Source organism: Pseudomonas entomophila, from assembly GCF_013523125.1.
Taxonomy (GTDB): domain Bacteria; phylum Pseudomonadota; class Gammaproteobacteria; order Pseudomonadales; family Pseudomonadaceae; genus Aquipseudomonas; species Aquipseudomonas entomophila_B.
In genome coordinates, this window is sequence record NZ_JAAMQJ010000012.1 from 57,549 (window position 1) to 105,987 (window position 48,439).

Consider the following 48,439-nt stretch of genomic DNA (forward strand, 5'->3'; position numbering starts at 1 on the left):
CCCGACGCTGGCTCAGGATCTGCGCGGCGACCACCGCATCGAGCCGGTCACCGTGGTCCAACCGCGAGAACGGCACGTGGTCGCAATACCAGATCACCTCGGTGCCGCCGCTTGGCATGGCACGCAGCAGCGCCTGCACTTCGTAGTAGCACGGATTGTCGCCCGTCGGCGTCGGTTGCGCCTGGACCTGGTACGCCTTGAAGCCTGGATCGGGCAACAGTCGATAGTAGGCCAGGGCCGGTTTGGGCGTGTGCTGCACGTCCAGCCGCAGGCGCGCGGCATGCCGCACCAGCATGGCTTGCAGGAACCGGTGCAGGGGGACCAGCAACTGGCGTTCGTCGCCACACGGCTGACGCTGGTACCAGAGCTGGTTGCGCTCATCCAGCACGTACAGGTCGGCGAACCCTGCCTGCAGTCGATGGAAGACCTGGATACAGTCGGTCCGGGCCTGCGCCAGCAGCGCGCTCACGGCATGCCCGTCCACCCGGCCGAGGCTGTCTGCTGCAGGGCGTAGGCGGCTGTCCGGCCTGCCGGGTGGCGCAGCCGGGCAGGCCTCAATGCGTTCGCCCAGGGCACGACCCTGTTCAGTGCCCAGGCCATGGATCCGCAGGTACGGTCGGCGCGGGCGGCCCGCCAGGCTGGCGGACAGGCGGCGCAGGCCGTGGGCCAGGGCCTCTGCACCCTCGTAGCGGCGGACCAGCACTTCGTTCCAGCTGGTGAGCGTGACCTGGTCGAGCGACAGAAGCGTCCGTTCGGCCGGCTGCATCGTCTCGCTGTGGGGGCGGGGGCCTGCATCGACGTTGGCCAGCAGCAAGGTTCGCTCGGCAACGCTCGGTTGCAGCAGGCGACTGTCGATCACCGTTTCCAGCGGCAATACGAGCGTCTGCCGAATGCGATCGAGCAGACCTGCCACGTAGGTGCCATCGATACCGTTCACGGAGGCGGACAGCACGAGGCGGGTGCGCGGCGTGATCACACCGTTGCAGTGCGCCCAGACCAACAGCTCGACCAGGTGATGGGTCCGATGGATGCGCGTGTCCTGCGCGGTCGGCTCGACGACCTCGACCGTACCGGCGTACAAGCACCAGTGCCAGGTGGCTGGCGTTTGCGTGGTAGGCATTCGTGCCAAGGTGACCACCGCTTCTTCCAGGTTCGAGGCCAAGCCAGAATTGATCACTTCGACCTTGCCCGCGCGCCGTTCGAAGGCGGCGTAGAGACGCCGACCAAGCACACTCAGGCCATGGGAAACTGGCTGATTGGCAGGGTCGTGCAGGGCTGCGAACTGCAAGAGAAAGCGGTAGCTGTGGCTCAGTGCGCTGACCAGGCAACCGCGCTCGGCCAACGCCTGGCGAGCCCTCCAGCGCGCGCGGTCATTCAAGGCCGTCAACTGCTCGGGCCCCCAGCCCCATTCGTCCGACAGGCGCGCGAGCAACTGGCACTGCCAGGCATGCCGTGTCGCGTTCGCCGGCTTTTCGGCCTTCAGGTAGAGGCTGCGCCTGAGCAGTTCAAGGCGCTTCGAATCGCCTCGTTGCCTCAGGTAACGTTCGACACGCCGGTAGATCATGACGTACGGGTCCAGCGCGTCGAGCCCGTCACGGTCGGCGTGGACCGCCTGTTTGAAGTCCACGGCCAGGCAGCGCATGTGTGGGTATTCGCTGGCGTAGACCTCGATGAGCAGCAGCTTGAGAACCGTCTTGTAGGGCGACTCGATGCCTTTGAACAAGTGCCAGAACCCCGCGCCGATGAACTCCTTCCTGGGAATGTGGGCCAGGTGTCCGAGGTCGAGGTGGGCATCGGCCCGGATCAGCCCCTGGGTCAACAGCGCCTGGGTGTAGGCAGGGTACGCCTGCTCGCATGCAGCAGGGACCAGCCACCACAGCGGCGTCTGGCCTGCGAGCCAGATGGCGGTCCGGTAGAACTCGTCGAGGAGCAGGTAGTGCTGGGCTTCGCCGCAGTCTTCGGCGCTCAGTTGGCTGACCCGGCGTCCTTGGGCGAAGCTGCGTGGCTCGATCAGGAAGATGTGCAGTTCGGCGTTCTGCAGGGCTGCCCAGGTCTCCAGGCGCTGGCACTTGGTACGCAGGGCCTGGAGGCTGGCTTGATCGAGGCCGGCGGCATGGCAGACCCAGACGTCCATGTCGCTGCGCGCCGTTTGCGCCAACGTTCCCAGGCTACCGATCAGGTACAGCCCTTCGACGACAGGCGCCTGATCCGGCACGAGCGCGACCTCGGCGAGCGAGCGGGTCAGGCGCAGGAGTTCGGCAAGCTGCTGCGGGGTCGGTCGAAACCCCCAGACGCCTGCACGGAGCGCCTGGGGCACGTAACCTGGCAAGGACGGGTGATTGAGGTGCAGCAGCAGAGGCAGCAGCGTCAACACGCGGCGTTGAGAAGGCTCCAGCCCTTCCAGCGCACGCCCCAACCGTCCTCGATTGAGCTGCATGAAGCGTGCATGCAGCACGCCAGGCAAGGCAGGGTCGATAGGGTCGGACGAGTCGATGGGGGGAGGCGGAGGGGTCATTGCGCACTCGAAGCAGGCAGCAGCGGCGCGATTTTAACCTGAGTCGAGCGGCCGTCTCAGAAAAAGTCGATGAATTGACGCCAATTTTTCGTCATCCGTCGTCTGCCAGGGGCGTCGCACACCGCCTGGCGGTCGACGCCTGCACGCACAAGGGTGGACAGCCAGGCGGTGGTTTAGTGCGGCCTCAAGCCTGTATGAATGTGCGGCTCAGGCGGCCTCGGCGATTTCCAGGATGGTCAGCAACTGCTGGGCATGCTCGGCCGCATCGTGTCCCAGGCTGGTCAGGTAACCCCCGTCGGGCTGACTGGTCAGTTGTTTGTCATGCAGGCGGCGTGCGGCCTCGATCAAGCGGGGTGAGGCGTTGCTGTGGACCTTGAGGCCCTCCTGGCTGCTGTCCAGGTTGAACAGCGCGAGGACTTCCAGTTCGGCGATCAATTCGGGTGTGAAAGACATGACGACTCCTGACTTCCAGAGAGGACGGAGGCACCGTCGCCGGTGCCCGAGCCAGAAGTGTAGTCAGGCTTTTCAGGCGTTGCCTTGATCGGCCTCAGGGGGCAGTTCAGGCAGTGCGCGCAAGGCGTTTTCGTACCAGACATTGTCAAAAGCGCGGTCTTGTTCGAGCATGGTGTCGATCTCGATCGCCAGCACGTGCGCCATCAGGTTGAGAATGTCCTCGCGTTCGTAGCCCACCAGGCTCAGCTTGTTGTACGTCGCTTTCGCCGCAGGCGGTTCGCCGCTCTCGATCTGGTTCTCGACGGCCTGGGTCAGGGTCGCCTCGACAAAGGCTTCTTCTTCGTCGTTGTAGTCGACGTCGTTGGACTCGCTCATGGCTCTGCTCCTGTGGATGAGCCGGCAGTGTGCCACGGGCCCGAGGGCGGCGCGAACCTGTACGCCCTCGGGCACTAGCCACGCACGGCGAGACAGGGCTATAACGGCTGGGCCATTTCTTACGGCCCGGAGACTGTTTTCATGCTCAAGCTTCATGGATTTCCCGTCAGCAACTACTACAACATGGTCAAGCTGGCGCTGCTGGAAAAAGGCCTGCCTTTCGAAGAAGTGCAGTTGATCCCTGGGAAAACCCCGGAAACGCTGAAGGTCAGCCCACGTGGCAAGGTCCCGATCCTGGAGACCGAACAGGGCTACCTGAGCGAAACCAGCGTGATCCTCGAATACCTGGAGCAAAGCCAGGCAGGCACACCGCTGTTGCCGACCGATGCGTTCGAGCGGGCGAAAGTCCGTGAGCTGATGAAGGAAATCGAGCTCTACATTGAGCTCCCGGCGCGCACGTGCTACGCCCAGAGCTTCTTCGGGCAGTCGGTCGAGCCGTGGGTCAAGGAAAAGGCCCGCACCGATCTGCTGGCCGGTTTCGCCACCCTCAAGCGCAGTGGGCGCTTCGCGCCTTATGTGGCAGGTGAGCAGCTGACCCTGGCGGACATCATGTTCTGCTTCTCGGTCGACCTGGCGGCCCAGGTCGGCAAGAAGGTCCTGGACGTCGACCTGTTGGCCGACGTGCCGGAAGCTGCCGAACTGCTGGAGCATCTGCACCAGGGGCCACACATCGCACGGATCAATGCCGACAAGGCGCAGATGATGCCGACCTTCCTCGAGATGATGCGCAACAAGCGTCCTTCCTGATGAAAAAAGCCCCGGACCGCATGCCGGGCCGGGGCCTTTCGATCACCTGAACGCCGGACTCAGCGCGTGGCCAGCAGCGCGTGGCCACGGGCGACGGCTGCGCGGACCTGGTCCGGTGCCGTACCGCCGATGTGATTACGGGCGTTGACCGAGCCTTCGAGGGTCAAGACGGCGAACACGTCCTGCTCGATCTGGTCGCTGAACTGACGCAGCTCATCCAGCTCCATTTCCGCCAGGTCCTTGTTGCAGTCGACCCCGTACTTGACCGCATGGCCGACGATTTCGTGGCAATCGCGGAACGGCAGGCCACGGCGCACCAGGTAATCGGCCAGGTCGGTCGCCGTGGAGAAACCACGCAGCGCCGCTTCGCGCATCACCTCACGGCACGGCTTGATCGCCGGCACCATGTCGGCGAAGGCCCGCAGGGAATCGCGCAGCGTGTCGGCAGCGTCGAACAGCGGCTCCTTGTCTTCCTGGTTGTCCTTGTTGTAGGCCAGCGGCTGGCCCTTCATCAGCGTCAGCAGTCCGGTCAGGGCGCCGAACACGCGACCGCTCTTGCCGCGCACCAGCTCCGGCACGTCGGGGTTCTTCTTCTGCGGCATGATCGAGCTGCCCGTGCAGAAGCGATCCGGCAGGTGGATGAAGTGGAACTGGGCGCTGGTCCACAGCACCAGTTCTTCGGAGAAGCGCGACAGGTGCATCATCGCGATGCTGGCCGCGGCACAGAATTCGATGGCGAAATCGCGATCCGACACGCCGTCGAGCGAGTTGCCACCGACGGTCTCGAATCCGAGCAGCGTGCAGGTCAGCTCGCGGTCCACCGGGTAGGTGGTACCGGCCAGGGCGGCGCTGCCCAGCGGCATGCGGTTGGTGCGCTTGCGGCAGTCCACCAGGCGCTCGTAGTCGCGCGACAGCATCTCGAACCAGGCCAGCAGGTGGTGGCCGAAGGTCACTGGCTGCGCGGTCTGCAGGTGGGTGAAGCCCGGCATGATGGTGGCGGCTTCGCGCTCGGCCTGCTCCAGCAGGCCTTTCTGCAGGCGGGTGATCTCGCTCAGGATCAGGTCGATCTCGTCGCGCAGCCAGAGGCGGATGTCGGTGGCGACCTGGTCGTTGCGGCTACGGCCGGTGTGCAGTTTCTTGCCGGTGATGCCGATGCGGTCGGTCAGGCGCGCTTCGATGTTCATGTGCACGTCTTCGAGGTCGACACGCCAGTCGAAACGGCCAGCTTCGATCTCGGCCTGGATGGTCTTCAGGCCGTCGATGATGGCGTCGCGCTCGTGCTCGTCGATCACACCGACCTGGGCCAGCATGGTGGCATGGGCAATCGAGCCCATGATGTCGTGACGGTACAGGCGCTTGTCGAAGTCGACCGAGGCGGTGAAGCGGGCGACGAAGGCGTCGACGGGCTCGCTGAAGCGGCCGCCCCAGGACTGGTTGGTCTTGTCGGTGCTCATGGATTCACTCGTAGCTGGCGTGATCTGAAAAAGTGGCGTCGATCATAACAGGGTTGTGCCTTGCCTCGCAGGGCGCAGGCACCGGACCGAGCGTGCGAACGTGCCTGGAAACCTCTCGGACGATCAACGATTGAACGGCAACGCGGCAAGGACCGTCTACAGTTGGACAGAGGGTTGGCGGCAGGTACCGCGACCCAGTGAATCTTTGGCCATCGCATCGGTCTGAGCGTGGACCACGGTGTCGGGCGATCCGCACCTCGGCACGCCTGTCCACCTGCGAGACTCATTCAGGAATCCAGCACTATATGAATGTCCTGATCGTTGATGACGAAACCCAATCCCGCGACCGCCTGAGCCGCTTGCTCGGCGAGCTGGAGGGGTACACCGTGCTGGAGCCTGGCGCCACCAACGGCGAAGAGGCCTTGGCCCTGATCGAAAGCCTCAAGCCCGATGTCGTGCTGCTGGACGTCGCCATGCCGGGCCTCGATGGCCTGCAGGTGGCCGCGCGCCTGTGCGAGCGCGAAGCGCCGCCGGCCGTGGTGTTCTGCACCGAGGGCGAGGACACCGCGCATCAGCCGTTCGAAGACAGCGCGCTCAGCCACGTGGCCAAGCCGGTGCAGCCGCAGGCGCTGCGCGATGCCCTGCGCAAGGCCGAGCGGCCCAACCGGACGCAGCTGGCGGCGCTCACGCGACCTGCCAACGAAAGCGGCGGCGGCCCCCGAAGCCACATCAGCGCACGCACCCGCAAAGGGATCGAGCTGATCCCACTGGGCCAGGTGGTCTACTTCATCGCCGACCACAAGTACGTGACCTTGCGCCATGAAGGCGGGGAAGTGCTGCTCGACGAGCCGCTCAAGGCCCTGGAGGATGAATTCGGCGACCGCTTCGTGCGTATCCATCGCAACGCGCTGGTGTCGCGCGAACGCATCGAACGCTTGCAGCGCACGCCGCTCGGGCATTTCCAGCTGTTTCTCAAGGGTCTCGACGGCGATGCGCTGACCGTCAGCCGGCGCCACGTGGCCGGCGTGCGCAAGATGATGCAGACGCTCCAGGTTTGATGCATCAGCGGCCGGTCACCTTCGCGAGAAACGCGCAGGGCTGACCGGCGTTCGCTGGCGAGGCGGGCAGAGCTGTTATCATCGGGGGCATTTCTCTCGTTCGGGGCGTTTCATGTCCACTCGCGAAATCCGCATCGCCACTCGCAAGAGTGCCCTGGCCCTCTGGCAGGCCGAGTACGTCAAGGCTCGTCTGGAGGCCGCTCACCCGGGCTTGCTCGTCTCGCTGGTCCCCATGGTCAGCCGGGGTGACAAGCTGCTCGACTCGCCGCTGTCGAAGATCGGCGGCAAGGGTCTGTTCGTCAAGGAACTGGAAACCGCGCTGCTCGAAGGGCAAGCCGACATTGCCGTGCATTCGATGAAGGATGTGCCGATGGACTTCCCGGAAGGCTTGGGCCTGTACTGCATCTGCGAGCGGGAAGATCCGCGCGATGCCTTCGTCTCCAACCGCTTCGCCAGCCTGGACGAACTGCCCCTGGGCAGCGTGGTCGGCACCTCCAGCCTGCGCCGGCAGACCCAGCTGCTGTCGCACCGGCCCGATCTGGAGATCCGCTTCCTGCGCGGCAACGTCAACACGCGCCTGGCCAAGCTTGACGCGGGCGACTACGACGCGATCATTCTTGCGGCCGCCGGGCTGATCCGCCTGGGCTTCGAGTCGCGCATCACCGCCAGTCTCGACGTCACCTACAGCCTGCCGGCAGGTGGGCAGGGCGCCGTGGGCATCGAATGCCGCAGCGCCGACAGCCACATCCAGGCCTTGCTGTCGCCACTGCATCACCTGGAAACGGCTGACCGTGTGATGGCCGAGCGGGCGCTCAACAAGCGCCTCAATGGTGGCTGTCAGGTACCGATCGCCAGTTATGCCGTGCTCGAAGGGGATCAGCTCTGGCTGCGTGCCATGGTCGGTCAGCCGGACGGCGGGGCCCTGCTGCGGGCCGAGGCCCGTGGCCCCAGGACCGCCGCCGACCTGCTGGGCGTCCAGGTCGCCGACGACCTGCTCGACCAGGGCGCCGACGTCATTCTCACGGCGGTCTATGGCGAGGCCGGGCAGCCGTGAACGGCTGGCGCCTGCTGCTGACCCGGCCCACCGAGGAGTGTGCCGACCTGGCACGGGCCTTGGCCGAGACTGGTATCGTCAGCCGCAGCCTGCCGTTGCTACACATCGAGCCCTTGCCGCTTGGCGCTGCCCAGCACGGAACCTTGCAGGCCCTGGACACCTACCAGGCGATCATCGTGGTCAGCAAGCCGGCGGCACGCCTGCTGCTGGCCGCCACGTCCCCTGAGAAGCTGGCCGGCCTTCGCGCGGCCTGGTTCACGGTTGGCGCGGCGACGGCAGGTGTGCTGGCTCGCCAGGACCTCGCCGCCCGCTTCCCCGAGCAGGGCGACGACAGCGAGGCGCTGCTCGCGCTGCCTGCTCTGACCGAGGCCCTCGACGGCCCGGCACCGCGTGTGCTGATCGTGCGTGGCGAGGGAGGTCGCGAACGGCTGGCCGAGTGTCTTGCCGAGCAAGGCGTCAGGGTCGATTATCTGGAACTGTATCGCCGCTGCCTGCCGGACTATCCGGAGGGCGCGCTGGCCCGTCTGGTCGACGGGGAACGCCTCAATGGCCTGGTGGTCAGCAGTGGTCAGGGCTTCGAACATTTGTACCGCCTGGCCGGTGAGGCATGGCCTCGTCTGGCGCAGCTGACGCTGTTCACGCCCAGCCCCCGGGTGGCCGATCAGGCCCGGGCGGTGGGTGCACAGCACGTTGTGGATTGCCGTGGCGCCAGCGCCGCGGCCTTGATGGCAGCCGTGCAGCGATGCGCTGAACCTGCCTCTTAGGCGCCCTGCGCGAGCAGCGTGCCCCAATGCAAAGGATGGATACGTGAGCGAAACTGTCTTGCCCAACACTGAACCGTCACCGGTGCCCAAGACGCCGGACACTCAACCGGCCGCCGCGCCACGCCGCTCGGGTCCGGGCAACGGCCTGGCCATCCTGGCCCTGTTGCTCGGCGCGGCAGGCGTCGCGGCCGGTGGCTGGGGCGTCTGGCAAGTGCGTCAGATCCAGACCCACGAGCAGGGCCAGGGTCAGCACCTGCAAGCCCTCAACGAGCGCACTGCCAGCCTGCAGCAGCGCGAGCAACAGATCACGGCACAGTTGCAAAGCCTGCCAGCGGCCAGCGAGCTGGAAGATCGTCGCCGGCTGGTCACGCAGCTGCAAGGCGATCAGCAGCGGCTCAGCCAGCGTCTGGAAACCGTGCTGGGCGCCAGCCGCAAGGACTGGCGCCTGGCCGAGGCCGAGCACCTGCTGCGTCTGGCCACGCTGCGTCTGTCGGCCTTGCAGGACATCGACAGCGCCAAGGCCCTGGTCGAAGGGGCCGATGAAATCCTGCGCGAGCAGAGCGATCCAGGCTCGTTCGCTGCCCGCGAGCAACTGACTCGCAGCCTAGCCGTGCTCAACAGCACCCAGCAGCCCGACCGCACCGGCCTGTTCCTCAAACTGGCCGCCCAGCGTGACCTGGTGCAACAGCTCAGCGCCCAGTCGCCTGATTTCACCAGCGACGCCAACGCCATGGGCGCCGTGACTGCCGACGGCGATGTCGCCAGTCGTTGGTCGCGCTGGTGGGCTGAAATGTCGAAGTACTTCCAGATGGAATTCGGCGCCGACAAGCACGTTCGGCCTCTGCTGGCCGGGCAGTCGCTCAATCAGTTGCGTCTGGCCCTGAGCCTGACCCTCGAGCAGGCGCAGTGGGCAGCGCTCAACGGCGAGGCCAAGGTCTATGCCCAGGCCCTGGACGAGGCCCGCAGCGTGCTGCTGGCCAATTTCAATGCCGACAATCCGCAGAGCAAGGCCATGCTCGACAGCCTCGACGCGCTGGCCGAAGAGCCCGTCGCCGTGGAGGTGCCTGATCTGAGCGCCAGCCTGACGGCCGTGCAGGCCTACATCGCGCGTCGCCACCTGCCAGCCGACAACGCGGAGGCCAAGCCATGAAGCGGGCTTACCTGCTGGTGGTCATCGCCATCGCGGTAGCGGCGGCCTTGGGCATCGCCATCGCCAAGCACAGTGGCTACGTGTTGATCGCCTACGGCGGTTTCCGCTACCAGTCCAGCCTCTGGGCCACGCTGGGACTGCTGCTCGCAGCGTTCCTGCTCGCGGCACTGGTGCGTTACCTGATCGGTCTGGTGCTGGTGTCCAGCGGGGTGGTCAACCCATGGTCGCGTCGCAACCGCAGCCGTCGTACCCAGGTGGCGATCAAGCAAGGTCAGCTCGACCTCGCCGAGGGCCGCTGGGCCAGCGCGCAGCGCCATCTGCACCGGGCCGCCGAAGCCGAACGCTACCCGCTGTTCTACTACCTGGGCGCGGCGCGTGCCGCCAACGAGCAAGGCCGCTACGACGAGCGCGACACCCTGCTCGAGCGTGCGCTGGACCGCCAACCCCAGGCCGAGCTGGCGGTCGCCTTGAGCCACGCACAGTTGCAAATGGACCAGGGCCAGGACGATCAGGCGCTGGAAACGCTCGACGCCATGTACGCACGGTACCCCGACAACGCACAGGTGCTCAGGCTGCTGCAGCGCCTGCACATGCGCCGCGGTGACTGGTCCGCCGTGATCCGGCTGTTGCCCGATCTGCGGAAGGGGAAAGTCCTGCCTGCTGCCGAACTGGCTGAGCTCGAACAACGTGCCTGGGGGCAGAACCTGTCGCTGACGCATGGGGGCGATGCCGACGTTCAGGCCGTGCGCCAATCGCTGGAGCGCGCCTGGGAGCAGCTCACGGCCGCCCAGCGCCAGGAGCCGCGACTGGTGCTGGCCTATGCCGAGCAGCTGCGCCAGGCAGGCGCGCAGAAAGAGGCCGAGCATGTGCTGCGCACCACGCTCAAGCGTCAGTACGAAAGCCCGCTGGCGCGTCTGTATGGCCTGGTGCGTGGCGAGGATCCGGCGCGTCAGTTGCACTTCGCCGAAGGCCTGCTCAAGGCCCACCCCAGCGACCCGAGCCTGTTGCTGACGCTGGGGCGGCTCTGCTTGCAGCAGCGCCTGTGGGGCAAGGCCCGGGACTACCTGGAGAGCAGCCTGCGTTTCCAGCGCAACCCGGAGACCTGTGCCGAGCTGGCGCGGCTGTTGGCCAGCCTGGGTGAAACGGCGCGCAGCAACCAGCTGTTCGAGGAAGGCCTGAGCCTGCTCGACGAACGTCTGCTGGCGTTGCCTTTGCCCGAGGGTAAGCGTACCTGATGTCACCGCCGAACCCGTGTGCTGACACGGGTTCGGCTGGGAAGGCAGTTTTTCCAGCGGTCGTGAGGAACATCCAAAACAAGTTCTAGGAAGTTTCCCACAAAAGTTAAGTAACTTTCCCCTCGCATCAGCGACGTATCCTGCCTGTAGTGCCTTGAAACAACCCCGGCACATCCTCTAACGTTCCCGTCCCACCATCGATTCACAGGGCTTGGAACATGTCGCAGCTTCGTTTGCATTCCCTGTATTTCCCGGCGCTGCTCGGCTGCCTCGCCGTGCTGGCGCTCAGTCTCTACCTCGAAACCAGCGCCGGGCTCACGCCCTGTGCCCTGTGTTTCGCCCAACGTTGGCTGGTAGGCGCCTTCGCTCTCGTCTGTCTGGGGATGATCCTGCACGCACCGGGGCCCAGGGGTGTGCGGGTCTACACCGGGTTGGCGCTGCTCCTGGCGGGCAGCGGGGTCGCGCTGGCGGCACGGCATGTCTGGTTGCAGGTGAGGATCAGCGAGGGGGGCTGCGATCGCGAATACGGGCTCGACCCGGAGAGCTGGGCAGCGCTGCATCATGCGGTCAAGGCACTGATCCTCGGCGAACCGGCGTGCTCGTCCATTCGTTGGAGTTTTCTGGACCTCACGTTGCCGGAATGGAGCCTGCTGGCGTTCGTACTGCTGGCGCTGGTGCCGCTGTCAGGTCTCATCGGCCACCTGTTGCCGCCCCCTGCACACCTGGTCGAACGCGAACCGGCCGCCCCCTCGCTCGACCAGCGGTGATCTGTCGCTGCGCCAAAGACTTGTGTGAACGAGTGCCCTTGCGTACCTTGAAGCGCAGTCGATGCGGAATACGCTTTTCGCACGTCTACCTCTACAACAACGGCTCGATGCCAGCCTGCGGATGACACCTTTCGTACCGCCACCCACGCGCTACCAGGTGCGGGGGCATCGCCCAGAAGGGAAGATCTCGTCATGCTCGATAGTTGCCAAAATGCCCAGGAACGCTGGGGTGGCGTCAACCAACTGATCGACCGGTGGCTCAAGGAGCGCGAGGAGCTGGTCCGAGCGTTCGGCAGCCTGCGCGATGCCCGCAGCGCCTTCGCCGACAAGCGTCAGCACGAACGCTTCTGCGAAATTCTCGTAGACTACGTGTCCGCCTGGCACTTCGAAGTCTGCGAGCAACTGGTCACCGAGGCCAAGTCGTTCGGCGACCAGAAGGCCCTGGGCCTGGCCGAGCAGCTCAATCCACGCATCAACGAAATCACCGAGATCGCGTTGGCGTTCAACGATCACTGCGTCAAGGCCACCTGCAGCGATGCCGAACGATTCGCACGCAAGCTGCGCGAGCTGGGCAGCCTGCTGCACGAACGCTTCGAACTGGAAGACTGCCTGATCGAAGTCCTGCACAACACGCACCGCGAGCAGGACGCCGTCGAAGCCTGAGGCGGCTCAGGGCTTGACGGCGACCAGCTCGACGTTGAAGACCAACGGCGTGTCGGGCGGGATCAGATCACCCGCCCCATCGGTTCCATACGCCTGTGCCGACGGGATCGCCACGCGGCCCTTCGCGCCAGGCTTCATCTGCATCAGCGCCACGCGCCAGCCGGCAATCACTGAGTCGAGCGCGAACCACTGGGGCTGCTGGCTTTGGTCGAACACCGAGCCGTCCGGCAACCGTCCCTGATAACGCACCTGCACCTTGCTGCCTGCGCCGGGCGCGTCACCCGTGCCTGCCGCTAGCTCGGTATAGAGCACCCCGTCGGCCAGTTCGCGCACACCCGGACGCGCGCGTTCCTCGGCCATGAAACGCGTCTCTGCCGCCTGACGACCGGCATCGCTCGGGGCCTCGGCAGCGATGGCCATCGCCTCGTCATGCTGCTGCAGAATCGCATCGATGCGCGACTGCTCGAGCCGCAGGGGCTTGCCCTGATAGCCCTGACGCAGCCCTTCGATCAGGGTGTCCAGCTGCAGGTCCGGCACCTCGGCGTGCAGGCGCTGGCCCAAACTGACACCGACGCCGTAGGACAAATCATCGGGGCTGGTGGAGGGCTGTGCGGGCGCGGCCAGGCAGACGCCACTGCACAGGGCCAGGGCCAGGATCGAATAGCGAGGCATGCTCGGCTCCTGTGAAGAGGAAACGGCCAGTATGCCTAAAGTGGGCCTGGCATGAGAATGGTCGAGCGCGTAGACGTGCATGAACCCGTGGCACTCCTGGCATCCGGCGCCTTGTCGGGCGATGGGGTCTGGCGGTCGTCGTGGCACAGGCCTAGTATGGGTCGCACACTCGTCCGTCAGGAGGTACCCATGCCGTCCAAGAAGAAGTCTGTCAGTACGCCCTTGCATTTGCTCCAGCAACTGTCCGACAGCCTGCTCGACACGCTGGAGGAGGCCTGCTCACAGGCCTTGGCCGATGCCGAGAAAGTCCTGGCCAAGCTGGAGAAGCGGCGGGGCAAGGCGCAGGAAAAGCTGCATGACGCGCGCCTGAAACTGCAGGACCATGCCTCAGCCGGCAAGAGCAAGGCGCAGGGCAAGACGCGCAAGGCGATCGACGAGCTGGAAGCCCTGCTCGACACGCTCAAGGTCCGCCAGACTGAAACACGGACGTACATCCAGACGCTCAAACGCGACGTCGAGGACAGCCTGGCGCTGGCCCAAGGGGTCGGCAAGGTGCGCGAAGCGGTGAATGAACGCCTGGCCCGGCGTGACGGACAGACGCCCCACAAGCCGGCTGCCCAGCAGACCAAAGTACAGCCTGAGCCTGTGGCTGACGAAGCGCCTGCCGCCAAGCCGTCCCGTCCGCGCGACGCGAAGGCCGGCAGCGGCAGCGGCCGCGCACCGCGCAAGACAGCGGGTGAGCAGGCGCCCGCCGGGTCGACGGCCCGTCGCTCGGCCAGCCCGACGAACGCCGCCAGCTTGCAGGTGTCGACCACCCCCAAACCGGCGGCGTCACGCAGGACGGCCACCTCCAAGACCACTGCAGGCACGACGGGCTCGACGGCGGCGCCGGGCGCTACCCAGGCACCGGCCCGGGCACCCCGCAAGCCTGCGGCAACGCGCACCGTCAAACCAACCGGACCCCAGTCCGACACGCCGGTCGCCGCAGGCCGCACGCCTGCATCGGCAGTGCCGGAGGGGGTGTCCTATACGGCAACCGACTCGGCTCAGGCATCCGATGCCTGAAGCGCCCGGGCCGCGACGCGCAACCGTTCGAGCACGTCGTGACCCTTGAGCTGCACAGGCATCAGGCCCTCCAGCCAGTCCTGTGCAGGCGCCGCGTCGCTGGCCCAGCCGTTCGCCAGGCCCTCCAGGCGTTCGAGCAGCAGGCGTTCGGCGCTCAGTTCCAGGGCCTTGACCTGCTCGCGCAGGTCGGCCAGCGCAGGGTCCAGCGCGGCCTGGGCCTTCCACTGTGTACGCAGCGCCCTCAAGGGCGCGATCACCGGTGCCTGCCAGGCCTGAGCCAGTGCACGCAGCGCGTCCAGGCGCGCGCTGTCCACCGCCACGTTGCGCGCCTGCAACCAGGTGCCACACAGCGCCAGGCAGACATCGCCGCCGTGGGCCTGCAGTTCCAGGCAGGCCGTTTCCACGCCTGGCCTGCGGTACAAGGCGAGGGCGTGATTCCATAGATCGGTAGGCATCGTTCGACTCGCGCCAGGGGGGATGGAAGCTGATAGACTCCGCGACCATCATGATCAGACTAACCAACCTCACTTTACAGCGTGGCCCTCAGCGCTTGCTAGACAGCGCCGAGATGACCCTGCACGCCGGTCACAAAGCCGGGCTCATCGGTGCCAACGGCGCCGGCAAATCCAGCCTGTTCGCCCTGCTGCGCGGTGAGCTGTCGCCCGACGGCGGCGACTGCCGGTTGCCGGCGGACTGGCGCATCGCGCACATGCGCCAGGAGGTCGACACCCTCGATCGTCTGGCGGTGGACTACGTGCTCGACGGCGACCATCGCCTGCGCCAGGTCCAGGCCGCGCTGGCGGTCGCCGAGCAGGCCCAGGATGGCAGCGCCCAGGCACGCCTGCACAGTGAGCTGGAAAGCGCCGACGGTTATACCGCCGATGCCCGCGCGCGCAAGCTGCTGGCCGGCCTGGGTTTCAGCAACGAGCAGATGGAGCGCCGCGTGGGCGACTTCTCCGGCGGCTGGCGGATGCGCCTGAACCTTGCCCAGGCGCTGATGTGTCCGTCCGACCTGCTGCTGCTCGACGAACCCACCAACCACCTGGACCTGGACGCCATTCTCTGGCTCGAGGACTGGCTCAAGGGCTACCCCGGCACGCTGCTGCTGATCTCCCACGACCGCGACTTCCTCGATGCGGTCGTCGACCATGTGGTGCACGTCGAGCAGTGCAAGCTCAACCTGTACCGCGGCGGCTACAGCGCCTTCGAGCGCACCCGTGCCGAACGCCTGGCGCAGCAGCAGCAGGCCTTCGAGAAGCAGCAGGCGCGCCGGGCGCACATGGAGAAGTACATCGCCCGCTTCCGCGCCCAGGCCACCAAGGCCCGCCAGGCGCAGAGCCGGATCAAGGCACTGGAGCGGATGGAAGAGCTCTCGGCCGCGCACGTGGACTCGCCGTTCGACTTCAGCTTCCGGGAATCGGAAAAGATCTCCAGCCCCCTGCTGGACCTGTCCGAAGGGCAGCTCGGCTACGGCGACAAGGTCGTCCTGGAGAAGGTCAAGCTGCAGCTGGTGCCCGGTGCGCGCATCGGTCTGCTGGGCCCCAACGGCGCCGGCAAGTCGACCCTGATCAAGAACCTGGTCGGCGAGCTGACGCCCCTGGGCGGCCGCCTGGTCCGTGGCGAGAACCTCGCCGTGGGCTACTTCGCCCAGCACCAGCTCGACTCGCTGGACGACAAGGCCAGCCCGCTGCTGCACCTGCAGCGCCTGGCAGCGGGCGAGCGCGAGCAGACCTTGCGCGACTTCCTGGGGGGCTTCGACTTTCACGGCAACCGGGTCGACGAGCCGGTGGTGAATTTCTCCGGTGGCGAAAAGGCGCGCCTGGCCCTGGCGTTGATCGCCTGGGAGCGGCCCAACCTGCTGCTGCTCGACGAACCGACCAACCACCTGGACCTGGAGATGCGCCTGGCGCTGACCATGGCCTTGCAGGAATTCGCCGGGGCCGTGGTGGTGGTGTCCCACGACCGTCACCTGCTCAAGAGCACCACCGACGACTTCCTGCTGGTGGCCGAAGGCAAGGTGCAGGCATTCGATGGCGACCTGGACGACTACAGCCGCTGGCTGATCGACTATCGCCAACGGCAGGCGCCGGTGAGCACCACCGTCGGCAACCCGGACAAGACCGACAAGAAGGCCCAGCGCCAGGCCGCCGCCACGCTCCGCCAGCAATTGGCGCCGCACAAGCGTGCGGCCGAGAAGCTGGAGCACGAGCTGGGCCAGGTGCATGGGCAACTGGCCGAGATCGAGACGGCGCTGGGCGACAGCAGCCTCTATGACGCCTCGCGCAAGGAGCAGCTGCGCGAGCTGCTGGCACGCCAGGGCACGCTCAAGCAGCGCGAGGGCGAGCTGGAGGAGGCCTGGATGGAGGCCCTGGAAACCCTCGAGACGCTGCAGGCCGAGCTCGAAGCATTGTCCTGAGGCCCCCCGCGACGTGTAACGACCCGCCACGGCTGAGCGGGTCGACGCCGGCAGGGCGACACGCTACAGTCGCCGGCACACACACGCGCTCCCCGGCCTCACGGGCAGGTCGCTTATCAACACGAGACAACGGAGGTGGAACGATGTCCATGGAGACCTGGCTGGGTTTCTTCGTCGCCTGTTGGGTCATCAGCCTGTCGCCGGGGGCCGGCGCCATCGCCTCGATGTCCAGCGGTCTGCAGCATGGCTTCTGGCGCGGCTACTGGAACGCGATCGGGCTGCAGCTGGGCCTGCTGTTGCAGATCGCCGTGGTGGCGGCCGGTGTCGGCGCGATCCTGGCCGCATCGGCCACGGCGTTCCAGGTGATCAAGTGGTTCGGCGTCGGCTACCTGTTGTTCCTGGCGTTCAAGCAATGGCGCGCCCTGCCGGCCGACTTGGGTGACGACACGGCCGTGCGACCCGCCGCCAAGCCCCTGGGGCTGGTGATGCGCGGCTTCCTGATCAACGTCGGCAACCCCAAGGCGCTGGTGTTCATGCTGGCGGTCCTGCCGCAGTTCATCGACCCGCATCAGCCCTTGGTGCCGCAGTACCTGACGATCGCCGCGACCATGGTCGTCGTCGACCTGGTGGTGATGGCCGGTTACACCGGGCTGGCTTCACGCGTGCTGCGCCTGCTGCGCACGCCACGCCAGCAGCGTCGGGTGAACCGGACCTTCGCCGGGCTGTTCGTCGGCGCGGCCACCTTGCTGGCGAGTCTGCGCCGCGCCCCGCTCTGAATCGACCTCTGCGCCTTCGCCGTTGTCTACCCGTTGGCGGGCAAGTCCCACTTGCCCGGTTCATCATCCAACGCCGTAGGGCCGATCGCCGATCGGCCGGCCAGAAGGAGGCACCATGGACGCACCTGTTCATCCGTTATCCGAGGTTTTCCTGCAGCTGGGCCTGCCTGACGATGCCGTCGAGATCGAGCGGTTCATCACCACCCACTCGCCCCTGGACCAGGACGTGAAGCTGGTCGATGCGCCGTTCTGGACCGATGCGCAGCGCACGTTCCTCAAGGAAAGCTATGAGAGGGACGCCGACTGGATCCCGATGATCGACCAGCTCAATGTGATGCTGCACGAAAAGCCGGAGGTGTAGGCGCCGAGCGGTGCTGGAGAGCTGGGACGGCGTTGCTATGCTCGAAGGATCGAGGAGGGGACGCAGTCATGAAAGATCCCTATGCACCCGTGTTCTGGTGCGCCCTGGCCATCCTGGGCGTACTGACCGGCGGTTATTTCTTCGGCATCCGCAGCGCCTACGACCTGCACCGTGCTCAGCTGTTTCTCTATGCCGCTGCGGGCCTCGTCGTCGCGGCGGCGCTGGTCACGCTGGCCTGGATCGCCTGGCAGCACCTGCACCTGAACCGACGTGAGCTGGTCCAGGGCCACACGCTGGTCACCATCTGGAACACCAAGGTCGCCCTGCGTCGGGTCGAGATGGTCTTCGACCGCTACCTGTGGGGCAGCCACTGGCAGGGTGGGCGCACCTTCGAGGAAGTCATGGGCGAGCTGCGCGGCACGCCGCTGGACCAGAGCCTCGAGGCGCTCAAGCAGCAGTGTCGTGAACTCGACCGCGAGCTGCGTGACGGCCGGCAGCACTGGCAGGCCAATGCACGTGACCTGTCCAGCGTCGCCGCGGCCATGACGCGAGAACGCTACCGGCTCGAACGGGGTGAGCCTTCGGCCACGCCTGCGACGGCCACGGCCGTGCTCAACCGTGACATCGAAGTGCTGGTCTACACCTGGTCGGCCCGCCTGCGCAGTTTCGACCACCAGCTCGACGACCTCGAGCGCGCCTACCACTGAATCACTCGCCGCGGATGTACTGCTCCAGCTGCTGGATCAGGTTGGCCTGTTCGGCGATGGTTTCCTTGACCAGGTCGCCGATCGACAGCAGCCCCATCAGCTCGCCGTTGGCCACCACGGGCAGATGGCGCAGGTGACGGTTGGTCATCAGGCTCATGCAGTATTCCAGGTTGTGGCGCGGCTCGACGGTGAACACCGGCGAACTCATGATCTCGCGCACGGGCGTGACAGCCGACGAACGTCCCTTGAGCACCAGCTTGCGCGCATAGTCCCGCTCGCTGACAATGCCGATCACCTGGCCGTCCTCGACCACCGGCAGCGCACCGATGTTCTTCTCGGCCAATGTCTTCAAGGCTTCCAGCACCGAATCTTCCGGGCCGATGGTGTACACGGCCTGATGCTGCGCCTTGGTCTTGAGTATTTCTTCGACGTTCTTCATGGGAGCCTCGCGAACGGGACAGGGCAAGTGGGCACGCCCAAGCATCCCGCAGACGCTGCAGGCAGGCCATGCGCAAAACGGCATCGAACGGAGAGAAAACGTCATCCTGCAGCCGCGTCGATCCCGGTCCTGGCAGCGTGTCGTCATTCCCATCGACGCTGTCGCTCTCGAGCACGCGGTCAGGCCACTCGGACCCTATGGTCCGAAGCCAGCCATCAGGAGCACCACGCATGCACATGAGCGCAGACCCCCAGCGGCACCCCGCCCCAAGCACCCCGATCTCCATCGATGACGCACCGCTCAACCTGCTGGTCGTGCTGGTCGCCCTCAGTGCCTTCGGCGGCATCATCGTCGACGGCTACATCCTTGGGGTGATCGGCGCGGCCATCACGCCGGCAGCGGCCGAGCTGAGTCTGTCGCCGCTGAGCCAGGGCCTGATCGCCGCCAGCGCGCTGATCGGCATCTTCGTCAGCGGGCTGGTGTTCGGGCGCGTCGCCGACCGGTTCGGCCGCAAGCGGGTGTTCTTCTGGAACCTGGTGGGCTTCATCGGCGTATCCCTGGCCCAATTGTTCGTGGTCGGCACCTGGGACCTGGTGGCCCTGCGCATGCTGTTGGGGCTGTTGATCGGTGTGGAGTACGCGGTCGGTACGTCGCTGCTCGCCGAGTTCGCCCCGCGCCGGCACCGCAGCCTGTTGCTGGGCAGCATCGCGCTGTTCTGGTTCGTGGGGTTCGTCGCGGCGTTCTTCGTCGGGCATTTCTGGTCGCCCGAGGCCTGGCGCGGCCTGCTCGCCAGCAGTGCGATCCCGGCCCTGGTGACGTTGCTCATCCGCTTCGCCATCCCCGAGTCGCCTCGCTGGCTGCAAAGCCGGGGGCGCGAGCAGGAAGCCCTGGCCATCGTGCATCGCCGCTACGGGCCCGAATACGGCCTGCCCAGCGTCAAGCAGGTACACGGCGAAACGACACTGCGTCAATTCTTCGCCGAGAACGACGGGCGGCGGGTGCTGTATGCCGGCCTGTTCTGGTTCTGTCAGGTCGGTCCGATGTTCGCCATCTTCACCTTCATCCTGCCGGTGCTGGACAGCCTGGGGGTCAACGATGGGTTCTCCACCGACCTGCAGATGAACGGGGTACAGATCCTTGGCGCCTTGCTGGGGCTGTGGTGGCTGTCCAGGGTGTCGCGACGCACGTTCGTCATCTCCACCTTCGCGGCCATGTTCGCCTTGCTGCTGGTACTCGGGCTCTGGGGCAATCCGCCGCCGCTGGCGTCGCTGGTGCTGTTCGGGGTGTTCGTGCTGGTGATCACCGGCTCGAACAACATCCAGTACGTGTACCCACCCGAGATGTTCGAGACCCGGTTCCGCAGCACCGGCGTCGGCTTCGCAGCGGCATTCAGCCGGATCGGCGCAGCGGGGGCGACCTACCTGCTGCCGGTCACCCTGCAGCACCTGGGGATTTCCACGACGTTGCTGATCGCGTCGCTCTTCCCGCTGGTCGGGCTGGTCACGTCGATGTGGTGGGCACCCCAGACCAAGCACCTCGGGCTGGACTGATGCGGTTCAGGCACGTGGGTGGCTCATGGCTGCGTGGTGCCGCTGGCCAGGATCGCACTGGCCAGTTCCATGTCGCTGGCCTGCAAGTCAGGCTGCTCGGCGCGTACCCGGTGCAGCGCCGCTTCCAGGTAGGGGCCGCGAATCGCGCCCTGGCTGGCGACGTAGCTGCCTGCATCGTCCCGGGCGGCGGCGACCAGCTTGTGGTCCCTGGACGTCAGGTAGGTCGAGGCCGTGGTCGCGCCCGACGAGAGCACGTCGCGCCAGAAGCCGTCGGCCATGGCCGAGCCGATGGGAAGGGCGAGCAGGGCAGCAGCGGCGATCAGTGTATTCAGACGCATGGGGTCACCTTGGCAAGGCATCGATGGGTGCCCTTTCGAGCGTGCGCAGGGCATCAAGTTCCCCAGGCGCTCAAGCCTCGTCGCAGACCCGTCGCACCTCTTCGGCGTAGGTCAATCCGCGCTCGACCTTGTCCTGGCCGCTGCGGCGCAGGCTCCACAGTCCCTCATGCTCGGCCTGCTGCCGCAGCGCCGTCAGGTCGCCCTGGGGGGTGAGCGCCCGACGTACACCGTCGGTCATCACCAACAGCTCGAACAGTCCGGTACGACCCTGGCTCGCCGTCCCCCGGCAGGTCGCACAGGCGCCCTGGCCCTGCGTCCCCGTGCCCTGGCATGCCGGACATGGCGCGCGCACCAGGCGTTGCGCCATGACGCCCAGCAACGTGGCCTTGATCAGGTAGTCGGCCACGCCCAGGTCACGCAACCGCGCGATCGCACTGCAGGCATCGTTGGTGTGTAGCGTCGACAGCACCAGGTGGCCGGTCAGGGCGGCCTGCACCGCCACCTGGGCCGTGCTGGCGTCGCGGATCTCGCCGATCATGAGGATGTCGGGGTCCTGGCGCAGCAGCGCGCGCACGCCGGCGGCGAAGTCCAGCTCCAGGTGAGGCTGGACCTGCAACTGGTTGAACGCCGGGTCCAGGCGCTCGATCGGGTCTTCGATGGTGCACAGGTTGACGGTCGGCCCTGCCAGCCACTTCAGGCTCGCGTACAGCGTACTGGTCTTGCCCGAACCCGTGGGGCCGGTCACCAGCAGCAGGCCATGGGGGCGCTGCAGCAGCCCTTGCCAGCGCGTCAGCAACTCGCCCTCCAGCCCCAGGCCAGGCAGGCCTTGTCGAAGCTGCAAGGCATCGAACAGCCGCAGCACCAGCTTCTCGCCGAACGGCGTGGGCAGCGTCGACAGGCGCAGCTCCACCTCGTCGCCGCTCGGCAGCCGGGTGCGCAGACGGCCATCTTGCGGCCGGCGTTTTTCCGCGACGTTCATGCGCGCCAGGTGCTTCAGCCGGCTGGTCAGTGCCAGGGCGATGCCGCCTGGAAACGTGTAGACCCGATGCAGCAGGCCATCGATCCGGTAACGCAGGTGGGCCTGGTCCTGACGTGGTTCCAGGTGAATGTCGCTGGCTCGCTGCTCGATGGCGTATTGCAGTATCCAGTCGACGATGTGCACCACATGCGCTTCCTGGGGGGCACTGTCGGAAGACCCTTGGCCCAGCGCCAGCAGGTGTTCGAGCTCGACCAGGTCGTTGGCCTGGCGCTGATGGGCGCCCTGGACCGATTCGGCCAGGCGGAACAGGGTTTGGCCCAGTTGCCGCAGCTGGCGTGGGCAGGCCAGTACACGCCGGACCGGACGGCCGAGGCCTTGGGCCAGGTCGGCCTCCCAGTCCCGACGATAAGGCTGGGCGCTGGCGATGGTCACGCCGGCCTCGTCGACCGCTACCGGCAGGATGCCATGGCGCTGGGCGAAACCTGGCGAGACCAGCCCAGTGACGCGGGTCAGGTCCATCTGCAGGGGATCGAGGCGCAGGTACGGCTGGCCTACCTGATCGGCCAGCCACTGACCCAGGCGTTCGAGGTTCCAGGTCTGGCCAGCGTGCAGCGCGTCCTCGAAGCCGAAGGTCGCCAGGTGTTCAAGGGGGTGTTCGGCGGCCAGCGGACGATCGCGTGCCCGGGCGGCCTGGGCAGGGGTGAGGCGTGCGGTGTCGACCAGGCGGTCGAGCAGGCGATGCAGGTCGAGCGACCCGTCGTCAGGTGTGTGCATGGGCGGGCGTCCTTGCCAAGTCATGATCGACGCCAGCAAGGCTAGCGGCTCATGACCTCACCGGGGGGACGCAATCGTTACCGCGTCTTGCACCTCACACGCAGGCGTCGGTCAGCAGCGGTTGGCAGCGTACGCTGGCGTCATCGACGCAGATCAGGTTACGGATCTTGCGCGCGATCAATTGCGCCCGTGGCGCCGTCAGCCCGCTCACGGCAATTTCCATGTCCAGCAGGTCGCCCCGTTGACGCACGTGCAGTTCGTGCGGCATCAGCGTTTGCAGGGCGAACAGGTTGAGCACCCGGCAGACGCTGTCGGACTCGGCCTCGGCGCTGAGCCAGTAGCGGACTTCCGCAGGGGCAGGGTGGGTATCGAAAGCGTCTTGCACGAAAAGGCGTTCAGGGTTGGGCATGGCAGGCGCTCCAGGACAGATGACGCATTTTCCCATGCCGGTTCTGGCAATGTTTCGCTCATGACGCTCGAAAAAAGCCCATCGGCGCATGATACTGGTCGCCAATCTGCCCATTCGAGAAACAGTCATGCACAGTGAGTTGGATGCCTACGACCGCCGGATCCTGGCGTTGCTGCAAGAAGACGCTTCGCTGTCCAGCGCGCAACTGGCCGAGCGAGTCGGGCTGTCGCAATCACCCTGCTGGCGCCGGGTGCAGCGTTTGAAGGAAGAGGGCGTGATCCGCGGGCAGGTGACCTTGCTGGACCGAAAGAAGGTCGGCCTGAACACGCAGATCTTCGCCGAGGTCAAGCTCAACGCCCACGGGCGCTCCAACTTCGCCGAGTTCACCGAGGCGATCCGCGGCTTTCCCGAGGTGCTGGAGTGTCACGTGCTGATGGGGTCGGTGGACTTCATGCTGCGGATCGTCACCCCGGACATCGAGGCCTACGAGCGGTTCTTCTTCGAAAAGCTGTCGAATGTGCCGGGGATCCAGGAGGTCAACTCGATCGTGGCCCTGTCCGAGATCAAGGCCACGACCTGCCTGCCGTTGACGGGGCGGGCCTAGCCGACCAACTGCTTCCAGGCGCGGCTCTGGTTGATCACGTGAGTCAGCTCGACACGGGCGGCCAGCACCTCCTCACCCAGCGGCTGGTTGGCCAACTGGTGCAGCTTGACCAGGTCACCGTACAGACGGTCCACCTGCGGCACCTCGAGCACCTGGCGCGCATGGTGCAGCCAGGCCAGCAGGCGCTCGATGCGCGGCAGCTGTTCGGCCAGGTCTTCCGGCTGCTGGTTGTAGCGTGGCAGTTGCAGGTCACGGGCTTCGGCACCCAGCTGGTGCGTCAGCCAGTTGCCCAGTTGCGCACGGCCCTGGCGCTCGCCACGGTTGGTACGGCCCACGGTCCAGGCACGCGCCGACAGCCAGCGCGCGGTCTCGAGGGAGAACTGCCCCCAGCGGGTTTCCAGCAGTTCGTCGGCGAACTGCTCGGGCGCGGCGCGGCGCACGTCTTCGTCGTCGTTGCCGGCCAGCACCAGGGGGCGCCAGTCTTCGAGCAGCGCGTCGAGGCTCGTGCGCAGGGTGTTGGTGGTGACACGCGGGGCGGCCTGGCCCAGGGTGGTGACCAGCGCGCGCAGCTCGCCCAGGCAGTCGACCCAGTCCTGCAGCAGGCGCCAGTGGCCGGTGTGGCGGTACTGCTCGGCCAGGCGCTGGCTGCTGCCCAGCAACTGCCAGGCCAGGGCCGCGAAGGCATCGTCCAGCGTCATGTCGACGTCCAGCTCGCTGACCGGCAGGTCCAGCGTGTGGTGGACGGGGTCGAGCAGACGGTAGCCGCGTTCGGCCTTGCTGATGTCGCAGGGCATCAGCGGCAGGCTGGCGGCCAGTTCGGCGGCCAGCTCGAGCAGCGCCTCCGGTGCGCCTTCGCGCAATTCCAGCTCCAGCTCGCTGATCGCTTCCTTGTGCTTGCCGACGATCACGAAGCCCTGGTCGAGCGCCGCTTCGATGACCACCTTGCTCTTGCCGCGGCCCCAGGCGATTTCCGCGACCTCGCGGGTGAAGTCGGTGGTGAACAACGGCTTGATGCGCTTCTTGTCCAAGTCGCGCAGGGCTTCGGGCCAGCAGCTGTCGTCGAGCTTCTTCAGGTCGAGCTTGACCTTCTCCAGCGGCCATTCGTACTCGCTGCGCTCGGACAGGCCGGCCACGCTCTGGCCACGGCACTTGAGCGTCTGGATGATGGCGTCGCCATCGCGGCGCAGGCGCAGGGCGACCTTGGCTGCGGCGAGGTCGCGCTCCGGCGTGTCGAAATACTGGTTGAGCAGTTCGCGCGTCTGCCAGCCGGACTTGTTGCGCTTCTTCAGCAGGGGGTGCTCGCGCAGGGCGTCGAGGGTCTCGCGGCTGGCGCGCAGTTTGAGTTCGGTTTCTTTGTGCATCGCGGGGTGATCCAGGCTCAGGGGTGGGTGCCTACATAATTTGCCGGGCATTCGTGCAGGCAAAAGCGCCTCGGCAGACTCGACGAGTGTACAGCAGTCGGCCTTTGACGGTTTATTCCCAGTGCCGGATGGTCCTATGATGGGGGCCGACTCCGAGGAGAACGCGCATGCCCCTGCCGACGCTCAAAGACCAGTTCGCCGCGCTGATCGCCGCGCCCTCGGTCAGTTGCACCCAGACCAGCCTGGACCAGTCCAATGCCCCGGTGATCGAGCTGCTGGCCGGCTGGCTGGGCGACCTGGGTTTCGCGTGCGAGATCCAGACGGTCAGCCCAGGCAAGTTCAACCTGCTGGCCAGCCGTGGCACTGGCCCGGGCGGCCTGGTGCTGGCTGGGCACAGCGACACCGTGCCGTTCGATGAACAGCTGTGGCAGAGCGACCCGTTGAAGCTCGAGGAGATCGATGGACGCTGGGTCGGCCTGGGCAGTTGCGACATGAAGGGCTTCTTCGCCCTGGTGATCGAGGCGGTGCGGCCGTTGCTCGAGCATGATTTCAAGCAGCCGCTGCTGATCCTGGCCACCTGCGACGAGGAAAGCTCGATGTCCGGTGCCCGGGCGCTGGCCGAGGCCGGACAGCCGCTGGGCCGCGCCGCCGTGATCGGCGAGCCGACCGGATTGCGTCCGGTACGTCTGCACAAGGGCATCATGATGGACCGCATCGACATCCTGGGCCGCAGCGGGCACTCGTCCGACCCGAGCCTGGGCCGCAGCGCCATGGAAGCCATGCATGCGGTGATGGGCGAGATGATGGACCTGCGTCGCCAGTGGCAGAAGACCTACCGCAACCCGCAGTTCACCGTGCCGACCCCGACCCTGAACTTCGGCTGCATCCACGGTGGCGACAACCCCAACCGGATCTGCGGCCAATGCGCCCTGGAGTTCGACCTGCGGCCTCTGCCTGGCATGGACCCGGAGCCGCTGCGCGCGGCGATCCGGGCCAAGCTGGCGCCGCTGGCCGAGCGCCACGACGTGCGCATCGACTATGCACCGCTGTTCCCCGAGGTGCCGCCGTTCGAGCAGCCGGCCGACAGCGAGCTGGTCCTGCTGGCCGAACGGCTGACCGGGCACCGGGCCGAAGCCGTGGCCTTCGGCACCGAGGCGCCCTACCTGCAAGCGCTGGGCTGCGAGACCCTGGTGCTGGGCCCGGGCGACATCGCCTGTGCCCACCAGCCCGGCGAGTACCTGGAGGTGTCACGTATCGAGCCGACCGTGCGTCTACTGCGTGAGCTGATCCAGCACTACTGCCTGAATTGACCCCCTACCTTGATCGTTCATGTTCTCGAGGAGACCGCGCGTGATGCCTGACCTGTTCCGACGATGACGTTCCTGTGCCACGCGTCGCCTTTCTTTCCCTCTTTGCCACAGGCCTTGTCATGCCCGAATACGTCAACTGGTTACGCCATGCGTCGCCCTACATCAACGCGCACCGCGACTGCACTTTCGTCGTGATGCTGCCCGGCGATGGCGTCGACCATCCCAACTTCGGCAACATCGTCCACGACCTGGTACTGCTGCACAGCCTGGGCGTGCGCCTGGTGCTGGTGCACGGTTCACGGCCGCAGATCGAAAGCCGCCTGGCCGCGCGCGGCCTGGAACCTCGCTATCACCATGGCCTGCGCATCACCGACGCGGCCACGCTGGACTGCGTGATCGATGCGGTGGGCCACCTGCGGATCGCCATCGAGGCGCGCCTGTCGATGGACATGGCGGCCTCGCCCATGCAGGGTGCGCGGTTGCGCGTGGCGACCGGCAACCTGGTCACGGCCCGACCGATCGGCGTGCTCGAAGGCGTCGACTACCACCACACCGGCGAAGTGCGCCGCGTCGACCGCAAGGGCATCGGCCGGCTGCTCGACGAACGCTCCATCGTGCTGCTGTCGCCGCTCGGCTATTCGCCGACCGGGGAAATCTTCAACCTGGCCTGCGAGGATGTCGCCACCCGCGCGGCCATCGAGCTGGGCGCCGACAAGCTGCTGCTGTTCGGCGCCGAGGCCGGTCTGCTCGATGCCCAGGGCCACCTGGTGCGCGAGATCCGGCCCCAGCAGGTGCCCGCGCACCTGGAGCGCCTGGGCAGCGACTACCAGGGCGAATTGCTGGACGCCGCCGCCGAGGCCTGCAAGGGCGGTGTCACGCGCAGTCATATCGTCAGTTATGCCGAGAACGGCGCACTGCTGACCGAGCTGTTCACCCGCGACGGCGGCGGCACGCTGGTCGCCCAGGAGCAGTTCGAGATCGTTCGCGAAGCGTCCATCGAAGACGTCGGTGGTCTGCTCGACCTGATCACGCCTCTGGAGGCGCAGGGCATCCTGGTGCGGCGCTCGCGCGAGGTGCTCGAGCGCGAGATCGAACAGTTCAGCGTGGTGGAGCGCGACGGCATGATCATCGCCTGCGCCGCCCTGTACCCGATCGCCGACTCCGAATGCGGCGAGCTGGCCTGCCTGGCGGTCAACCCCGAGTACCGTCACGGTGGCCGGGGGGACGAGCTGCTCGAGCGCATCGAAGGGCGCGCACGCCAGAAGGGGCTCAAGACATTGTTCGTGCTCACCACGCGCACCGCGCACTGGTTCCGCGAGCGTGGCTTCGTGCCCAGCGAGGTCGAGCGGCTGCCAGCGGCGCGTGCCTCACTGTACAACTACCAGCGCAACTCGAAAATCTTCGAAAAGTCACTCTGACCGGGCAGGGAGCGTGGCCGTTCGTTCTTTTTTTCGAACAGGCTATTGTTCTCCACCTAGCGGACCCTTAGGATTCGTTTGAGATTTCAAACGCCTGATGCCGTGTACCGAGCCTGTCGGCCATACACGGCGCGATGCCTGAAGACCGCCCTGCGGGGCGTTTTCCAACCCTCGACCATTCGCTCCGTGCGCGCACGGCGCTGTTAAAGGAAGCCGACATGCAGCTCAAAGACGCTCAGTTGTTCCGCCAGCAAGCCTTCATCAACGGTGAATGGCTGGACGCGGACAACGGCCAGTCCATCCAGGTGACCAACCCGGCCACCGGCGAGGTCATCGGCAGCGTGCCGAAGATGGGCACCGCGGAAACCCGCCGCGCCATCGAAGCCGCCGACAAGGCCCTGCCGGCCTGGCGCGCGCTGACCGCCAAGGAGCGTTCGGCCAAGCTGCGTCGCTGGTTCGAACTGATGATCGAGCACCAGGACGACCTGGCGCGCCTGATGACCACCGAGCAGGGCAAGCCATTGGCCGAAGCCAAGGGCGAGATCGCCTACGCGGCCTCGTTCATCGAGTGGTTCGCCGAAGAAGCCAAGCGCGTCTACGGCGACACCATCCCAGGTCACCAGGCGGACAAGCGCCTGATCGTGATCAAGCAGCCGATCGGCGTCACCGCGGCCATCACCCCGTGGAACTTCCCGGCGGCGATGATCACCCGCAAGGCTGGTCCGGCCCTGGCCGCTGGCTGCACCATGGTGCTCAAGCCGGCCTCGCAGACCCCGTACTCGGCCCTGGCCCTGGCCGAGCTGGCCACCCGTGCCGGCATCCCGGCGGGCGTGCTGAGCGTGGTCACCGGCAGTGCTGGCGAAGTCGGCGGCGAGCTGACCTCCAACCCGCTGGTACGCAAGCTGTCCTTCACCGGCTCGACCGAGATCGGTCGCCAGCTGATGCAGGAATGCGCCAAGGACATCAAGAAGGTCTCCCTGGAGCTGGGCGGCAACGCGCCCTTCATCGTGTTCGACGACGCTGACCTGGACAAGGCCGTCGAGGGCGCGATCATCTCCAAGTACCGCAACAACGGCCAGACCTGCGTCTGTGCCAACCGCATCTACGTGCAGGACGGCGTGTACGACGCCTTCGCCGAGAAGCTCAAGGCCGCGGTCGCCAAGCTCAAGATCGGCAACGGTCTGGAAGAAGGCACCACTACCGGCCCGCTGATCGACCACAAGGCCGTGGCCAAGGTCCAGGAACACATCGAGGACGCCGTGTCCAAGGGCGCCCGCGTGCTGTCCGGCGGCAAGCTGATCGAAGGCAACTTCTTCGAGCCGACCATTCTGGTCGACGTGCCGAAGACCGCCGCCGTGGCCAAGGAAGAGACTTTCGGCCCACTGGCGCCGCTGTTCCGCTTCCAGGACGAGGCCGAAGTCATCGCCCTGTCCAACGACACCGAGTTCGGCCTGGCCTCGTACTTCTACGCCCGTGACATGAGCCGCGTGTTCCGCGTCGCCGAGGCCCTGGAATACGGCATGGTCGGCATCAACACCGGCCTGATCTCCAACGAAGTCGCGCCGTTCGGCGGCATCAAGGCCTCGGGCCTGGGCCGCGAAGGTTCCAAGTACGGGATCGAGGACTACCTCGAGATCAAGTACCTGTGCCTGAGCATCTGATCGACCTGTAAGGCTTTACCTCTGCCAGCGAGGCGCGAGAGCGACGTCTCGCTGGTTTTTTTCATACCCGCAGTACCTGGTGGCCAGGGCCCTGCCGCAGTCGATCAACGCATGCTGCGGCAGTCGAACACCAGCCACCCCCGAATGTAAGCGCCACGTTGCCGTGGCGCGATGAGGGCATTATGAGCAAGACCAACGAATCCTTGATGCAGCGCCGTGTCAACGCCGTCCCACGTGGCGTCGGCCAGATCCACCCGATCTTCGTCGACACCGCCGAGAACGCGACCGTGATCGACGTCGAAGGCCGTGAGTTCATCGACTTCGCCGGTGGCATCGCCGTACTGAACACTGGCCACCTGCACCCGAAAGTCGTGGCCGCCGTGCAGAAGCAGCTGACCAAGGTCAGCCACACCTGCTTCCAGGTCCTGGCCTACGAGCCGTACGTGGAGCTGTGCGAAAAGATCAACGCCAAGGTGCCAGGCGACTTCGCCAAGAAGACCCTGCTGGTCACCAGCGGCTCCGAAGCGGTCGAGAACGCCGTCAAGATCGCCCGTGCAGCCACTGGCCGTGCCGGCGTGATCGCCTTCACCGGCGGCTACCACGGCCGTACCATGATGACCCTGGGCCTGACCGGCAAGGTCGTGCCGTACTCGGCCGGCATGGGCCTGATGCCCGGCGGCGTGTTCCGTGCGCAGTTCCCGAACGAGCTGCACGGCGTCAGCATCGACGAGTCGATCGCCTCGATCGAGCGCATCTTCAAGAACGATGCCGAGCCGCGTGACATCGCCGCCATCATCATCGAGCCGGTGCAGGGCGAGGGCGGTTTCATCACCGCGCCGAAAGCGTTCATGGAGCGCCTGCGCGCCCTGTGCGACCAGCACGGCATCCTGCTGATCGCCGACGAAGTCCAGACCGGCGCGGGCCGTACCGGGACCTTCTTCGCCATGGAACAGATGGGCGTCACGCCTGACCTGACCACCTTTGCCAAGTCGATCGCGGGCGGCTTCCCGCTGGCCGGTGTCTGCGGCAAGGCCGAGTACATGGACGCCATCGCCCCAGGCGGTCTGGGCGGCACCTACGCCGGCAGCCCGATCGCCTGTGCCGCGGCCCTGGCCGTGATCGAGGTGTTCGAGGAAGAGAAGCTGCTCGACCGCAGCAAGGCCGTGGGCGAGCGCCTGATGGCCGGCCTGCGCCAGATCCAGGACAAGCACCCGATCATCGGTGACGTGCGTGGCCTGGGCTCGATGATCGCGGTCGAAGTCTTCGATGCCAAGGGTTCGCTGACCCCGAACGCCGCGGCTGTCGGCCAGGTCGTCGCCAAGGCCCGCGAGAAGGGCCTGATCCTGCTGTCCTGCGGCACCTACGGCAACGTCCTGCGCATCCTGGTGCCACTGACCGCACCGGACGAGCAGCTGGACAAAGGCCTGGCCATCATCGAGGAATGCTTCGCCGAACTGGCGTGATGTAACCTCGAGGTGAACGACCCGCCGTGGTGCGGGGTTGCCCCTGTGGTAGCCCCGTCGCCACGGCGGGTTTTTTTGTGCCCGTGGTCCGCGGCGCACCCACCGCCCGGACGGACGTACGTCGATTGGCCTCCCCGATCCCGTCAGGCGCGCTATGGTTGTCACAACCACCGTCATACCTGCGCGCGCAGGCGCGCACGACACGTCGCACAGGAGGTGCCCATGCCCGTCGCCCACACTCATCCACCGTGCGTGCTGATCGCCGAGAGCGATCCGTGGGTGCGCGACATGCTGCGCGACATGCTGCTCAGCGTGCGCTGCGCCGCTCGCCTGCACGTGTGCGCCGATGGCGACCAGGCCCTGGCGGCGATGACCCGCCAACCGGACCTGATCATCGCCGCGCGCGAACTGGCGGGTATCGACGGGTTGGACCTGCTGCGCAACGTGCGCACCCGCAGCCGCACGCCCACCTTGCCTTTCATCCTGTTGAGCAAACGCACCGACACGGCCAGCGTGCGCGAAGCGTTGCCCTTGCACCCCACGGCCTACCTGAGCAAACCGCTGGACCTGCAAGGGCTGCGCAGGCGCCTCGAAGCCCTGCTGCTGGAGGTGGGGCAACACGTCGCCTGCCCCGTGCCGCTGCTGCAGGAAGGCCTCGATGTGCGTACCTTCCTCGCGCAGCAACGCACGACCGCCGACGGCGCGCCGGTGTTTCTCGACATCCACCAGGTGATCAAGCAGTCGCTGACGCCCCACGGCCTGGACCTCAAGGTCGTGGCACCGCTCGTGGAGGCCGATCCGCAGACCACCGCTGTGCTGGTGGCGGCCGCCAACAGCGCTTCGTTGCACCGCGAGGCCGGTGTGCAGAGCCTGTCCGAAGCGCTGACCGTGCTGGGCGGCACGCAGAGCATGAACCTCATGCTGGGCATGAGCCTCAAGCGCGGCGTGCGACTCAGCGATCCTCTTCTGATCCGCCATGCCGAACCCTACCGGCACTCTGCCGTGACCCTGGCCGAGCAGGCGCGCGCGCTGGCCCGTGCCCTGGCGCTGGAGGAGGGCCCATGCCAGTGCGCAGGGCTGCTGCATTGTCTGGGTGAGCTGTCGGTGCTGCGCAGCCTTCAGGAATGGCGGCTGGGTGGGGGTGAGCTGGACGAGGCGGACGTGAGGCAGGCGCTGCATGATCAGGGCGCGGCGTTCGGCTCGGCGTTGCGGGCCCGGTGGCGCCTGCCGCTGGGCCTGCGCGAACTGATCGCCGCGACCTATCAGTTGGGCGGCGGGGTGTACCCCAGAGCGCTGCTGGTCATGCACCTGGCGCGTGAGCTCGTCGAAGTGCCTGCCGAACAAGGGCTGGATCGGGTTACGCAGGGGCGTGCCGCACGTCTGCTGAAGCTCGGCGCGGCGCAACTGGAACACGTGCGTGTTCGCTCGGTGCTGCCGGCAGTGCCAGCGCCTGCGCCAGACGATGACATCCAAGCCCCGGCTGCCCAGGCGAACGAGCAGCCGGTGACCGTGGACGACCTGCCGGATGACGATGCGCCCCTGCTGGGGTAGGCGGGGTGGGGGACGTGGCCTCAGCCGGTGACGATCTGGTTCTTGCCCTGGCGCTTGGCCTGGTACATGGCCGCATCGGCACGGGAGAACAGGATGTCCAAGGTGTCATCGCTCTCGCCAAGACCGGTCAGGCCTTGGCTGATGGTCACGCCGAAGGTTCGTTGGCCATGGCTGAAGTGCAGGCGCTGGATCTCGCGTTGCAAGCGCTCGGCGATCTGCTCGGCGACCTGCGCGGTGCAGCCGGGAAAGACAGCCGCGAATTCTTCGCCGCCGATGCGCCCGAACAGGTCGCCACGGCGCAGCACCGAGCGGCCGCTGTCGGCCACACGCTGCAGCACCTGGTCGCCTTGCTGGTGGCCGTAGCTGTCGTTGATCAGCTTGAAGTCGTCGATGTCCAGCAGCAGGAACGCCAAGGGCGAACCGTCCTTACGCGCCGTCTCGAAGGCCTGGCGCGCGCAGTCGAAGAAGTGCCGGCGGTTGCTGCTCTGGGTCAGCACGTCGGTGGTCGCCAGGCGCTGCAGCTCACCCTCCAGACGCTTCTTTTCGGTGATGTCTTCTGCGATGCCGACGATGACCGGCCGCTTGCCCCCCTCCTGCTGGCTGATGAAGCACTTGTCGCTGAGCCAGCGTAGCTCCCCGGCACCGTTGATGATCCGGTATTCACGGTCTTCCACCGCACCCGTCACCAGCACTTGCGCCAGGCTGCTTTCGGCGTAGTCCAGGTCATCGAGGTAGACGCTGTTGCGCCATTCGTTGAAGTCGGCCATCACCAGGTTCGGCGGCCGTCCGAAAATGCGCCCATAGGCCGGGCTGACGTACAGCACCTGGCGGGTTTCCCAGTCGAGTGCCCAGAGGACCGCGTTGACGCTGTCGAGCAACGAACTGAACAGCCGCTCACGCTCGCTCAGGCGCGCGACTTCGCCCTGGGCATGCAGCAGGGCCAGTAACGTCTTGGCGGTTTCGGACTTTGGATCGGGCGAATAGGGAGGGGAATCATCGACCATGTGCACGAAAAAGGCTCTCGGCGGAGGTGCGCGCGACCCGTGATCGGCCCGCCACGCGGGCTATGGGCGTTTGAGCGGAAAACCGTGACGAAGTTCCGGTTTCAGCCGGTTGCGTGTCGACGAACGCGAAGGCGCCAAGACGTGACAGGCTGCACGTATCGGACAAATCCGCTGTCATACGGGGAGTCAGGACGACATTCGCTCTCTATAATGCCGCATCCTTTTCAGGGGGTCGTCCACCGGTTATGTCTGCTTCACATCGTGACGCCTTGCGCATGGCAGCGCTCTACCTGGCCTTGTCGGTCATCTGGCTGACAGTCTCCGACCAGGTGTTGCGCACGTGGCTGGTCGATCCCGCCCGATTGGCCCTGGGGCATCAGGTCAATGGCCTGCTCTGGGCCCTGCTCAGCGCGCTGCTGATCTTCATCTCGCGTGCCCGCCTGCTCGACTCCATCGGCCTCGGGATACGCTTGCGCCGCGAGGACCGCGAGCGTCTGCGCATGGCGTCCGCGGTGTTCGACAGCACCTTGGAAGGTGTCCTGGTCACCGACCGGCATGGCGTGATCGTGCACGTCAACCGGGCCTTCATGCGCATCACCGGGTATGCCCAGGACGAGGTGCTCGGGCACCGCCCCAGCAAGTTCAAGTCGGGCCGCCATGGCATTCCGTTCTACCAGGCGATCTACGCGACTCTGGCCGAGAAGGGCGAGTGGAGCGGAGAGATCTGGAATCGTCGCAAGAATGGTGAGATCTATCCGCAATGGCAGACCATTCGCGCCATAAGCGACGACGAGGGCGAGCACAGCCATTATGTGGCGGTGTTCAGCGACATCAGCGCGATCAAGCATTCCGAACGTGAACTGGCCTACCTGGCGCACCACGACCCGTTGACCGGGTTGGGCAACCGGGTGATGTTCAGCGACCGCGCCGAGCATGCGCTGGTCGCGGCGCAGGCCGAAAAATGTGGATGCGCTTTGCTGCTGCTGGACCTCGATCACTTCCAGAGCATCAACGATGGCCTGGGGCACACCACCGGCGATACCTTGCTCAAGCTGGTCGGCGAGCGCCTGACCGAAACGCTGGGCAGCGGCACCACCCTGGCCCGTCTGGGCGGCGACGAGTTCGCCGTGTTGCTGGAAAACTGCCAGCAGCTCGGCCAGGCGGCGACCCTGGCGCAAACCCTGGTGGAGCGGCTGAAGGCGCCTTTCGATTTCGACGAACACCGGCTGTTCATCAGTGCCAGCATCGGTATCAGCCTCTACCCCAGCGACGCCTCGAGTGCCGAACAATTGCTGCGCAACGCCGATTCGGCCCTGTTCAAGGCCAAGCGCAACGGGCGTGCCTGCTATGCCTTGTACACCGAAGAACTGACCACCCACGCCCAGCACCGGGTGGAAACGGCGAGCGAGCTGCGCCATGCGCTGGAAAACGACGAACTGCGGGTCTTCTACCAGCCGGTTCACGCGCTGAGCGACCTACGCCGGGTGGGTTTCGAAGCCCTGGTGCGTTGGCAGCACCCCCAGCGTGGCATGGTCTCGCCGGCCGAGTTCATCCCGGTCGCCGAGCGCATCGGGTTGATCGCCGAAATCGATGCCTGGGTGCTCGACCAGGCCTGTCGACAGATGGTGCGCTGGCAGGCCGAGGGCCGCGACCTGGCGTTCGTCGCGGTCAATCTGTCCAGCCGGCTGTTCGCCGACCACACCCTTCACCGGCAGGTCGACCATGTCCTGCGCCAGACCGGCCTGGCGCCGGCCATGCTCGAGCTGGAGGTCACCGAAAGCGCGATCATGGACGAGCCGGAGGTGGCGCTCGAACAACTGCACCGCCTGCGCGAGCTGGGTGTCAGGCTGGCCATTGACGACTTCGGCACCGGCTATTCCTCGCTGCTGCGCCTCAAGCGCATGCCGGTGCACAAGCTCAAGATCGACCAGGGCTTCGTCGCCGGGCTGGGCCATGACGAGGACGACCGCGCCATCGTCGAGGCCGTCATCGCCCTGGCGCGCAGCCTGGACATGCAGGTGCATGCCGAAGGCATCGAGCAGGCCGAGCAGGCGCAGTTCCTGGTGCAGCACCAGTGCGAGCTGGGGCAGGGCTACTGGTTCGGCCGACCGCAGCCGGCGTCGGCGCTGTCCTGGCCCTAGGCTTCATCCCCGGGGGCCTGGGTGCCCAGAAACTTGCGCAGAAACTGCCGCGTGCGCTCCTCCCGTGGCGCGGCGAACAGTGCCTTGGCCTCGCCCTGCTCGACGATCCTGCCCTGGTCGAAGAACACCACCCGGTGGGCGACGTCGCGGGCGAAGCTCATCTCATGGGTGACGATGATCAAGGTCCGCCCTTCATGCGCCAGGTCGCGAATGGTCGCCAGGACTTCGCCGACCAGCTCGGGGTCCAGCGCGGACGTCGGCTCGTCGAACAGGATCACCTGCGGCTCCATGGCCAGCGCCCGGGCGATGGCGACGCGCTGCTGCTGGCCGCCGGACAGGCGCCGTGGGTAGGCGTCCTCCTTGCCGGCCAGGCCGACCTTGGCCAGCAGCTGGCGGCCCAGCGCCAGGGCCGTGTCGCGCGCCAGCTTGCGCACCACGGTGGGGCCCTCGATGACGTTCTCCAGGGCCGTGCGGTGCGGGAACAGGTTGAAGTTCTGGAACACGAAGCCGACCTGCTGGCGTAGCTGGCGGATGACCCCTTGCTGCGCCTTGAGCGCACGCCCGGCATCGACCTGCAGGTCATCCAGGCGGATGCTGCCGGCATCCGGGGTTTCCAGCAGGTTCAGACAGCGCAGGAAGGTGGTCTTGCCCGAGCCGCTCGGCCCGATGATGGCGACCACTTCGCCCGTCCGTACCGTCAGGTCGATGCCATCGAGCACGGTGTGGCCGTTGAAACGCTTGGTGAGGCGCTCTACCGTGATCATGGCTCAGTGCTCCAGGTCATGGCGATTCACCCGCCGTTCGAGGCGATGCTGGACGTGGGCGAGCACGCTGGCCAGCACCCAGTAGATCAGCGCGGCGGCCAGGTACAGGGTGAAGACTTCGAACGTGCGTGCTGTGATCAGTTGGGCCTGGCGGAACAGTTCGGGCACCTGGATGGTGGCGGCCAGCGCGGTGTCCTTGACCAGCGAGATGAAGCTGTTGCCCAGCGGCGGCAGGGCGGTACGGGCGGCTTGCGGCAGGATCACCCGGCGCATGGCCTGGGCACGGGTCATGCCGATGCTGGCGGCGGCCTCCCACTGGCCGCGCTCGATCGAGCCGATCGCCGCGCGCAGGATCTCGCAGGCGTAGGCGGCCATGTTCAGCGAAAAGCCGATCAACGCCGCGGGCAGAGGGTCCAGCTCGAGACCGACCTGGGGCAGGCCGTAGTAGATCAGGAACAGCTGCACCAGCAAGGGCGTGCCGCGAAAGAACGACACGTAGACCCGCGCCAGCCAGTCGATCGGCCGCACGCGCGACAGCCGCATCAGCGCCAGGGCGAAGCCCAGCGCCAGGCCGAAGATCATGCCGCCGACACTGAGCACCACGGTGAAACCGGCTCCCTTGAGCAGGAAAGGCGCCGACTGGATGACCAGTTGCAGGCTCTCGTCGATCATTGCGTCACGTCGGCGCCGAAGTACTGCTTCGACAGCCTGGCCAGGGTGCCGTCGGCCTTGAGCGCCGCCAGGGCCTTGTCGATGGCCGCGAGCAGCTCGGGCTCACCCTTGCGCAGCGCCACCCCGGAGTCGAGTCGTGAGAAGGCCTCGCCGGCCAGGACGGTGTCCTTGGCTTTCTGCGCGTATTCCAGGGCCGCCAGGCGGTCGACCAGGATGGCGTCGATGCGCCCGTTGCGCAGGTCGGCGAACTTGCTCGGGTCGTCCTCATAGGTACGCACGTCGGCCCCCGGAACTTCCGCTCTGACCCACTGCTCGTAATTGGTGCCCAGGCCCACGCCGACTTTCTTGCCGGCCAGGTCCTGGGCCGACCGAATGTTCAAGGCCTCGGCCTTGCTCTTCAGGACCAGGGCCTGGATGCCCGACACCGTGTAGGGCGTGGAGAAATCGTACTTCTTGCGGCGTTCGTCGGAGATCGTCACCTGGTTGATCACGACGTCCAGGCGTCTGGAGTCGAGGGCGGCCAGGATGCCATCCCACTTGGTGGGCTGGAGCTTGGCTTCGACCCCCAGCTGTCGGGCGATGGCCTTGGCCAGCTCGACCTCGAACCCGGCCAGCGTGCCGTTCTCGTCGACGAAGCTGAAGGGTGGGTAGGTGCCCTCCAGCCCGACACGGAGGCTACCGCGTTCCGTGACCGTTGCCAGCGCTTCGCCGGCCTGGGCCTGACCGAGAACGGCAGTGCCGATGAGCAACGCCAGGCTGATACGGATCAGCGGTTGAGTGAATCGCATCATGGTACGGCTCCAGGCATGACATGAGGGGACGTGTAGAAGGGTAGGCGAAGATTACCGAACCGTCGGAACGGCGCGAGGCATCGCCGTGAACAGCCATGGGCAAGGGTGCGAAGCGGCGCGCCGTTTCCTGGAAACCTGACCGCTGATGAGGACATCACCGTGAGCGACAAGCCAGCCACCGAGCTGTGGCACCTGCAGCACATCGTCGGCGAACTGCGAAGCGCCCGTGCACAATGGCGCGCCAGCAATGGCCGCAACAGTGCCGAGCGGGGCGGACGGCAGTTGCCGTCTCGCGACGCCATGGCGCAGATCCTCGACCAGCTGCGCGGTGCCCTGTTCCCCATGCGCCTGGGGCCGGTCGATCTGCGTGAGGAGAGCGAGGACTACTACGTCGGCCACACGCTCGACAGTGCGTTGACGGCGCTGCTGGCCCAGGCGCGCCTGGAGCTGCGCTACGCCGCACGCCAGGACAAGGCCGAACTGGCGGCGGCAGATGCCCGTGCCCTGGCGGTGGTCCAGAACTTCGCAGCGGCCTTGCCCGGCCTGCGCGTGCTGCTCGACACCGATGTGCTGGCGGCCTACCACGGCGATCCGGCGGCGCGTAGCGTGGACGAGGTGCTGCTGTGCTATCCCGGCATCCTGGCCATCATCCACCATCGTCTGGCCCATCACCTGTACCAGGCCGGCCTGCCCCTGCTGGCGCGCATCAGCTCGGAGCTGGCGCACTCGGCCACCGGGATCGACATCCACCCGGGCGCGCAGATCGGTCCGAGCTTCTTCATCGACCATGGCACCGGTGTGGTCATCGGCGAGACGGCCATCATCGGCCGGCATGTGCGGATCTACCAGGCGGTGACGCTGGGCGCCAAGCGCTTCCCGGCCGACGAATCCGGGCAGTTGCAGAAAGGTCATGCGCGGCACCCGGTCGTCGAGGACGACGTGGTGATCTACGCCGGCGCGACCATTCTCGGGCGCATCACCATCGGCCAGGGTTCGACCATCGGCGGCAACGTCTGGCTGACCCGCAGCGTGCCGGCCTTCAGCAACATCACCCAGGCCAACCTGCAGCTCGACTGCCAGGACCGGAGCGTCTGAACGGGCCTGGCGGAGCGCCAGTTCCGGCCGTCACAGGTTGTCAGGGCATGGGTCTGCACGCTGCCAGGGCGCGGCCCCGCCGGTCATGGCCGGTTCGCTTTGAGGCACGATCCATGTTTAACTTGAACGCTTGTTCAACTAAAACGCTGGTCCGCTGCCGGTGTTCACCCGGAGGTTTCCCTTTGCTGAACCCGTTCGATCCGTATTCACTTTTCCATAACGAGGTGCACCGTCCATGAGTGCATCCACTGGCCTTGCACACGATAAAGTCCGCATGAACCCCCCCGTGTTCTGGTTCGCGGCAAGCTTCATCCTGCTCTTCGGGCTGGTCGTCATCCTCAATCCGCAAACCGCGGGTGAATGGCTGCTGGCCGCGCAGAACTGGGCGGCCAATACGGTCGGCTGGTACTACATGCTGGCGATGACCCTGTACCTGGTCTTCGTGGTGGTCACCGCCTTGTCCGGCTACGGCAAGATCAAGCTCGGTGCCGACCACGACGAACCCGAGTTCAGCTACCTGTCCTGGGCCGGCATGCTGTTCGCCGCCGGCATCAGCATCACCTTGTTCTTCTTCTGCGTGTCGGAACCGCTGACGCACATGCTGCAACCGCCGCAAGGCGAGGGTGGCACGGTGGAGTCCGGGCGTCAGGCGATGCAGCTGCTGTTCCTGCACTGGGGCCTGCATGGCTGGGGCGTGTTCGCCTTCGTCGGCATGGCGCTGGCGTACTTCGCCTACCGGCACAACCTGCCCCTGGCGCTGCGTTCGGCGCTGTACCCGCTGATCGGCAAGCGCATCAACGGCCCGATCGGCTATGCGGTGGATGGCTTCGGCATCATCGCCACGGTGTTCGGCCTGGGCGCCGACCTGGGCTTCGGGGTGTTGCACCTGAACGCCGGCCTGGACTACCTGTTCGGCATCAGCCACAGCCAGTGGGTGCAGGTCGGGCTGATCGTGGTGATGGTCGGTGCCGCCGTGGCCGTGGCCGTCGCCGGTGTGGAAAAGGGCGTGCGGGTGATGTCCGACATCAACATGTTCCTGGCCTGTGGCCTGCTGCTGTTCGTGCTGTTCGCCGGGCCGACCCAGCACTTGTTCAACACCCTGATCCAGAACCTGGGCGATTACCTGGGCGCCTTGCCGAGCAAGAGCTTCGACGTGTACGCCTACAGCGAGAACCGTGACTGGCTGGGTGGCTGGACCGTGTTCTACTGGGCCTGGTGGATTGCCTGGGCGCCCTTCGTCGGGCTGTTCATCGCCCGTATCTCCCGTGGTCGCACCATCCGCGAGTTCGTCTTCGGCGTGCTGCTGATCCCGCTCGGCTTCACCCTGGCGTGGATGTCGATCTTCGGCAACAGCGCCATCTACCAGGTGCTCAACCACGGCATGACCGCGCTGGGCCAGTCGGCCCTGCAGGACCCGTCCATGAGCCTGTACCTGCTGCTCGAGACCTACCCCTGGAGCAAGACGGTGATCGCCGTGACGGTGTTCATCAGCTTCGTGTTCTTCGTCACCTCGGCCGACTCGGGCACCGTGGTGCTGTCGACCTTGTCGGCCAAGGGCGGCAGCCCGGACGAAGACGGCCCCAACTGGCTGCGCATCTTCTGGGGCGCGATGACCGCGCTGATCACCAGCAGCCTGCTGTTCGCCGGCAGCATCGATTCGCTGAAGTCGGCGGTGGTGCTGACGTCGTTGCCGTTCTCGCTGATCCTGCTGTGCATGATGTGGGGGCTGCAGAAGGCGTTCTACCTGGAGTCGCAGCGGCGCATCGCCCAGAGCCATTCGCTGGCACCGTTCGCCGTGACCCGTCGCGGGCGGGGTGGCTGGCGGCAGCGCCTGAGCCAGGCCGTGCATTTCCCGTCCCGTGACGAGGTCTACCGGTTCATGGACGACGTGGTGAAGCCGGCCATTGGCGAGGTGACCGAGGTGTTCGAGCAGAAAGGCCTGAGTCTGATCACCCAGGACGACCCAAGCCACGACAACGTCAGCCTGAAGATCGGCCACGGCGAGGAGCAGCCGTTCATCTACCAGGTACAGATGCGCGGGTATTTCACGCCATCGTTCGCCCTCGGTGGGATCGGCGGCAGCCAGGAGCTGAAGAACCGTCGTTACTACCGCGCCGAGGTGCACCTGAGCGAGGGCAGCCAGGACTATGACCTGGTCGGCTACAGCAAGGAGCAGATCATCAACGACATCCTCGACCAGTACGAACGGCACATGCAGTTCCTGCACATGGTGAGGTAAGGATCGACAGCGGGTTTCGCCGCCCGCGAAACCGGCTGTCACAACCCTGTGTGTGGACTTGCCCGCGATAGCGTCCGGTCCATCGCCGCCTGCATCGCGGGCAAGCCCCACACAGGATTGCGTCGATCTGCCAGATCCGCGACGCAGCCCAATCGTGCGGCACCCTGCCGTGATCGATTCCAGAAGGGCCTTGGACCTCAGCCATTCTTTCCTGACTGCTCGACCCTACCTTCATCCGCCAAACCGCACCTCTTTCCGCCCCGTGACCGATGCAGCACCTTTCTTGCCGATGAACGGTCGATCATTTCACATTCCTTTCATCCGGCGGATGCGCCTTCGCGGCTGATTTCTAGCGACTTGTACCGCCGACTGCTATACCTTTCCCTCGCAAATGCCCCGCGGTTATTCCATAAAAATCTTAGGATTTAACAAAACGGTCATTTTGGATTTATAGGATTGTCACTATCCTAGCCAGCCGCGCCTTAGACCAAAGTCGCGAAATGATTAGTAACGATTGACTTGGATGTCACTCATTGGTGCTAAATCGCCGATCGAGCAGTGAGCGGGGCGACAGACCCCTGCGCTGACGACTGACAAGAATTAGAACGTAAAGGAGCAATTCATGCACAAGTCCAGTCTGGCCTTGGCCGTGGCCCTGGGTGTCTTCGCCCAGCAAGCAAGCGCTGCCGGTTTCGTCGAGGACAGCAAGCTGTCCCTCAGCTCGCGCACCATGTACTTCGACAATGACAACCGTGAAGGCGCCAACGACAACCGTGAGTCGGGCCAGGGCTTCAAGCTCGACTACCTGTCCGGTTTCACCCAAGGCACCGTCGGCTTCGGCGTGGACGTCCAGGCGCTGTGGGGCATTCACCTGGATGGTGGCCGTGGACACCACCCGAACAACAGCACCTTCTTCCCGAGCGACAGCGACGGTTCGGCCGTGCATGATTGGGCCCGTATCGGCGGCAACGCCAAGGCGCGCTTCTCCAAGACCGAGGCGCACTTCGGTAGCGCACTGGCCCCGAACCTGCCGATCCTGGTGTCCAACGACGGTCGACTGCTGCCGCAGACCTTCGAAGGTGGCACCATCCAGTCCAAGGAAATCGACAATCTGACGATCAATGCCGGTCAGCTGACCCACGCCATGGGCCGTGCGTCGAGCAACCGCACGGGACTGTCGGTTGCCGGTGCCACCGAAGACAGCAACAAGTTCCGCTACGGCGGTGCCGACTGGAAAGTCACCAAAGACCTGACGCTGCAGTATTACTACTCGAACCTGGAAGACTTCTACAAACAGCACTTCCTGGGCCTGGTCCACGTGCTGCCGATCGCCGACAACCAGTCGCTCAAGACCGACCTGCGCTACTTCGACAGCAGCAGCGATGGTCGCAACGGTGACGCGGGCTACCGCTTCAACCAGAACGGCGGCTACGGCAAGAACCTGGGCGAGGTCGACAACAAGACCTGGTCGGCCATCTTCACCTACACCCTGAGCAGCCATGCGTTCACCCTGGGTCACCAGCGCGTCAGCGACGACGGCGGCTTCGTCTGGCTGAACCAGGGCAACGTGACCGATGGCAACGGCCGTGCCGAAGGCGCCGGCGGTTCCAGCTTCTACCTGTTCACCGACAGCATGATCAACCAGTTCGCCCGAGCCGGTACCAACACCACCTTTGGCCAATACGCCTACGACTTCACCAAGCTCGGCGTCCCAGGCCTGAAAGCCTCGGTCACCTACCTGCGTGGTGACGATGTGCGCAACACCAACGGCAATGGCACCTACAACGAATGGGAACGCGACGCCCGTATCGACTACGTGGTGCAGGAAGGCGTGTTCAAGGGCCTGGGCACCAGCCTGCGCCATGGTGTGTACCGTGGCAGCGGCGGCAGCTCGCTGGCCGACCAGGATCAGACCCGTCTGATCTTCAACTACACTTACAACTTCCTGTAAGCCGTAGTCGAAAAAGCCTCGTTCACAACGAGGCTTTTTTTATGGGCAGCGTTTTATATTCCATAAATATATAAATAAATCCCTATTTATTCTTTTTATTATTTCCAAAACCCCCGCACAGTAATGCCATAGACCTACAGCACAGGAGCCCCACCATGAGCCTCAAACTGGGTGACATCGCCCCCGACTTCGAGCAGGACTCCAGCGCCGGCAGGATTCGTTTCCACGAATGGCTCGGCGACAGCTGGGGCGTGCTGTTCTCGCATCCAGCCGACTTCACGCCGGTGTGCACCACCGAGCTGGGTCTGACCGCCAAGCTGAAAGACGAATTCGCCAAGCGTGGGGTCAAGGCCATCGCCTTGTCGGTCGATCCGGTCGATTCTCACCACCGCTGGATCGAGGACATCAACGAGACGCAGAACACCGCGGTCGATTTTCCGATCCTGGCCGACGCCGATCGCAAGGTGTCCGACCTCTATGACCTGATCCACCCGAACGCCAATGACACGCTGACCGTCCGTTCGCTGTTCGTGATCGACCCGAACAAGAAGGTCCGCCTGACCATCACCTACCCGGCCAGCACCGGGCGCAACTTCAACGAGATCCTTCGGGTGATCGATTCGCTGCAGCTGACCGACAGCCACAAGGTCGCCACGCCCGCCAACTGGCAGGACGGTGACGAAGTGGTGATCGTGCCCTCGCTCAAGGATGAAGACGAGATTCGTCAGCGCTTCCCCAAAGGGTATCGCGCCGTCAAGCCTTACTTGCGTCTGACGCCGCAACCCAACCGTTGACGCCGGACGCGACACACGTTTAGCCAAAGCAGGGTACTCGGGCCGTTTCGACGGCCCTTTTTTATGCCTGGCTTCAAGCGGGAGCGTACACGTTTGCAAACCTAATAATATGGAATAACCAAATGAAAAAATATGATTTATAGATATATAGAGCAACCTGTTAACGTAGCCCTCAGTTCCTCATAGAACCTCGGTGGCCCTGGCTACCCAGGCATGGCCAGGGCTCCAGCTCAGCCAGTCATTCGACGCCATCCTTCGCTTCACCGCTGTCCCACCTCACTGGTCCGTCAACGGACGAGCAGGTGCCACCCGAACCCATTCGTACAGGAGAGTGCCATGCGCACCGTCTTCGTGCGTCGTGGTCTGGTCGCCCTGTTCGCGGCGGCCGTGTCCTTCGGCGCGATCACCCAGGCCCAGGCAGAGACCCTGCGCATCGGCTACCAGAAATACGGCACCCTGGTGCTGCTCAAGGCCAAGGGCACGCTGGAAAAGCGCCTGGCCGCCCAGGGCGTCGAGGTGCAGTGGACGGAATTCCCAGGCGGCCCGCAGCTGCTGGAAGGGCTGAACGTGGGCTCCATCGATTTCGGCGTGACGGGGGAGACGCCACCAGTGTTCGCCCAGGCCGCCGGGGCCGACCTGGTCTATGTCGCCTACGAGCCGCCCGCGCCCCACAGCGAGGCCATCCTGGTGCCCAAGGACTCGCCCCTCCAGTCGGTGCAGGCGCTCAAGGGCAAGAAGGTCGCCCTGAACAAGGGCTCCAACGTGCACTACCTGCTGGTGCGCGCCCTCGAGGACGCTGGCCTGACCTACCGCGACATCCAGCCGGTCTACCTGCCGCCTGCCGACGCGCGTGCGGCCTTCGAGCGGGGCAGCGTCGACGCCTGGGTCATTTGGGACCCTTACCAGGCCGCCGCCGAGCAACAGTTGCAGGCCCGTACCCTGCGCGATGGCGAGCACCTGGTCGACAACCATCAGTTCTACCTGGCGACCCGTGGCTATGCGACCCAGCACCCGGCCGTGGTCAGCGCCCTGATCGACGAAGTCCGCGCGGTGGGGGAGTGGTCCCAGGCCAACCCCCAGCAGGTGACCGACCAGGTCGCACCGCTGCTCGGGCTGCCCGCCGACATCACGCTCACCTCGGTCAAGCGCCAGGGTTACGGCGCCGCGCCGCTCACGCCTGAGGTGGTCGCCGCGCAGCAGAAGATCGCCGACACCTTCCACACGCTGAAGCTGATCCCCAAGCCCTTGCACATCCGCGACGTGATCTGGACACCCCCTGCCAAGGTCGCCAGCGCGCCTTGACGACCTGCCGCACCGGGGCGTCGCTCCGGCTTGCGCCACCTTGAGGAGACAACTCCAATGAGTCTTGAAATATTCTGGTTCCTGCCCACCCACGGCGATGGCAAATACCTGGGGACCTCCGACGGTGCCCGCGCCGTCGACCATGGTTATCTGCAGCAGATCGCCCAGGCCGCCGACCGTCTCGGCTTCGGCGGGGTGCTGATCCCCACGGGGCGCTCTTGCGAAGATTCCTGGCTGGTGGCCGCCTCGCTGATCCCGGTCACCCAGCGGCTCAAGTTCCTGGTGGCGCTGCGTCCCGGCATCATCTCGCCCACCGTGGCCGCGCGGCAGGCCGCGACTTTGGACCGTCTGTCCGGCGGCCGCGCGCTGTTCAATCTGGTCACCGGCGGCGATCCGGACGAACTCGCCGGCGACGGCCTGTTCCTGAGCCATGAGGAGCGCTACCAGGCATCAGTGGAGTTCACCCGTATCTGGCGCAAGGTGCTCGAAGGGGAAGTGGTCGATTACGACGGTCAGCACCTGCAGGTCAAAGGCGCCAAGCTGCTGTACCCGCCGATCCAGCAGCCGCGACCGCCGCTGTACTTTGGTGGCTCTTCCGAAGCGGCCCAGGACCTGGCGGCCGAGCAGGTCGAACTGTACCTGACCTGGGGCGAGCCGCCGGCCGCAGTGGCCGAGAAGATCGCCCAGGTCCGGGCCAAGGCCGCTGCGCAAGGCCGTAGCGTGCGCTTCGGCATCCGCTTGCACGTGATCGTGCGGGAGACCAACGCCGAGGCCTGGCGGGCCGCCGAGCGGCTGATCTCGCACCTGGACGATGACACCATCGCCCGTGCCCAGGCTTCGCTGGCCCGCTTCGACTCGGTCGGTCAGCAGCGCATGGCTGCCCTGCATGGTGGCAAGCGCGATCAGCTGGAGGTCAGCCCGAACCTGTGGGCCGGGGTCGGCCTGGTGCGCGGCGGTGCTGGCACGGCGCTGGTCGGTGATGGGCAGACCGTGGCGGCACGGGTCGAGGAATACGCTGCGCTGGGCATCGACACCTTCATCTTCTCGGGCTACCCGCACCTGGAGGAATCGTACCGGGTGGCCGAGCTGCTGTTCCCGCACCTGGACGTGCAACGCCCGGCCGCGGCAGCCAGTGGCGGCTACGTGAGCCCGTTCGGCGAGATGGTCGCCAACGACATCCTGCCCACTGCCGCACAGCGCTGAGGGCCTGGACATGAGTCGTTCGAGCAACACGACCTGGGGCCAGCGTCTGGCGCCGTGGGCACTGCCGGTGCTGCTGCTGGCCGTCTGGCAGCTGGCGGTCAGCGCCGGCTGGCTATCGACGCGCATCCTGCCGGCGCCCAGCGCAGTGATCAGTGCCGGTGTCGAGCTGTTTCGCAGTGGCGAGATCTGGACCCATCTGGCCATCAGCGGCTGGCGGGCGGCCCTGGGCTTTCTGATCGGCGGCAGCATCGGCCTGCTGCTGGGGTTCATCACCGGCCTGTCGGACTGGGGCGAGCGCCTGCTCGACAGCTCGGTGCAGATGATCCGCAACGTGCCGCACCTGGCATTGATCCCGCTGGTGATCCTGTGGTTCGGCATCGACGAGTCGGCAAAGATCTTCCTGGTCGCGCTGGGCACGCTGTTCCCGATCTACCTGAACACCTACCACGGCATCCGCAACGTCGACCCGGCGCTGGTGGAGATGGCACGCAGCTACGGCCTGTCCGGGTTCGGCCTGTTCCGTCAGGTGATCCTGCCCGGCGCATTGCCTTCGATCCTGGTCGGCGTGCGTTTCGCGCTCGGCTTCATGTGGCTGACCCTGATCGTGGCCGAGACCATCTCCGCCAACGCCGGGATCGGTTACCTGGCGATGAATGCCCGTGAATTCCTGCAGACCGACGTGGTGGTGCTGGCGATCGTGCTGTACGCCGTGCTGGGCAAGCTGGCCGACCTGGCCGCTCGTGGTCTGGAGCGGGCCTGGCTGCGCTGGCACCCGGCCTATCAACCTGCGAAGAAGGAGGGCGCATGACCTCGCTGACGGAACGACCCCCTCACCTGTTGCGCGGTATTCCCCTAGCCTCCCGTGGCCTGCGCAAGACGTTCGGTAAACGCGAGGTGCTGCGCGGCATCGACCTGCAGATCCCGGCTGGCCAGTTCGTCGCCATCGTCGGCCGCAGCGGCTGCGGCAAGAGCACGCTGCTGCGCCTGTTGGCCGGGCTGGATCAGCCGAGCGCCGGCCAGCTGCTGGCTGGCGCCGCACCTTTGGAAGACGCCCGCCAGGACACGCGACTGATGTTCCAGGACGCGCGCCTGCTGCCTTGGAAGAAGGTCATCGACAACGTCGGGCTGGGCCTGTCCGGCGACTGGCGCCCCCGTGCGCTGGAGGCCTTGGCCTCGGTCGGCCTGGCCGAGCGGGCCCAGGAATGGCCGGCGGCGTTGTCCGGCGGCCAGAAGCAGCGGGTGGCCCTGGCCCGCGCGTTGATCCACCAGCCGCGTCTGCTGCTGCTCGACGAACCCCTGGGCGCCCTGGATGCCCTGACCCGGATCGAGATGCAGCAACTGATCGAGCGCCTGTGGCACACCCATGGCTTCACCGTGCTGCTGGTGACCCATGACGTCCACGAAGCCGTGGCCGTGGCCGACCGCGTCATCCTCATCGAGGATGGCGAAGTCGGCCTGGACCTGACCGTCGACCTGCCACGCCCCCGCACCCGGGGCTCGCATCACCTGGCGGCGCTGGAAAGCCAGGTGCTCGAGCGTGTCCTGTCGCTGCCGGGCAGTTCCCCGGAACCGGATCCTGTCGCACCCCTGCCCACGCAACTGCGCTGGGCTCACTGAACCGTCCCTTGTCAGAAAAAGGAATCACGCCATGACCATCAAAGCGATCAACGTCCGCAACCAGTTCAAAGGCACCGTGAAGGAAATCCTCGAAGGCCCGGTCCTGTCGGAAATCGATGTCCAGACCGTTTCGGGCATCGTGACCTCGGTCATCACCACCCGCTCGGTGCGCGAGCTGGAGCTGGTGGTCGGCAGCGAGGTGATCGCCTTCGTCAAATCGACCGAAGTCTCGATCGCCAAGCTGTAGGCCAAGACCGTACCGCCCCATGACCGCGCCCGTCGGCTGCCGCCTTTCGCTTCTGTCTGGAAGGCGTCGGGCGACACGTCCGCGGGATTTACGCACCAGGCCTTTCAACGTCTTTGCCTGACACGCTGTGGGCCCTACCGCTGATCTGGCAAAGCGGTTCTCCCCTGTGGGAACGGGCGAGCCCGCACACATGGGCCGCGATGACCTGCATCACCGCGGCCGGTGTAGATACCGTCTTGATCCTCACTTCGCAAGCGCGATCTGAGGGTCGAATGGTTTGTCGGATTTCACCACGCCATACACCAGGTGCAGCAGCTTGCGCATGGCCGCGCAGACGATCTGTTTGTACGCTTTATGTCGGGTGTTCAGCCGCTCTGCCAGCGCCTTGATGACCGGGTTGAAGCGCATCGAGACCGTGCCGGCCATGAACAAGCCTGCCCGTAGCCTGGACGAGCCCACGCGCGAAATGG

At 66.0% G+C, this 48,439-nt stretch carries 44 protein-coding genes and 2 pseudogenes (1 of these 46 running past the window's edge); 30 read left to right on the forward strand and 16 right to left on the reverse strand.

The features are described 5' to 3' along the window. From G7007_RS09050 to G7007_RS09060, 3 genes are all read right to left on the reverse strand, one after another. Positions 1-2,515 carry the 5' portion of a class I adenylate cyclase gene (locus tag G7007_RS09050; RefSeq protein WP_181100967.1) on the reverse strand. It extends 146 nt beyond the left edge of the window, so only the first 2,515 of its 2,661 coding nucleotides appear in the window; the start codon lies at positions 2,513-2,515; its stop codon lies beyond the left edge, outside the window. A gap of 207 nt (positions 2,516-2,722) precedes the next feature. Next, positions 2,723-2,968, reverse strand: coding sequence for a TIGR02647 family protein (locus tag G7007_RS09055; protein ID WP_181100969.1), 246 nt, complete (start codon positions 2,966-2,968; stop codon positions 2,723-2,725). Between the two features lie 72 nt (positions 2,969-3,040). Then, entirely contained in the window at positions 3,041-3,343 is a 303-nt protein-coding gene (locus G7007_RS09060; RefSeq protein WP_060392087.1) for a hypothetical protein, read from the reverse strand. Between the two features lie 141 nt (positions 3,344-3,484). Here G7007_RS09060 and G7007_RS09065 point away from each other — a divergent pair, with 141 nt between their 5' ends. Further along, entirely contained in the window at positions 3,485-4,150 is a 666-nt protein-coding gene (locus G7007_RS09065) for a glutathione S-transferase family protein (RefSeq protein ID WP_181100971.1), read from the forward strand. A 59-nt stretch (positions 4,151-4,209) separates the two neighbouring features. Here the strand turns inward: G7007_RS09065 and argH are convergent, their stop codons facing one another. Further along, the gene (gene argH / locus G7007_RS09070) at positions 4,210-5,604 is read right to left on the reverse strand and encodes an argininosuccinate lyase (RefSeq protein ID WP_181100973.1); all 1,395 of its coding nucleotides are present in this window, start codon (positions 5,602-5,604) and stop codon (positions 4,210-4,212) included. A 305-nt stretch (positions 5,605-5,909) separates the two neighbouring features. On the opposite strand from argH, the gene G7007_RS09075 reads away from it, so the two are divergent. The 7 genes from G7007_RS09075 (at position 5,910) to rsd (ending at position 12,295) form a co-directional block, all read left to right on the forward strand. Beyond that, positions 5,910-6,662, forward strand: coding sequence for a LytR/AlgR family response regulator transcription factor (locus G7007_RS09075; RefSeq protein WP_181100975.1), 753 nt, complete (start codon positions 5,910-5,912; stop codon positions 6,660-6,662). 112 nt (positions 6,663-6,774) lie between these two features. Continuing rightward, the gene (hemC, locus tag G7007_RS09080; RefSeq protein ID WP_181100977.1) at positions 6,775-7,716 is read left to right on the forward strand and encodes a hydroxymethylbilane synthase; all 942 of its coding nucleotides are present in this window, start codon (positions 6,775-6,777) and stop codon (positions 7,714-7,716) included. Beyond that, a complete protein-coding gene (locus tag G7007_RS09085) occupies positions 7,713-8,480 on the forward strand; it encodes a uroporphyrinogen-III synthase (RefSeq protein ID WP_181100978.1) in 768 nt (255 codons plus the stop codon). The genes hemC and G7007_RS09085 overlap by 4 nt, the downstream gene beginning before the upstream one ends. 82 nt (positions 8,481-8,562) lie before the next feature. Then, on the forward strand, positions 8,563-9,630 hold the full coding sequence (locus G7007_RS09090; RefSeq protein WP_308852289.1) for a uroporphyrinogen-III C-methyltransferase: 1,068 nt from the start codon (positions 8,563-8,565) through the stop codon (positions 9,628-9,630). Next, a complete protein-coding gene (locus G7007_RS09095) occupies positions 9,627-10,865 on the forward strand; it encodes a heme biosynthesis HemY N-terminal domain-containing protein (RefSeq protein ID WP_181100982.1) in 1,239 nt (412 codons plus the stop codon). The genes G7007_RS09090 and G7007_RS09095 overlap by 4 nt, the downstream gene beginning before the upstream one ends. 218 nt (positions 10,866-11,083) lie before the next feature. Continuing rightward, on the forward strand, positions 11,084-11,632 hold the full coding sequence (locus G7007_RS09100) for a disulfide bond formation protein B (RefSeq protein ID WP_181100984.1): 549 nt from the start codon (positions 11,084-11,086) through the stop codon (positions 11,630-11,632). 192 nt (positions 11,633-11,824) lie between these two features. Continuing rightward, entirely contained in the window at positions 11,825-12,295 is a 471-nt protein-coding gene (gene rsd, locus G7007_RS09105; RefSeq protein ID WP_181100986.1) for a sigma D regulator, read from the forward strand. Between the two features lie 6 nt (positions 12,296-12,301). Here the strand turns inward: rsd and G7007_RS09110 are convergent, their stop codons facing one another. After that, on the reverse strand, positions 12,302-12,967 hold the full coding sequence (locus G7007_RS09110) for an FKBP-type peptidyl-prolyl cis-trans isomerase (protein ID WP_181100988.1): 666 nt from the start codon (positions 12,965-12,967) through the stop codon (positions 12,302-12,304). A 189-nt stretch (positions 12,968-13,156) separates the two neighbouring features. On the opposite strand from G7007_RS09110, the gene G7007_RS09115 reads away from it, so the two are divergent. After that, positions 13,157-14,032, forward strand: a complete 876-nt coding sequence (locus G7007_RS09115) for an AlgP family protein (RefSeq protein ID WP_181100990.1) — start codon at positions 13,157-13,159, stop codon at positions 14,030-14,032. On the opposite strand, the gene G7007_RS09120 is transcribed toward G7007_RS09115, so the two are convergent. Next, entirely contained in the window at positions 14,014-14,487 is a 474-nt protein-coding gene (locus tag G7007_RS09120; protein WP_181100992.1) for a TIGR02444 family protein, read from the reverse strand. The two genes, G7007_RS09115 and G7007_RS09120, sit on opposite strands and share 19 nt — an antisense overlap. 50 nt (positions 14,488-14,537) lie before the next feature. Between G7007_RS09120 and G7007_RS09125 the strand changes: the two genes are divergently transcribed. The 4 genes from G7007_RS09125 (at position 14,538) to G7007_RS09140 (ending at position 18,292) form a co-directional block, all read left to right on the forward strand. Beyond that, positions 14,538-16,448 carry an ATP-binding cassette domain-containing protein gene (locus tag G7007_RS09125; RefSeq protein WP_181101000.1) on the forward strand — a complete coding sequence of 637 codons (1,911 nt, stop codon included), beginning with the start codon at positions 14,538-14,540 and terminating at the stop codon, positions 16,446-16,448. Positions 16,449-16,591: 143 nt separating this feature from the next. Then, entirely contained in the window at positions 16,592-17,224 is a 633-nt protein-coding gene (locus G7007_RS09130) for a LysE family transporter (protein ID WP_181101002.1), read from the forward strand. 115 nt (positions 17,225-17,339) lie between these two features. Next, complete coding sequence (locus tag G7007_RS09135; protein ID WP_181101004.1) at positions 17,340-17,585, forward strand: DUF2789 domain-containing protein; 246 nt, start codon at positions 17,340-17,342, stop codon at positions 17,583-17,585. A 68-nt stretch (positions 17,586-17,653) separates the two neighbouring features. Beyond that, on the forward strand, positions 17,654-18,292 hold the full coding sequence (locus G7007_RS09140; RefSeq protein ID WP_181101006.1) for an NADH:ubiquinone oxidoreductase subunit N: 639 nt from the start codon (positions 17,654-17,656) through the stop codon (positions 18,290-18,292). Position 18,293: 1 nt separating this feature from the next. Here the strand turns inward: G7007_RS09140 and G7007_RS09145 are convergent, their stop codons facing one another. Continuing rightward, complete coding sequence (locus G7007_RS09145; protein WP_181101008.1) at positions 18,294-18,731, reverse strand: CBS domain-containing protein; 438 nt, start codon at positions 18,729-18,731, stop codon at positions 18,294-18,296. Between the two features lie 230 nt (positions 18,732-18,961). Between G7007_RS09145 and G7007_RS09150 the strand changes: the two genes are divergently transcribed. Further along, positions 18,962-20,281 (forward strand): MFS transporter, encoded by a 1,320-nt coding sequence (locus tag G7007_RS09150; RefSeq protein ID WP_219859014.1) that lies wholly within the window; start codon positions 18,962-18,964, stop codon positions 20,279-20,281. A gap of 23 nt (positions 20,282-20,304) precedes the next feature. Here the strand turns inward: G7007_RS09150 and G7007_RS09155 are convergent, their stop codons facing one another. The 3 genes from G7007_RS09155 to G7007_RS09165 all read right to left on the reverse strand — a co-directional run bounded on the left by G7007_RS09155 (position 20,305) and on the right by G7007_RS09165 (position 22,781). Further along, positions 20,305-20,619: a DUF2388 domain-containing protein gene (locus G7007_RS09155; protein ID WP_181101011.1), complete on the reverse strand. Its 315-nt coding sequence runs from the start codon at positions 20,617-20,619 to the stop codon at positions 20,305-20,307. Positions 20,620-20,689: 70 nt separating this feature from the next. Further along, a complete protein-coding gene (locus G7007_RS09160; protein ID WP_181101013.1) occupies positions 20,690-22,372 on the reverse strand; it encodes a GspE/PulE family protein in 1,683 nt (560 codons plus the stop codon). 94 nt (positions 22,373-22,466) lie between these two features. Next, positions 22,467-22,781, reverse strand: coding sequence for a hypothetical protein (locus G7007_RS09165; RefSeq protein ID WP_181101015.1), 315 nt, complete (start codon positions 22,779-22,781; stop codon positions 22,467-22,469). A 127-nt stretch (positions 22,782-22,908) separates the two neighbouring features. On the opposite strand from G7007_RS09165, the gene G7007_RS09170 reads away from it, so the two are divergent. Continuing rightward, entirely contained in the window at positions 22,909-23,385 is a 477-nt protein-coding gene (locus G7007_RS09170) for an Lrp/AsnC family transcriptional regulator (RefSeq protein WP_181101017.1), read from the forward strand. Here the strand turns inward: G7007_RS09170 and G7007_RS09175 are convergent. Then, positions 23,382-24,746, reverse strand: a complete 1,365-nt coding sequence (locus tag G7007_RS09175) for a CYTH domain-containing protein (protein WP_181101018.1) — start codon at positions 24,744-24,746, stop codon at positions 23,382-23,384. The two genes, G7007_RS09170 and G7007_RS09175, sit on opposite strands and share 4 nt — an antisense overlap. A gap of 167 nt (positions 24,747-24,913) precedes the next feature. Here G7007_RS09175 and argE point away from each other — a divergent pair, with 167 nt between their 5' ends. From argE to G7007_RS09200, 5 genes are all read left to right on the forward strand, one after another. Further along, entirely contained in the window at positions 24,914-26,056 is a 1,143-nt protein-coding gene (gene argE / locus G7007_RS09180) for an acetylornithine deacetylase (protein WP_181101020.1), read from the forward strand. Between the two features lie 119 nt (positions 26,057-26,175). Next, entirely contained in the window at positions 26,176-27,474 is a 1,299-nt protein-coding gene (gene argA / locus G7007_RS09185; protein ID WP_181101022.1) for an amino-acid N-acetyltransferase, read from the forward strand. 218 nt (positions 27,475-27,692) lie between these two features. Beyond that, complete coding sequence (gabD, locus tag G7007_RS09190) at positions 27,693-29,135, forward strand: NADP-dependent succinate-semialdehyde dehydrogenase (protein WP_181101024.1); 1,443 nt, start codon at positions 27,693-27,695, stop codon at positions 29,133-29,135. Between the two features lie 182 nt (positions 29,136-29,317). Beyond that, the gene (gene gabT / locus G7007_RS09195; protein ID WP_181101026.1) at positions 29,318-30,598 is read left to right on the forward strand and encodes a 4-aminobutyrate--2-oxoglutarate transaminase; all 1,281 of its coding nucleotides are present in this window, start codon (positions 29,318-29,320) and stop codon (positions 30,596-30,598) included. 222 nt (positions 30,599-30,820) lie between these two features. Then, a complete protein-coding gene (locus G7007_RS09200) occupies positions 30,821-32,149 on the forward strand; it encodes an HDOD domain-containing protein (protein ID WP_181101028.1) in 1,329 nt (442 codons plus the stop codon). A gap of 20 nt (positions 32,150-32,169) precedes the next feature. On the opposite strand, the gene G7007_RS09205 is transcribed toward G7007_RS09200, so the two are convergent. Further along, the gene (locus tag G7007_RS09205) at positions 32,170-33,153 is read right to left on the reverse strand and encodes a GGDEF domain-containing protein (protein ID WP_181101030.1); all 984 of its coding nucleotides are present in this window, start codon (positions 33,151-33,153) and stop codon (positions 32,170-32,172) included. A 245-nt stretch (positions 33,154-33,398) separates the two neighbouring features. Here G7007_RS09205 and dibA point away from each other — a divergent pair, with 245 nt between their 5' ends. Beyond that, a complete protein-coding gene (dibA, locus tag G7007_RS09210) occupies positions 33,399-35,294 on the forward strand; it encodes a phosphodiesterase DibA (protein ID WP_181101032.1) in 1,896 nt (631 codons plus the stop codon). Here the strand turns inward: dibA and tcyN are convergent. From tcyN to tcyJ, 3 genes are read right to left on the reverse strand one after another with little or no spacing between them, the layout of a single operon-like run. Then, the gene (gene tcyN, locus G7007_RS09215; RefSeq protein ID WP_181101034.1) at positions 35,291-36,058 is read right to left on the reverse strand and encodes an L-cystine ABC transporter ATP-binding protein TcyN; all 768 of its coding nucleotides are present in this window, start codon (positions 36,056-36,058) and stop codon (positions 35,291-35,293) included. The two genes, dibA and tcyN, sit on opposite strands and share 4 nt — an antisense overlap. Before the next feature lie 3 nt (positions 36,059-36,061). Next, positions 36,062-36,730 (reverse strand): cystine ABC transporter permease, encoded by a 669-nt coding sequence (gene tcyL / locus G7007_RS09220; protein ID WP_181101036.1) that lies wholly within the window; start codon positions 36,728-36,730, stop codon positions 36,062-36,064. After that, entirely contained in the window at positions 36,727-37,521 is a 795-nt protein-coding gene (gene tcyJ, locus G7007_RS09225; protein WP_181101038.1) for a cystine ABC transporter substrate-binding protein, read from the reverse strand. The genes tcyL and tcyJ overlap by 4 nt, the downstream gene beginning before the upstream one ends. Before the next feature lie 159 nt (positions 37,522-37,680). Here tcyJ and epsC point away from each other — a divergent pair, with 159 nt between their 5' ends. The 9 genes and pseudogenes from epsC to G7007_RS09270 all read left to right on the forward strand — a co-directional run bounded on the left by epsC (position 37,681) and on the right by G7007_RS09270 (position 47,969). Further along, entirely contained in the window at positions 37,681-38,616 is a 936-nt protein-coding gene (epsC, locus tag G7007_RS09230; RefSeq protein WP_181101040.1) for a serine O-acetyltransferase EpsC, read from the forward strand. A gap of 235 nt (positions 38,617-38,851) precedes the next feature. Beyond that, positions 38,852-40,855, forward strand: coding sequence for a choline transporter BetT (gene betT / locus G7007_RS09235; protein ID WP_181101042.1), 2,004 nt, complete (start codon positions 38,852-38,854; stop codon positions 40,853-40,855). A gap of 622 nt (positions 40,856-41,477) precedes the next feature. Next, entirely contained in the window at positions 41,478-42,806 is a 1,329-nt protein-coding gene (locus G7007_RS09240) for an OprD family porin (RefSeq protein ID WP_181101044.1), read from the forward strand. Between the two features lie 155 nt (positions 42,807-42,961). Further along, positions 42,962-43,600, forward strand: a complete 639-nt coding sequence (locus tag G7007_RS09245; protein WP_181101046.1) for a peroxiredoxin — start codon at positions 42,962-42,964, stop codon at positions 43,598-43,600. A gap of 336 nt (positions 43,601-43,936) precedes the next feature. Then, a complete protein-coding gene (locus G7007_RS09250) occupies positions 43,937-44,902 on the forward strand; it encodes a sulfonate ABC transporter substrate-binding protein (RefSeq protein ID WP_181101048.1) in 966 nt (321 codons plus the stop codon). Positions 44,903-44,959: 57 nt separating this feature from the next. Then, positions 44,960-46,105 carry an FMNH2-dependent alkanesulfonate monooxygenase gene (ssuD, locus tag G7007_RS09255; protein ID WP_181101050.1) on the forward strand — a complete coding sequence of 382 codons (1,146 nt, stop codon included), beginning with the start codon at positions 44,960-44,962 and terminating at the stop codon, positions 46,103-46,105. Positions 46,106-46,115: 10 nt separating this feature from the next. Further along, entirely contained in the window at positions 46,116-46,913 is a 798-nt protein-coding gene (gene ssuC, locus G7007_RS09260; protein WP_181101051.1) for an aliphatic sulfonate ABC transporter permease SsuC, read from the forward strand. Then, a pseudogene (gene ssuB / locus G7007_RS09265) lies at positions 46,891-47,722 on the forward strand (aliphatic sulfonates ABC transporter ATP-binding protein). The gene ssuC and the pseudogene ssuB overlap by 23 nt, the downstream one beginning before the upstream one ends. Before the next feature lie 31 nt (positions 47,723-47,753). Beyond that, the gene (locus tag G7007_RS09270) at positions 47,754-47,969 is read left to right on the forward strand and encodes a TOBE domain-containing protein (RefSeq protein WP_181101055.1); all 216 of its coding nucleotides are present in this window, start codon (positions 47,754-47,756) and stop codon (positions 47,967-47,969) included. 243 nt (positions 47,970-48,212) lie between these two features. Here the strand turns inward: G7007_RS09270 and G7007_RS09275 are convergent. Continuing rightward, a pseudogene (locus G7007_RS09275) lies at positions 48,213-48,439 on the reverse strand (IS110 family transposase); the annotation flags it as partial.

Bases quoted from the DNA above. Each gene is read 5' to 3' on its own strand.
- G7007_RS09055 (WP_181100969.1), bottom strand. From the start codon at position 2,968: ATGTCTTTCACACCCGAATTGATCGCCGAACTGGAAGTCCTCGCGCTG.
- G7007_RS09060 (WP_060392087.1), bottom strand. From the start codon at position 3,343: ATGAGCGAGTCCAACGACGTCGACTACAACGACGAAGAAGAAGCCTTT.
- G7007_RS09065 (WP_181100971.1), top strand. From the start codon at position 3,485: ATGCTCAAGCTTCATGGATTTCCCGTCAGCAACTACTACAACATGGTC.
- argH (WP_181100973.1), bottom strand. From the start codon at position 5,604: ATGAGCACCGACAAGACCAACCAGTCCTGGGGCGGCCGCTTCAGCGAG.
- G7007_RS09075 (WP_181100975.1), top strand. From the start codon at position 5,910: ATGAATGTCCTGATCGTTGATGACGAAACCCAATCCCGCGACCGCCTG.
- hemC (WP_181100977.1), top strand. From the start codon at position 6,775: ATGTCCACTCGCGAAATCCGCATCGCCACTCGCAAGAGTGCCCTGGCC.
- G7007_RS09095 (WP_181100982.1), top strand. From the start codon at position 9,627: ATGAAGCGGGCTTACCTGCTGGTGGTCATCGCCATCGCGGTAGCGGCG.
- G7007_RS09100 (WP_181100984.1), top strand. From the start codon at position 11,084: ATGTCGCAGCTTCGTTTGCATTCCCTGTATTTCCCGGCGCTGCTCGGC.
- rsd (WP_181100986.1), top strand. From the start codon at position 11,825: ATGCTCGATAGTTGCCAAAATGCCCAGGAACGCTGGGGTGGCGTCAAC.
- G7007_RS09110 (WP_181100988.1), bottom strand. From the start codon at position 12,967: ATGCCTCGCTATTCGATCCTGGCCCTGGCCCTGTGCAGTGGCGTCTGC.
- G7007_RS09115 (WP_181100990.1), top strand. From the start codon at position 13,157: ATGCCGTCCAAGAAGAAGTCTGTCAGTACGCCCTTGCATTTGCTCCAG.
- G7007_RS09120 (WP_181100992.1), bottom strand. From the start codon at position 14,487: ATGCCTACCGATCTATGGAATCACGCCCTCGCCTTGTACCGCAGGCCA.
- G7007_RS09125 (WP_181101000.1), top strand. From the start codon at position 14,538: ATGATCAGACTAACCAACCTCACTTTACAGCGTGGCCCTCAGCGCTTG.
- G7007_RS09130 (WP_181101002.1), top strand. From the start codon at position 16,592: ATGTCCATGGAGACCTGGCTGGGTTTCTTCGTCGCCTGTTGGGTCATC.
- G7007_RS09135 (WP_181101004.1), top strand. From the start codon at position 17,340: ATGGACGCACCTGTTCATCCGTTATCCGAGGTTTTCCTGCAGCTGGGC.
- G7007_RS09140 (WP_181101006.1), top strand. From the start codon at position 17,654: ATGAAAGATCCCTATGCACCCGTGTTCTGGTGCGCCCTGGCCATCCTG.
- G7007_RS09145 (WP_181101008.1), bottom strand. From the start codon at position 18,731: ATGAAGAACGTCGAAGAAATACTCAAGACCAAGGCGCAGCATCAGGCC.
- G7007_RS09150 (WP_219859014.1), top strand. From the start codon at position 18,962: ATGCACATGAGCGCAGACCCCCAGCGGCACCCCGCCCCAAGCACCCCG.
- G7007_RS09155 (WP_181101011.1), bottom strand. From the start codon at position 20,619: ATGCGTCTGAATACACTGATCGCCGCTGCTGCCCTGCTCGCCCTTCCC.
- G7007_RS09160 (WP_181101013.1), bottom strand. From the start codon at position 22,372: ATGCACACACCTGACGACGGGTCGCTCGACCTGCATCGCCTGCTCGAC.
- G7007_RS09165 (WP_181101015.1), bottom strand. From the start codon at position 22,781: ATGCCCAACCCTGAACGCCTTTTCGTGCAAGACGCTTTCGATACCCAC.
- G7007_RS09170 (WP_181101017.1), top strand. From the start codon at position 22,909: ATGCACAGTGAGTTGGATGCCTACGACCGCCGGATCCTGGCGTTGCTG.
- G7007_RS09175 (WP_181101018.1), bottom strand. From the start codon at position 24,746: ATGCACAAAGAAACCGAACTCAAACTGCGCGCCAGCCGCGAGACCCTC.
- argE (WP_181101020.1), top strand. From the start codon at position 24,914: ATGCCCCTGCCGACGCTCAAAGACCAGTTCGCCGCGCTGATCGCCGCG.
- argA (WP_181101022.1), top strand. From the start codon at position 26,176: ATGCCCGAATACGTCAACTGGTTACGCCATGCGTCGCCCTACATCAAC.
- gabD (WP_181101024.1), top strand. From the start codon at position 27,693: ATGCAGCTCAAAGACGCTCAGTTGTTCCGCCAGCAAGCCTTCATCAAC.
- gabT (WP_181101026.1), top strand. From the start codon at position 29,318: ATGAGCAAGACCAACGAATCCTTGATGCAGCGCCGTGTCAACGCCGTC.
- G7007_RS09200 (WP_181101028.1), top strand. From the start codon at position 30,821: ATGCCCGTCGCCCACACTCATCCACCGTGCGTGCTGATCGCCGAGAGC.
- G7007_RS09205 (WP_181101030.1), bottom strand. From the start codon at position 33,153: ATGGTCGATGATTCCCCTCCCTATTCGCCCGATCCAAAGTCCGAAACC.
- dibA (WP_181101032.1), top strand. From the start codon at position 33,399: ATGTCTGCTTCACATCGTGACGCCTTGCGCATGGCAGCGCTCTACCTG.
- tcyN (WP_181101034.1), bottom strand. From the start codon at position 36,058: ATGATCACGGTAGAGCGCCTCACCAAGCGTTTCAACGGCCACACCGTG.
- tcyL (WP_181101036.1), bottom strand. From the start codon at position 36,730: ATGATCGACGAGAGCCTGCAACTGGTCATCCAGTCGGCGCCTTTCCTG.
- tcyJ (WP_181101038.1), bottom strand. From the start codon at position 37,521: ATGATGCGATTCACTCAACCGCTGATCCGTATCAGCCTGGCGTTGCTC.
- betT (WP_181101042.1), top strand. From the start codon at position 38,852: ATGAGTGCATCCACTGGCCTTGCACACGATAAAGTCCGCATGAACCCC.
- G7007_RS09240 (WP_181101044.1), top strand. From the start codon at position 41,478: ATGCACAAGTCCAGTCTGGCCTTGGCCGTGGCCCTGGGTGTCTTCGCC.
- G7007_RS09245 (WP_181101046.1), top strand. From the start codon at position 42,962: ATGAGCCTCAAACTGGGTGACATCGCCCCCGACTTCGAGCAGGACTCC.
- G7007_RS09250 (WP_181101048.1), top strand. From the start codon at position 43,937: ATGCGCACCGTCTTCGTGCGTCGTGGTCTGGTCGCCCTGTTCGCGGCG.
- ssuD (WP_181101050.1), top strand. From the start codon at position 44,960: ATGAGTCTTGAAATATTCTGGTTCCTGCCCACCCACGGCGATGGCAAA.
- ssuC (WP_181101051.1), top strand. From the start codon at position 46,116: ATGAGTCGTTCGAGCAACACGACCTGGGGCCAGCGTCTGGCGCCGTGG.
- G7007_RS09270 (WP_181101055.1), top strand. From the start codon at position 47,754: ATGACCATCAAAGCGATCAACGTCCGCAACCAGTTCAAAGGCACCGTG.